We start from the raw sequence: 57671 nt of genomic DNA on the forward strand, positions 1-57671 counted from the left end.
CTACCGTCACCAAAATATTCACGAACCATTTCCTCTTTATAACGGACAATAAGTAAAATATCCTTGATACCATTGTCCCTTAATGATTCAATGTTATATTGAATGATTGGTTTTCCAGCAACCGGCAACATGGTTTTAGGCTTTGTAAGTGTTAATGGCCTCATCCTAGAACCTTCACCGGCACTTAAAATAATTGCTTTCACTTTGACTATCCCCTTAAAACTAAATCTAATAATAATATATCTTTAACTCTTAACATATAAATTAACTTTACTAATTCAAATAACTAATTTTAAATAATATGTTAAATATAGAAAAATAATAATTAGCTATTACTTGTTAATAGTGAAACTTAAAGGAGATTATTAAAATGACTATCTATGTATGTTTACATTGCGAATACAGATTTGACTCAGAAAAAGGTGACCCTGCTTACAACATCCCTGCTGGAGCAACTCCTGCAGACATGCCAGATGACTGGGTTTGCCCAGAATGTGCTGCTCTCGGAGTAGACGCATTTATTGCAGAAGAAGAATAAATCTTCTTCTTTAAACTTTTTTTATAATTTAAACATTAATTATTTTTTAGATATTTTGAAAAAAATTAGATATATTTACCATTTTTGGTTAATATTTAAATATTTTAATAATCAGACTATTAACTAATAACAGATTACTGTCTGTTAATAATTTTTACAAATTGTACAAATATGATTTTAAAAATAAGTGTGGGAATTAAAAAATGAAGAGAACAAAAAAATTAATCATAGCAATTCTTCTTGTAATTCTTTTGGGATTATTGACTGTAATTGCTGGAGCATTGTTCATGACTCCGGATTTAACACAAGAAGATAAAAACATACTTGTTTTAGCTTCAGACAAATATGAACAGCCGCACGGTAGTGTAGATATGGGATTCATGGTCCACTTAGAAAACGGACACCTGAAAAATTATACCCCAGTATACCCTGGTGGTATGTCACATCCTTCACAGGCTGCTCCGGGAGGCATTGGCGGAAACATGATGCTTCACGATTGTCTTTGGGATGGAACAGATCAAGGTATGGATTATGCAAAAGAGATTGTAGAAGCCAATACCGGAATGCATGCGGATGCAGTAGTTATTGTATATGATGAAGCTATGGACAGTGTTATTGATTCCATCAGACCACTTTATGTTGATGGCGAACCAACAAACCTCAGTGCTGCAGATATTGTCCGTTCAAACGACGCATACAACGGTTATGCAGGCAGTGAAAATGTTCAAGGAACAATGTCCAGAGGAGATGCAGTTATGGTATTAACCAAAGCACTAGCCAATGCTACAAAAGATCCTGACAAGAAAAATACCATGATACAAACTGCTTTAAAAGAATATTCAAACGGAAATATTCTTATGAAACCGGACGGTTCATTTACAAAATTGCTTGCTACAAAAGGATTTGAAAGTTTATCACATTAATCTTTAAAGAATCATTTATTCTTTAAAGAACTTTTTTTATTTTAACTTTGAATTTTAAAAAAAATAGTTTAGAAGATTGTGAATCTTCTATAAGTTTTCGTTAATTATTTTTACACAGGTTTTCCTGATGGATTCTGCACGATTTTCATCACGGGACTCTAAAGTTATTCTGATGTAATCTTCAGTTCCGGAAGGTCTTATCAATACCCAGCTGTCATCTTCAAATGTCAGTCTTACACCATCAATTGAATTGACATCAACGATATCATCAAAAGCCCCCTTAAGCAATTCTTCCATGTTTTCCATTACCTTGATTTTGGCTTCCTTGGAGCAAGTAATCTTTTCACGTATATTCGGATATGACGGGATCTGCGCTAAAAGTTCAGATAATTTACCGTCCCTTGATACAATTTCAGCCATCCTCAAACCTGAAAGAATTCCGTCAGGACACATGCAGAAGTCTGGATGCAACCAGGTTCCAGAAGGCTCTCCGCCGAAGCTTGCATTCTTTTCAATTATTACTTCAGCAACATTAACATCACCAACAGGAGTTCTTAGAATTTCACCTTTTACTGATTCGTCCATGCATAATCCTGCATCAACAGTTGTTACAATATCACCGTCGAATTCTTTGGATATTAATGCCAAAAGTGAATCAAATGGGGAAATGTTACCTTTCTCATCAACAGTAATCATTCTGTCGGCATCACCATCATGAGCTATTCCAAGATCTGCGCCAATAGCTACGACAGTTTTCATGAGATTTCCAAGGTTTTCAGCATTAGGTTCAGGATTTCTTCCGGGGAAAAATCCGTCAGGCTGTGAATTTAAAGTGGTTACTTCGCATCCTGCTTTTCTAAATACTAAAGGTGATATTTCGCTTCCAGCACCGGATGCACAGTCAATAACTACTTTTAAACCTTTTTTGATGTCAACCATTCCAACTAAATCATCAACGTATTGGCCTTTGATTTCCTCGTTGACGCTTAATGAACCTACTTTATCCCAGCTTACTGAAACATATGATTTTTCGCCATATATTTTCTCAATTTCAGCTTCCTGAGCTGAAGTGTAAGCCATTCCATTTTTGTTCCATAACTTTATCCCGTTATATTGGGAAGGATTATGTGATGCGGTCAGCATAATTCCTGCGTTGGCATCAAGTTTTTCGGTAGCATAACCAACCAAAGGAGTTGGAACCATTCCAATTTTAATTACATTGACTCCACTTTCAAGCAATCCAGCACATATTGCCTGGTCAAGCATCTTATTTGTTGTTCTTGTATCATAACCAAGTACAACAGTTCCGGCATTGCCCAGATAGTATGCTAAAGATTTACCGACATTTAATGCAAGCTCACAAGTTACCTCAGAGCCTATTAATCCTCTGATTCCTGATGTTCCAAACAGTTTTTTTGCTACCATATTACCACCTATGCTCCGAATTTATGGGCATAATTCATTAAATCCATCATTATGTTCATTACATCTGATCCTCTGATTCTGTTAAGTCCGCCTTTTGCACAGGCAACTTCTGAAAACTCACAAACATCATCGACTCTTACTTCAGGACCCCTTATCAATACAGGCACTGGATCTCCTGAGTGGTTCATGACAGATATTGGAGTTGAATGATCAGCTGTCAGGAAGATATAAACGTCTTCGAGTTTTATTAATTCACTCATTACCACTTCATCGACCTTTTCAATGAATTCCTTTTTCTCGACTGTCTGACCGTCGTGGCCTGCCTCATCGGCTCCATCAATGTTTATCAAGAAAAAGTCATGGTCTGAGTTTTTAACCTGGTCTACGATTGTGTCACGAATATTGTACAGATTGGTGTCAATTCCCCCAGTCACGTCTTCCATTTCAATAACGTCCATTCCGGCAAATCTTCCGATTCCCATAATTAGGCCAGTTTCAGCAATACATGCTGAGTTTACTTCATATTTATCGTTTAGGGATTCCACACTAGGCACTTCACCGGCACCACGAGGAATGACAATGTTAGCTGGAGGTTCGCCGGCTTCGATTCTTTTTACATTAACAGGATGGTCCTTAACCATTTCATATGTTTTTACAACCAGTTTGTTTAGAATATCTGCAGTTTTTGCAGCTTCCGGTGTATCATCTAAAGGTTTGACTTCTTTTGGTTTGTTGCCTTCAACTTTAGGGTCTGCATCACTTACTTTTCCGGAGAGTCCTTCTCCCCTTAAAACCAGAACCGCCCTGTGACCTGTTGATTCTTTGAAAATGATTTTTACATCAGGATAATCTTCTAGAACCATTTTGTTCAGTTCATCAACTATTTCCTTAGTACCTTCCTTAATTCTTCCGGCACGCCTGTCGGTTACGATTAAATCTTCATCGACAGTTGAGAAGTTGCATCTAAATGCAATGTCTCCCGCAAGCACATCCACACCTACACCATTTGCCTCAAACGGTCCTCTTCCTGTGTAGACTTCATAAGGATTGTAACCTAAAATTGATAAATGTGCGGTGTCACTTCCAGGTATGATTCCCGGAGCTATTGAGTCCATGATTCCAGTAATTCCTTCAGCAGCCATTTTGTCCATATTAGGTGTGTTTGCCGCTTCAAGAGGAGTTTTATTTCCAAATTCTTTAATAGGACGGTCCCCCATACCATCCATAATTAAAATAAGACCTTTCATAAATATCACCTTTATAAAATATACTGTTATAAAGTTTATTTTTTAATAGTTAAATAATTTATTTAAAAATGAGTTTAATTAATTAAAAATAAGTTTACAAAAAAAGTTAAATCAGTATAATTCCGACAATAGCTCCGACAATTGTTGCAATTAAATTTACATGCTCGTTTGTAAGCAAGTCATTATTTTCAAAAACAGCTCCCAGAATACTGTCCATAAAGCATCCCACTGTTCCGGAAACTATTGAAACAAGAATCGCAGATACCGGATTTGCCACAATTCCCAAAAGATATGCTGCAATACCGATTATAGCCGCACCAACCATTCCTGAAACTGTTCCCAAAACTGAAACCGCACCGTTGGTACCCGGATCCACTTTTTGAAATGTTGTGATTAGTCTAGGTTCCTGGTCGAGTACTCCAATTTCAGAACCTAATGTATCGGCAGTCGCTGTTGCAATAGCTCCGATGAATCCTCCTACAAACGGCAGGTAATATCCTCCGAATGCAGCCATAAAACAGGCCACAACACCATTTGAAATTACGTTTTTAGAGGTTCTTCTTCCTTCAAATTCCCCTAAAGATAATTTATATTTTTTTGAAAACTTGGTTGCAAGAAGACACATTACCAAAAATAAGACAATAAGCAACAGCCAGTTTGTTCCGGCTGAAAAAATGATTACAACACCCATAAAAATCATGACTGCTGAACCGAATAAATCCAGAGATTTTCTTCTGTATGTTATGAAACCCAAAATAAATAATAGAATTACATAAACCCAATTAATCATTATTGCTTCAACCATAGTATCAACAAACCTATGTTTTTATTAAATTATGTTTAAAATTATATAAAAAGATTTAGTTAAATCCTCGTTTTAAAAAGCATGAGAAAAATGATAATTTTACCTATTTTTTGAATATCCAGAAACTGAATGAAAATTTGTGTGCTTTTAATTAAAATAACGATTAATTATATTAATTTTAATTGATTTAAATATTAAAATATTAATTGAATTTTTAATTAAATTATATGTTGAATTATAAAAAATAAAAAAGAAGTTTGGTAATATATATGTACAAGTAAAAATTATTAAATTTCTAAAAAAATAAGAAAAAATTAAGAAAAAATTATTTTCTAAATCTTCTCAATTGTGTTGATCCAATAGCTAACAATATTAACAGCAATGCCCATATAGGATTACCTGTAGCATAGGTTGAAAGTTCTATTCCTTCACTGGCTGCTGAGGCATGATGTTTATTGTGTCCACCGTCATGACCTTTTGCATAAACTTTTATTGAACCGGCATCATCACTTGAATTGTAGTTCTTATCACCAGAGTAATGCGCTTTGATAGTGTATACACCTTTAGTCAAATCTGAAACTACGAATGCTGATTTTCCATCTTTAACTGATTTAGTATATGCTTTGCCGTCAACAACGATTGTTACTTTACCGGTTGCTTTTGCCGGAACTTTAACAACAATGTTTGCATCTTGGCCTTCTGTAATGTCATCTGCACTTACTGAAACTGAAGAGGATTTTGATTTGCTTACAACAAATGAAGTTGTTGTTGTACTTGGCATGAACTTGTCATCACCCTCATAGTTGATTCTGACATTGTATTTTCCGCTTGGGAGATTTGGAACAATAATGTTAGCTTTACCATTTACAACAGTTCCATAGTATCCTACATTATTGATTGTGACCAATACACGTCCTGTAGCACCTTTTGGAACAGTTACAGTAATAGTTTCATCTTTTCCAACAACAATGTCTTTTGAAGATGCATTGATTTTAGATGCAGTTTTTGACACTTCAAATTGTGCAGTAGTAACGTTGGCTACATAGTTTTCATCACTGCCGTATTTCACAATCAGAGTTTTTCCACCATTGGACAAACCTTCAACACTGTATTTGGCTTTACCATTGATTACTGGAGAGGAATATGATTTACCGTCAATTTCCAGCGTAATATTACCGGATACGCCTTCAGGAACAGATACTGTAATCTCTACAGGTTGACCGACTTTAGCGTCAGACACTTCAACTGTCATCGGAGTTTGATATTTAGGAACTACAACAGTTGAATTGATTACATATTCTTTTCCAGTGCTGTCTGTGTAAACAACTGAAATATTATGTTTTCCAGGAGTTGCATTTTCCAAGTTAATATTTACGGTTCCATTTTCAACGCTTCCTGTTGTATTTTTACCATCAACAACAACAGTTACGTTTCCGGATGCATCTTCAGGAATAACTACTACAACACTACCATTACCACCATTATCCACTTCAACATCGGATTTTGTTTGGTTTACAATGAATTTAGTTGAATTGGTACTTGGCAAGTATTTGGAGTCGCCTTCATATTGTACGCTTACAACATATTCTCCTTTAGTCAGACCGCCAACAACAAGTTTGCCTTCACCGCCGTCAACTGCAACAGAGTAAACTCCACCATTACCTTCAGCAATAGCTAAAGCGTCAGTGTCTAAATTGAAGTCGAATTTAGCGCCGTCAATAATTACTGTTACCCTACCTGTTGCATCGCTTGGAAGAACTAATGTGATCTCTTCAAGTTCGCCTGCATTGATGTCAATAGCAGTTGGAATTACAAAGGATTCTACTTTAGATACGTTTACTGCTACCCTTGCTGAGCCTGAATCATATTTATCATCACCGGTGTAGGTTACATTTACATCATAGTTTCCGCCAGGTATACGAGGTATTTCAGCAATACCGATACCGTTGGTTACGTTTACATAGTAACCGACGCCGTCAATGTCAATCAGGATTTGACCTGTAGCATCTTGAGGCAATTCTACTTTAACAACCACATTTTCACCAACTTGAGTGTCAACTACAGATATTTCCATTTCAGGATGTACTTTATATACTGTAATGCTTGAAGTTGTGTGGTTTGGCAGGTATTTGTTATCGCCAGCATACTCAACAGCAATTGTCTTGGTTCCGTCAGTCAGTTTATCGATTGTGAATGTTGCTTTACCATCAGTAATGTTGTCTGTAGTGTATTTTACACCATCGATTTCTAATGTGACTGTTCCTTTTGCATCTTCAGGAACGTTTACAACAATTATAGCCTTATCTCCAACGCCAATGTCTTTGACATCCACGCTGATTGGAGCTTCAGCTTTAGGAGTTGTTACTTGAGCGGTTGTGGATGTGCCGTCATAGTTTTCATCACCGGAATAGATAACTTCAATATCCTGAGTGCCAGGAGTTGCATTATCTAAGTTGATAACTGCTTTGCCGTTTTCGATATGTGTTGTGTATGTGTCGTTTCCAAGTTTAACTGTCACATCACCAGTCATGTTGTTTGGAACAACAACTGCAACTGTGCCGTTTCCTTGATCGACAACTTTAATGTCATCAGGTGTAACTTTAACTTTGGATACCTCTAAAACAGTATCGTTATTTGCACTTGGCAAGTAGTTGTCATCACCGGAGTAAGCAACATCAACAGTGTAATTTCCAGCTTTAAGATCAGGTGCAACTACAATAGCCTTACCGCCAGTTACATTAGCAGTGTACGGCTTGCCGTCAACAGTGACTGTTACAGTGCCGGTAGCATCTTCAGGAACAGCAATTTCAATGATTGCCTTATCACCATAAGTAATGTTGTCAACTTTAACTGAAACATCTGAAGGAAGTTTAGCTATTTCAACAGATTTGTTTTCACTGGTTGATGAATATTTATCATCACCAGGATATCTTGCTGAAATGTCATGTTTTCCACTGGTTAAATCAGAGACATATAATTGTCCTTTACCTTCAGTAAGATTTACATAATAACCTGTGCCGTCGATATCGATTAATACAACTCCAGTAGCATCTTCAGGAGCAGTAACATCAATTATTACATCATTTCCATCATCAGTTATTTTAATTCCAACATCAGGAGTTACTTTAGATACATTAATAGTAGCTGTAGTATGGTTTGCAACATAGTTATCATCACCAGAGTAATCAACGGCAATTGTTTTAGTTCCATTAGTTAAGTTTTCAATTTCAAATATTGCTTTACCACCGGTAATGTTATCAGTAGTGTATTTTACACCATCAATCTCAATAGTTACACTACCAGCAGCATTTTCAGGGAGTTCTACAACTACAGTGGCGGTTTCACCAACTTTAATAGGATTTACACTTACAGATATTGGAGTTTGTGATTTATCAACGGATATTTTAGCAGTTGTTGAAGCATCAGCATGGTTAGCGTCACCGGAGTATGTGACATTAATGTCATGAGCTCCAGGAGTTATGTTGTCCAATGTAATTACTGCAGTGCCGTTTTCAATTGTAGCATTATAAGTTTCATCTCCAAGTGTAACTGATATTTCACCAGTTAAATCAGACGGAACAATCACAACAACAGTAGAATTGCCCAAATCAACAACTTTAATATCATCAGGTGAGACAGTTGCTTTAACTACTTCGAAACTAGTTGAGTTAGTATTTGAAGCATATTTATCATCACCATTATAAGTTACATCAATTGTGTAATTACCTGCTTTCAAGTTAGGAATAGTTAATGTTCCGTTTCCACCACTTACTGGAACTGAGTAAGATTTACCGTCAACTGTAACTGTAAGGTTTCCTGTCGCATCATCCGGAAGAGTGAATGTTATTACTTCATTTTCACCAACAGATATTGTTTGAGGAGTAATGTTTACAGTTGAGTTGTTCTTAGTTACTTTGAAGCTTGCTGTATCGGATTTGCCGGTGTAGTTTTCATCACCTAAGTAGGTTACGTTTACAGTGTAGTTATCTGCAGGCAAGGTGTCCAATACAAGTATAGCTTTTCCATCTGTTACGTTTGCATAATAATGATTATCGTTAATGTCGATTAGCACTTGGCCGGTAGCATCGCTAGGAACTTCAACAGTGATTGTTTGTTTTCCGCCGACTGTGCTGTTTGAGATTGTTACATCTACATCTGCATCGAGTTTGGTTACTTCAATGTTGAATTGTGTCCAGCTGCCAGTTAAGTTGCCATCACCTTCGTAGAATACGGTTACAGTGTGGTTTCCGCTAGCTAGGTCTTTGATTGTGAAGTTAGCAACACCATTTGACATATCTACTGTGTGATTTTCACCGTCAATGCTTATTATGGCCTTACCGCTTGCATTGGCATTGTCAATTGTAATGTTGATTACTTGAGATTCACGGATATTCATTGAATCATCTCTTTCAACAGAGACAGTTGTATTGTCTTTAACAACATCGAAGTCAGCAGTTACTGTGCGTTTGTTGTAGTTTTCATCACCGTTATAAGTTACATCAACAACGTAATTTCCAGCTTCAAGGTTATAGACATCAACAGTTGATTTGCCGTTGTAGGTTGTTGAACCTCTTGTTGCCCTCAATACATAATGTCCGTTTTCTAAAGTGAGTTCCGCTACTTCCTCTACGCCATTGATTTTGACTGTTACGTTTCCAGGAGCATTTGAAGTAATTATTATATATTCCACATCACCATAAACAATGTCTTTGACCTCAACTTTAATATTAGGATCTGCTTTGGCTACGCTTACATCAACACTAGCTGAAGTTGTGTTAACATTATCGTTTCCGTTGTAGGTTACATTGATTGTGTAGTTGCCTGCACCTAAATCAACTTCAAACTCTACTTTGCCGTTTTCTATGTCTTTGGTTTCTTCGCCATCATCATATTTAATTGTTATTGTACCTTCGCCATCAATGAATACTGTTACAGGCACTTTTTCACCGTAGGTTACGTTTTGAGCAACAATATTCATTCCAACAGCGGATTTTCCAACAGTGAAGTTGGCTGTATCAGTGATTGACAAGAATCTTCCGTCACCATTATAGGTCACTTTAACTGTTTTGTTTCCGACAGTCAATCCAGGAACGATTACACTGAATTTGCCGTCAACAACACCGACAGTCTGTTTGTATTCGCTGCCGATTTCAATTGTCACATTACCGGTTGCATCTGTAATTACTGTTATATTGACTGCTGCAACATCTCCAAGAGTGATGTTTTGAACTTCAACTTTGATTGAAGATTCTATTTTATTTACTGTGAATATATCTTGGCCGGTAGATTCATTGTATTTTTTATCACCAAGGTATTTTACTTGAACTTTGTGTGTACCATTTGTAAGGTTATCTAATTTCAATGTAGCATATTCACCGTTGATTTCAGTATAATAGTCTTTGCCATCGACAGTGATTACTACTTGACCGGTAGCACCGGCAGTTACATTTACATTTATTGTTTCAGTCTGACCAACAGTAATGTCAGACACATTGATTGTTAATTGTGATTGTAGTTTGACTACTTTGAATGTTTTGGTATCTTCAGATCCGGTGTAGTTTTCATTGCCTGCTAAAACAGCGTTGACAATGTATTCACCGGCTTCAAGACCACCTGTAATATTCACTTTATTATTATCAACAGTGTATGATTTGCCGTTGATTGTAACTGTCAAGTCAGTTGAGTTGACAGGAGTTAAACTGATTATGATACCCTCATCGACTTTGTAAACTGCATTGACATCAATTGAAATGCTGGTTGCTGCCTGAATGACTGTGAATGTTGTTGAATTTATAGCAGCAGTGTAGTTTTCATTGCCGGCCAAACTAGTAATGACAGTGTATTTACCGGCAGTGAGTTTTTCGATTATGACCTGTTTATTGTTTACTTCATAATTCTTGCCGTTAATGGTTACATTTAAAGCACCATCAGATCCGGTAGTAGTTAAATTAATAATAATAGTTTCATTGTATGCGTAAAATTCATCAACACCAATGACCACAGTTGAATTGGCTTTGTTTACATTGAATTTAGCGGTTGCAGTTGCATTGAAGTTATATCCATCAGTTGAAGTGAATTTGACTGTAGCAACTTTGCTGCTGCCTGCAGCCAATCCGGTTAAATTAACTTTAGCAACACCATTGGATACTGTGCCGTTGAAGACTTTGCTGCCAACAGTTACATTAACGATACCATTAGCATTATTTCCAACATTAATGATAGCAACAGCTTTATCCGGATAGGTCACATCATCAATAGTGACTGTGATTTCAGGAGTTACTCTTGAAACATTGAATTTGACATCATTTAATGTCAATTCATCATAATTGTCATCACCATAGAATACTACAGTAGCAGTGTAAACGCCAGCTGATAGTTTAGCGGCTTTGATTAATGATTTGACAGTGCCGTTGTATAATACATTTTCGCCAACTTTAATTGAAACATTTCCTTTAAACTCATCAGTTACATTGATGATAAACATGGTGTTTTCAGCAACTGTTACATTCAATGCAGTTACCTCACTATCTAAAGTAGCATTGTCGATAGTAAAGCTAGTGGAGTAATCATCACCAGCATAGATATCATCACCTGCAAATACTGCTACTACATTATGAGGACCGCTGGATAATCCGGAAGCATTGAATCCACCTTTGCCGTTGACTATTGCAACATTGTATGATTTTCCATCAATATCCAATTTAACGGTAGTATTGATTGTGACATTCATCTCAACAGTAATGAGTGCATCATTGCCGTAGGTTAGAGGAGTTCCAACAGTGACATTGATTTCAGTGCCAATTCCGTTAACCTCAAATTGTTTTTGACCGGATACATTGCTGTTATACTTATCATTGCCGGCGAATGTAGCAACAACAGTAATCATGTCCTTATTGACCGGAGTGTATTGGTAGACGGCCACATTCTTATTATCGACATGAACAGTGTAGTTTGCACCGTTGATTGTGAATATCACATCACCAGTAACGGTTACATTCAGGTTAGCAGTAATGTTTACAGGACTTCCAACAACAATTGTTGTAGGAACTGTAGTGTCATTGACTGTAATGCTTAAATTATTTTTAACTACATTAATTGTTTTGGTTGTAGGCAGTCCTGATGCAAGATATCCAGTGTAGTTTTCATCGCCGTCCAATATAATACCAATAACATAAGTGCCTTCAGCTTTAGGACCAAGATTTATGTCATAAATTCTACTACTTTCATAGCTGTATGTTCTGTAATACTCGCCATTGATATATATGACGAAATCGCCTGTGGAATTGTAAGTTTTAACCTTAAAGGTTACATCATCGCCAACTTTATAAGTGTCACCGCACTCTAATATTTCAAGAAGTGAGTTATTTGGATATACTATGAACTTATCACTGGAGGTTGCATTATTATTATAATCATCGCTGGAGAAGAACTTAATTGTAGCGTTCTTGTAACCCGCTGATAAACCTTTCATAACTACATTAGCAACACCACCAGATACAATTCCAGTGAATGTTTTATTGTCAACAGTAATGTTTACAATACCCTTAGCATTATTTCCAACAGTAATGATAGCAATTACATCCCTTGGATAATTTGTATCATCTATTGATGATTCAATGACCGGAGTTACTTTTGAAACAGTGAATTCAATATCATCTAATGTCAATTTGTTATAATTGCTGTCACCATAGAAGGTTACAATAGCGGTTTTTTCACCTGCAGGCAATTTGACAGTAGTGTTGATCAATGATTTGACTGTGCCATTGTACAATACGGCATCTCCAACTTTGATTGAAACGTTTCCTTTAAACTCATCAGTGACATTGATGACAAATTGAGCGTTCTCTTTGACTGTAACATTTAATCCAGTCACATCAGCAGATAATGTAGCATTACCAATTGTGAAGTCTTTAGTGTCATCATCTCCGACATACTTATTATCGCCTGCAAATACCACTTTGACGTTATGAGCGCCACTGGATAATCCGGAAGCATTGAATCCGCCTTTACCTTTGACTAAACCAACATTGTACTCTTTATCATTGTCAATTATCAATTTGACGGTAGCGTTGATATTGGCATCTAACTCTACTATAATAATTGCATCATTGCCGTAAGTTACAGGTTCTTTAACGGTTACTTTGATTTCAGTGGCGATCTTATTAACTGTTAAGGTTTCATCAGTAGAAGTGCTTTGTGTATAATAATCATTACCTGCAAATACTGCAGTAATGGTATATGTGCCATCTGCAAGATTGGTTAAAGTAAAGTTACCCTTACCGTCGACAAGACCCACTGTGTGATTATTACCATTGACTTTAACTGTGACAATTGCATTCATGCGGAGAAGCTTATTGGATTCAGTTAATAACTCAATACTGACAGTAGCATTCTCGCCAACATTAATAGAAGTCTCATCAATACTGATTGACAGGCCAGTGACGACTTTATTAGACAATAATGTTTTTACATCAGAAGTGCTGTCAGCATATTTAGCATTACCTGCAAATTCCGCTTTGATGGAATAAGTAGCATTAGCTAAATTAGTAATTGGATATTCTCCGTAACCATCTATAACAGCAACTCTATATGTCTTATCCTCACTACCAGGAGTGCTGACGGTTAAGGTCACATATCCGGTAATTTCAGGACTCATTGTAACATTAACTAAAACATCACTGCCTGCAGTTATAGGGGAATTGAAACCAACGACCACAGTGGTTGCAACTCTGTTAACAGTGAATGTTTGAGGAGCAGATACTTTACTGTTATATTCCTCATTGCCTGTGAATGTTGCAACAACAGTCAAGGTAGCATTGTTAACAGGAGTGTATTTGCATTCAGCAGCATTAGAATTAACAATGTGTATTGTGTAGTTTGCACCGTTAATGTTGAATACCACATCACCAGTGACGGATTTGTCCAAGTTAGCAGTGAAAGTAACCTCACTGCCAACATAAATATCAGCAGGAACGCTAGTAGGAGATACAGCAATAGTTAAATCATCTTTAACAACTTTAAATACAGTGCAGTTATGAGCCGCTTCATAATTAGCATCTCCAGTCAAGTTGGCAACAATAGTGTAAGTGCCTTCAGTCAAACCGGCAAGAATAGTCACTTTATTGCCTGAAACAGTATAAGGTGCGCCATTAATAGTGACAGTGACCTCACCGGTAGAGTTAATAGGAGTTAGAGTAATTTCAATACCTTCATGAGCGTTATATTCATTATTCACAGTAATTACAATAGCGGAAGTTGCCTTACCAACATTGTAAGTAGCTTCAACACCGGCAGAATTATCAGCATATTTGCTGTCATGGCCATAAGTTACGCTGACAGATTTCTGACCAGCAGAAGTTTCTGCATCTAAAACAATGGTTGCTATACCGCCAACAACTTTAGCAGTCTTACCATTGACTGTAATATTACCGTCAGCATCACTAGGCATGTAAACAGTCACAGTGGAATTGCCTCCAACAATAGTGTCTGAAGCGACTACAGTGAAATCATAAACGGATACTTTATTCACAAAGACCTTGAAATTATTATTTTGACTATCAGCGTATTTGTCATCACCAAGATATTTTACGGCAATAGGATATTCTCCATAAGTTAATCCTGTGACTAAAACAGTTGCTTTGGAATCAACAAGACCAACGCTTTGTGTTTTACCATCAACTGTGACATTGACAACGCCGGTTGCGCCGTTTGTGACAGTAATCTCGATTTTAGCTACTTCACCAACTTCAATAGTAACGTCACTTAAACTGACCTGTGAAGCGACACGTGATACAGCATATTGTTTTAAAGCAGATGAATTTGCATTGAACTTATCATTGCCAACAAATGTTGCAACAACATCTAAAGTAGTGTTGTCTGCAGGAGTGTAAGTGCAAGTAGCGGTTTTACCATTAATTGAGGCAATGTAGTTGACGCCATTAATATTGAATATGACCTCACCGATTGCAGTTTCATTTAATGTTGCAGTGAAAGTGACCGGACTGCCAACATTGATTGTACCTACATCACTTAAAGTGACTGTTAAATTATTTTTAACAACAGTGAATACTTTAAAGTTAGTGGCAGACTCATATTTACCATCACCTGCTAAATTAGCAACAATAGTGTGATTACCTTCAAGTAAATCACTGACATAAACTTTATTACCTCCGACAACATTATAAGATTTGCCATCAATAGTAACGCTAATATCAGCAGTTGAATTGACCTTGGTTAAAGTAATTTCAATAGTTTCTCCAACCTTACAAATATCTTTAACACCAATTAATATATTTGAAGAAGCTTTTACAATATTGAATACTTTAGTATCGCTGGATCCGTAATAGTTATCATTCTCAGCAATAGTGGCAACAACAGTGTATTCATCAGGAACACTGGCTGTGAAAGTAACTTGATTATTATCTACAGTGTAATCATTACCGTTGATTTTAACAGTTGCAGTACCGTTAACCTGAGTTAAAGTAATTGTTACAGTTCCGTCAATTACATATAAGCTGTTCACAGCAATTTCAACACTGGTATGGGCCTTATCAACATTGTAATGAGCAACAACACCAGACTTATCAGCATATTTACTGTCAAGAGCATAACTTACAGCAACAGTTTTTTCACCGGCAGTATCTTCCTTATTTAAAACAATTGTTGCTTTACCACCGTTAACCTTAGCAGTCTTACCATTGATTGTAATATTACCGTTAGCATCACTAGGTAGGTAAACAGTTACAGTAGATTTACCTCCGACAACAGTATCTGAAGCAATGACAGTGAAAGCATAGTTAGATATTTTATTTACATAAATACTGTGAGCAGTATTTTCGCTTGCAGAGTGTTTATCGTCACCACCATATTTTACAGTGATTGAATAAGTGCCGTTTCTCAGGTTAGGGACATAAACAGTTGCTTTGGAATTAATAAGACCAATACTTCTGGTTATTCCATTTACAGTCACATTTACAATTCCTGTAGCACCATCTGTCACAGTGATTAAGATTGTAGCAACATCACCATCCTCGATAGTGACATCACTTAGGCTGACAGTAGTGGTTGCTTTACTAACAACTAACTGTTTAATTGAAGAGGAGCTGCCTGTGTAGTTTTCATTTCCAGCAAATTCCACTTTAACATCATAATTACCATTCATTAATCCGTAAACAATTTGTGATCCATTACCTTTTGTTAAATCAACATTAAATGTTTGGTCACCAACTGTTAAAATGGCAACACCATCAATCTCTTGACCCATTGATACATTGAACAGTACACCTTCACCGGCAGGAGCAGGTGTTGTGAATTTAACGTCAATAGTGGATTCGTTTCTGTCAACAGTGAATACTTTTGTTTTGGAATCGTATTTATACTGAACATCACCAGGATAAACAGCAGTGACTAAATGCAATCCACCAGATAAGTTGTTTAAGCTTAAAGTTACAATACCTTGATTAGGTTTTCTGGAGTATGAAACCCCATCAATTGTAATAGTGACATTCTCGGTAACATCAGGAAGTAATGTCACTGTAATTGTAGTGTATTTACCATAAGTATCATTGTCAACATCTAAACTCATTGAACCTTCGCCCTGACTAACTTTAAATATGTTGGAGTTATTTTCTTTAGGACCATACTTGTCATCACCACGATAAGTAACATTTACTTCATGGTCTCCAACAGATAAACCACCAACTATTACTGTAGCAAAACCATTTGTCATTGTAATTGCACTATTTGGTTGCTCATTTCCATCAACTTTTACAACCAATTTAGTAATATCTGCATCAGCAGGTAAAACAATAAGGATAGTTTCATCATCTCCCAAGTTGATATCACTTACATATACATCTAAATCATAATTTGAAACTTTATTAACTACCAATTGAGCAGTTTTATTTGAACTAAGGTATTTCTTATCACCTGCAAAGGTGACATTTACATCATAAGTACCGTTATTAGCAAATCCGAAGAGGTCATATTTACCGACACCATTTATAACAACAACATTATAAGTTCTATTATAAGTTGCATTACCTACAGTTAAAGCAACAGTTGCATTGATTGAAGGAGCCATGGTAATTGTTACAGTTGAACTTTCACCAAGAGTTATAGGACTGTCTACAACAACACCAATTTCGACAGCGTGTTTACTTACATTAAATGATGCCTCATTAGATTCATTTGCCAAGTATTTATCATCACCATAATAACTTGCTTTAATATTGTATGTAATATTTTCTAAATCTTTTAAATCAAGTGTAGCGACACCATTATTAATATGCGCAATATAATTAGCATTATTAACTGAGATAATTACATCTCCAGTAGCATCAGTGACATTTAATGTTACAGTTACTGTTCTATCGTCACCAACATGAGCGTTACTGCCAACATCAACAGTTAAATTAATAGTATTTTTAACAACATTGAATACTTTGGAATTAGCAGCTGAACCATAATTGGTATCTTCTGCTAAACGAGCAATAATGGTGTAAGTACCTTCATCCAAACCAGCAGGAATTGTTACTTTATTATTATCAACAGTTTGAGTCACATCATTAATAGTAACAGTGACAGCACCTTGAGAACCATGAGGAGTTAAGGTAATTTCAATTTCCTGACCGACTTTATACTCATCATTCACAGTAATGTCAATGCTTGAGGAAGCTTGATTTACTGTGAAACTTTCACTGATACCAACGTTATTATTATAATTATCAGTAGAGGTGAAATTAATGACAGCAACTTTTGTACCTGCATCCAATCCGGTTAAATCAACACTACCAATACCTTTTGATACAGATCCTGTAAATTCTTGAGTACCAATAGTAACTTTAACAGTACCATTAGCTTTATTATCTACAGTAATTTGAGCAACAGCTTTATTAGGATAAGTCACATCTGCAATATTTACATTAATAGTAGGATTGACTCTTGAAACAGTAAAATCAACAGTTAAAGTTTTTTCGTTGTAATTGTCATCTCCATAGAATTTTACTTCAGCATGGTAGTCGCCTGCAGGCAATTTACTTATTTGAACTATAGTTTTAACAACATCATCATATTTTACATCGCTGATTTTGATAGTCATGTTGCCTGTGAAGTCACTGTTTATAGAGTTAATGATGAAAGTAGGATTATCTTCAACAGTTACATCTATTGCAGTCATATCAACTGTTAATTCTGCTGGGGTTACTTTGAATGTAGTTAAATTATCGTTTGTTGAATATACATGATCACCATTATAATGCACAGTTACAGTGTAATCGTTTACAGTTAATCCGGATATATGGAATGTTGCTTTACCTGCATTATCAAGTTCATCCATATATGTATTGCCGTTTATTTCAATTTTAACAGAACCTGTTTGTCCTGCACCAGCTTGAACAAGGATTTCAACAGGGCTTCCATATGGAGTATTTGCAACAGTAACATTTACTAAGGATGGTAATCTGTCAACAGTAAATGATGCTCTTACATCAGCCTTAGTATAATTTTTATCACCATTATATGTGGCTGTAACAACATTTTCTCCATAGTCTAATTTACCCACCAAAGTAGCATCTCCATTTGTAAGGTCTACAGTATATTCGTCACTGCCTATGGTGAATGTTACATCACCTGTTGTTTTTCCAGTGACATGTGCAATTATATCTTTGCCGTTTTGTGTTAATGTGATTGTAGGAGTTGCTTTAGGAATTTCAGGGAAGAATTTTTTGGTTTTGTTGGAGTAGTTTGCATCACCGGCATAGCTTACGGTTGCATTGTGTTTACCTGCTGAAAGGTTGTTCAGGGTCAAAGTAGCCTTGCCCGCATTGATAGATGCGTTATACTTGACACCATCAATGTTAAAGGTTAAGTTGCCTTTAATGCCAAGAGGTATGTTGCTTATGCTGAAAGTAGTGTCTTCACCATATGGTTTATAGTTACCGATTATGGTCATGTCCCAATTGCTATATTGGCTTACTTTGAATTTTGTATTATTATTATCGCCAGGAGCATAATTGGAGTCACCGTTATAAGTTACATTTACAACATATTCTCCACCACCCAATCCTTTTATAACAAGCTCGGTAGAACCATCTTTAACATCAATAGTTCCCTTATTGGTTCCGTTAACATAAATTGTCACATTTCCTGTAGCATCGGTTGGAACTTTTACTCTGATTACAGCATTGTCTCCGTATGTGATGTTATCAACTTTTACATCAAATACATAGCTGGTTTGTTTATTTACAGTGAATGTAATCTTGGTTGAGTTTTTAGCGAAGAAATCATCACCCATATATTCCACAGGTATGTCTGTGTAGGTGCCGCTGACCAAATTAGGAATATTGAATTGTACTTGTCCATTTTCAATCTCTTCAATGTATTTTTTGCCGTTGATTGTTATTTTCACAAATCCAGAAACATCTTTGCCAACATCAATTGAAGGTGTTAGGACCACTTTAACTACTTCATCATCTCCAACAGTGATTGTAGTGTTTGCAGTTGTCTGCATGGTAGTATTGAGCTTTTTCACATTGAATGTTGTGAAGTTAAGATTATATTCATAGTAAGTACCATTGTTAAACATTACTGACATTGTATATGTACCAGTCTGATTTATTATGTCCTTGTAAGCATCATAGGAAATGCGGGTTACATTAGTACCGTTAGCAGCTAGTTTAATTTTAGTAGCCACTTCCTTACCGTTTATTCTTAGAATAAGGAATCCATTTTCAGTGTTGTAAGCAGTGGAATTTACGTTACATATTAGAGTTTCACCATAGTAGATGTCTGCAACTTCAATCATGAGCTCAATTGGGTGAGATTCCAGAATCAATGTCATTTGAGCTTCACTTCCAAAGTGATAATCATCACCGGCATATGTTGCAGTTACTGTGTAGGTTCCGATATGCATGTGATTTTTAACAAGTTCTGAAATAATCTTATCCCACTGATCAGGACATCCTGCAATAGTAGTTACATTTAATACGACTCCTTCCTTGGATTCAAATCTGAATGTTATCTCCTGACCATTGACTGTGAAATTACTTAAGTATTTAGTTTGCATTGTAGCAGTAAATGTAATGTCTTCATGTTCAACAGAACTGTTGGTCAGAGTCATGTTGGTAGGCATTTTGACATATATTGTTCCAGGTCTCATGGTACAGTTTGGCAATCCGTTGTCTTTTCCATAGATTACAAATTTATTTTGGAAGTAGAGATTGGTGTCATACCTGTTATAACTCATATTATATAGTACGCTTTCACCTTGGAGATTGTTATATGTACCTAATGAGGATACTGAAATGATTGTATTCAGATTGTCATCTGTAATGTTTGCCCAGAATGAGAATGAACTATTCCATTCTTTTTCAAGGGATTGGTTACTGAAGATATCCATATAAGTTTGAGTCTTGATTGTTCCGTTATTGAATATCACATAATCAAAGTTATTCTTTTCAAGATATAATGTACCGTCGTTCCATACTGCATAAAGTACCGGATTGAGTGTGGAATCATAGTCTTTTTCAAGGAAAGTCATGTTTTTATTTGGATTTGGACCGGTGATATTGTTTTTAGTCAGGTATGCGGTTGCGTTTTTATATACCCAAATTGCGTCATAACCTTTAAATGTGCTGTTGAATACGGTTGAGTTTCCATCGTGGAAGTAGATTGATCCACCCCAATCGTCTTGAGCACTGCAGTCTGCAAACTTGCTGCTGTCGACAGTTACATTACCGTTAACATAGATTGCACCACCGTTACCTGTTGGAGCGGAAGCTGTATCGAATATTGAATTTTTAACTGCAATGTTGGTTGTGTCATTCAGGAATATTGCACCACCATGACCGTCTGCTCTGGTTTTGGTGAAGTTGCTTGAGTCAATAGTTACATTATCTGAATTAATCCATGAGATTGCACCACCGTTACCAAATGCAAATTCATTGTAGGATGATATGTTGCTTACAACTGAATCGTTAGTGTTTATTGCGGAAATTGCTCCACCGTTTGCACTTGATCTGATGTTGTCGAATTTTGAATTTGAAATGTTTACAAGAGTTGAATTTATTAAGTATAATCCTCCACCTTCACCGTAGAGTTGATTTGATGCATCAACATGACCTGAACCGGTAGTGTATCCAACAATAATATTGTCGATTGTAAGATTATTTACATTTTCAACTGAAACTGCTCCACCGTGTCTTGAAGCAAAGGAATATGTGAAGTTTGAATCAATAATTGTAGCATTATCAGCATGCAGTGAAATTGAACCACCGCTTCCTAATGCACCGGATGACTCGAATGTTGTATTGACGACATAGAAGTTGACTGAATTTTCATCAACGTATACACTACCACCATTCAATGCAAATGAACTTATAAATATAGTATCTGAAATGGTACCATTAGTACCAATCCAGTCGATAGCTCCACCACGACCTGTTGTCAAGTTAACTACCTGATTGTTTTTAAATGTTGAATTGCGCACAGTACAGTTGTCACTATCATAAGCTACATAGATAGCACCACCGCTTTGCCATGCAACATTGTCAGAGAAGGTGTAGTTGTTGATGTTGATGTTATCCACACCTAACCATGCAAGAGCCGCACCGGATATTGTAGCTGTGTTTGCAATGAATGTGTTGTTTACACCAAATCCTGATGTAGCATCGGCTTCCCTACATAAAGCTGCACCATATTTAGCTGTGTTGTACTCAAACAGAGTATTGAAAAGACCCATGTTTGAAGAGTTACAGTCTATAGCACCACCGTTTTCAGTTGCAGTGTTGCTTGTAAATATTACATCGGATATTAAACTTTGACTTGAGACACCGTTCAAGTAGATTGCACCACCATAAAGCGCATTGTTTCTTGTGAAGTTAGTGTATTTTACCTCACCTGCATATGCAAGCCAGTCAATAGCACCACCATGGTCTCCTGCAGTGTTATCTTCAAATACGGAGTAGTATACTTTATTAGTGGTTCCTTCACCACCTACATACACTGCACCACCATGCTGACCGGCAGTGTTAAAGTAGAAACGGGTGTCATTTAAAGTAACACCGGATCCTGTAATTTCAATAGCACCACCCATATTGACCGCATTGTTTCTTGTGAAAGTTACATTGGTAATGTTTGTATTACCAGAGGAATTACCTGCAAATATTGCACCACCATAGTAAGCATTGTTGTTTGTGAAATTGGAGTTGACAATAGTAGCATTGTCTCCAACAATATCAATAGCACCACCGTGACCACCGGTACCATTGGTAATGTTGTTTCCTCTAAATACGGAATGATTGATTATACAATTGTCACTATCATCTGAGATGTAAATAGCACCACCGCTATGGTCTGCAGTGTTTTCATAGAAGTAGTAATAATTGATGTTAATGTTATCAACACCCATCCAAGCAAGAGCCGCACCTGCAATTCCTGCATGGTTTGCGATGAAAGTGTTGTTGGTACCATGACCGCTGGTTGCACCGGATTCTCTGCATAAAGCAGCACCATACTCACCAGCATAGTTGGATTCGAATGTGAGGTTGTAGATACCGATATTTGATGCGTTACATTCTATAGCACCACCGTTTTTGGTAGCATTATTGAATTTGAATGTTGAATTAACAATAATGGTATTATTGGAGACACCATTCAAGTAGATAGCACCACCATAAGTAGCTCTGTTATTTGTGAAGTTGGATTCGAAAATTTCACCTTCGTATGCTCTCCAGTAAATGGCTCCACCACGATCTGTCGCATTATTTCCTTCAAAAATGGAAGTGTGTATCTTATTGGCTGTACCGACACCACCTACATACACTGCACTACCATTAATAGCGAGGTTATTATAGAATTCAGAATCATCAACATGTACTGCAGAAGCACGTAAGTAAATAGCACCACCATTTTCTTTAGCAATATTATCTTTAAATATAGTTCCATTTATAATAGTATTACCACTTGCAGCACCTGCATAAAATGCTCCACCTAATTTAGCAGTGTTGTTAGTGAAGTTAGAGTTTATGATTGTAGCATTAGAACCTATGCAGGTAACAGCTCCTCCAAGACCTAATAAATCACTAGGATAATAACCATCAGCATAGTAATATACGGTAGAATCTCCTTCCATAACTATTTGACCAATTAAATCAGGACTAGGAGCTACTGAAACTCCATAATACATTGGAGTTCCATCCCATGCAGTCCAACTAAATTCATCATTCCAATCATCAGTCACATTAGTTACATAGTTATTTTCGAAGTTACAATCAATAATTGAACAGTTATGACTATCTGCACCTACATAAATAGCTCCACCACCAATATCTGCGGAGTTATTAATGAAAGTGTAATTTCTTATGGTAATATTCACTGAATCCATCCATCCAAGAGCTGCACCTGCAACATATGCATGGTTGTTTATGAAAGTAACATTTTCACCGAAACCACCTTTAGCATTGACTTCCCTACATAATGCAGCACCGAATTGAGCAGTATTGGAATCGAATATAGTATGAGTTAAATTCATTCTAGTTGCATTAGAGTCAATTGCTCCACCATAGTATTTAGCAGAGTTATTTGTGAAGATACAGTGTGAAATTGAACTGTTATCTGATTTTCCACCTAAATATATTCCGCCACCATAATCAGCACAATTACTGGTAAAGTTGGAATAAGTAATATTACCTGAAGATGCAACCCAATTAATTGCACCACCCATACCGTCTTTAGCTTTGTTTCCTACGAAAACGGATGCATTTATATTATTTGTAGTACCCTGACCGCCAACATATACTGCACCACCAGTAGTAGCATTGTTATAATAGAACTTAGATTCTGAAATATAAACAGCAGAAGCTTCTATACCAATAGCTCCTCCTTCAGCAACAGCAATGTTTTCACGGAATGTGGAGTTTGTTACGTTAATCTTTTTAGAACCGAAACCGACGTATACTGCACCACCGTGATATGCACTGTTTCTAGTGAAAGTGGAATTTAGAACTAGACCCTCTTCGGAATACCATTCAATAGCACCACCATGACCGCCAGTATCATTTACTACTTTATTATTGTCAAAGATACAGTTGACTATTTCACAGTTAGCACTGCCTTCACCAACAAATATTGCTCCACCACTATTGCCTGCAACATTGTCATAGAAGTAATATGTATCAATATGTATTTTATTAGCATTAATCCATGCAAGAGCTGATCCGTTAGTCAAAGCAACGTTTGAGCGGAATGTGTTGTTGAATCCGTGTCCGCCGGTTGCATTGATTTCCCTACATAAAGCAGCACCGGTATCAGCGTAGTTAGTTGTAAATGTAGTATCGTAGAGTCCCATGTTAGAAGCATTACAATCTATAGCACCACCATTATAAATAGCACTATTTTTCTCAAATGTAGTATTAATAATTATACAATCTGGAGCAGTGGAATTGTAATATATTCCTCCACCATAACTTGCAGTGTTGTTTTCAAATAGACAATTATCTAAAGTACCGTTTCCTCCAGCCCAGAATATGGCTCCTCCTTTATCAATATCATCACCATACTTACCGCTGGCATTACCATTTACAAAGTTTACATTAACAAAGGTAATGTTGGAAGCAGTTATGTTAAATATTCTGGAGAATCCTCTTGCATCAAGAGTCCAACCATTACCATAAATTATTAATGGTTTATCAATGAAATCTGCAGTAAGATTCATACATGACCAATCATATCTTTTATTGAAATCATCACGAGTAAATCTGTAGGATTTAGTTAAGTTGATTACATAGACATCTGTCTTATCTTTTTGTTGAGTAATGTTACCCATAATTGCATATTGAAGAATTTGGAAATCACCAATTGTATCACCATATGCAGTTAGATTTTGAAGTGAAGTCTCCTTATACATATAGTTACCATCATAAAATCCGACGGTTATATTATACGTTTCACCAATCTTTAGACCCTCATCAATGTCGACATAGACAAAGTCATAGACTTCGTTATAATGGCTTACAATATTACTTGGGTCTACAACAATCTGTTTAAAGAAAGTTTCGTTGGTAATATTTACAATCAATTTAAGTGAGTCAGTATCAACATCACCCGGTTTTGATAGGATAACTGTAATTACTGGAGCCTGACGGTCTGAAACATTTCTAATTAATAACTCATAGTCAGTATTATCCAGGAATAATGAAGTTACAATGAAGTGAGTTGAGGACTCGGTTGCACAAAGGTCAGTTCTTTTTGAAACAGGATCGATATGTCCAAGAGTATCAAAATTATTGTAATCCCTGTACTTATGTTCATTAATTATGTATAAAACAGCACCACCGTTATAGATAGCTGTGTTTTTAATAAATGTATTGTTATTAATTATGAGGTTTGCGGATTTCCAACCTCCGTTATATACTGCCCCACCATTGGCAGCATGTGAATTTTTAAATGTTGTGTCAATAATATTTATGTTTGATATATCCTTGTGATGGACATAAACAGATCCACCGTTACCGGTCGCATTGTTTCCATCGAAAATACAGGATTGTATTTGCTGATTTGAATTGTTTATATAAATTGCACCACCATCAATCGCATAATTACTTGTGAAATTACAGCTGGTGATGGATCTTTCTTTTTTAAATCCTGAATAGATTGCACCACCATAATCAGCATGGTTTTTATCGAAGGATGAAGATGATATGGAAATCTCATAGTCATAATTATCCGGTTCAAAAATGGCTCCTCCTCTTTGAGCGCTGTTATTTGTGAAGTTATTATTTTTAATGGTTGCCTCATCTTGGCCAACATAAATTGCACCGCCTTCAACAGCAGTATTTCCGGTGAAATTATTATTTTGAACTGTTACACTTTTTGAAGGAATGTAAATAGCTCCACCATGATTTGCAGAGTTATTAATGAATACCATTTTCTCTATTGTAGCCCCTCCATAAGACCAGTATAAAGCACCACCTTTGTCTCCAGCAAGGTTATTTATGAAAGTTAAATTAATGTATGAGACAATATTGCTAGCGGCATATAAACCACCACCATCTTGACTTGCATAACTGTCTGAAATTGTACAATTGTTGAGTATAATGTTTTTCTGAGCCCATATACTTCCACCAATACCACCCACATTACCTTCATCTTTGAATGAAGCATTGTTACCAGTGAAGTTACAGTCATTAAAGTAAATATGATTTCCAGCAGGAGATATAAGAGTAACGGCTCCACCCTGATTTGCAGTATTGTTTATAAATGTAACATTTTTAATTAAAATATAATCACATTCTTTAACTTGAAGAGCTCCACCACCATTGTTGTTTGTATATTTTCCTGCTTTAGCAGTGTTATTTATAAATGTAGTGTTAACAAGAATAATATTGTACTCTGCAAGATGTTTTCCATCCCTAACTGACAAGTATACTGCACCGGCCTCTTTAGCAGACCAACAATTTTCAAAGACACAATTACTGATAGTATAATTATCTTTAGCCCTTAAGAAAAGAGCTCCTCCTTGAATCCAACGAGCAGTTGTACCAACAAGATTGGTACTTGTAATATAGTTTCCATCAAAAGTACAGTGGTCAATTATACCATGTGAACTTTTATCCCATAAAACAGCTCCCCCATCTGCTTTATCAGTAGCCTGAACGGTATTGTTAATGAATTTAGAATCCCTAATATCACTGTAAGCTCCATTTTCTGAGTAGTAGATAGCTCCACCACCTCTAGTACCTGAACTTCCTCCAGCTTTTGCAGTATTGTTTATGAATATACATCCAAGAATATCGTTATCATTAGCACCGGAACCATCATTATTAGTACCTGACCAGAAAATAGCTCCACCGTTATGTTGTGCTAAATTATTTGTGAAGTTTGAATAGGATATATCGGAATATGATCCTTTAGAGTAGATTGCACCACCTTCAGCAGAAACTGCTGAATCAAATACTGATTCGGTAATATTAGCATAGTTACCTGCAATGTAAATTGCACCACCTTGATTATCCTTAGTATAAGTGGTTACACCTTTTCTTGCAAATGTTTTATTAAATGTAGAATTGATTATAGATGCGTATGCACCTTCAATATATATGGAACCTCCCTTATTAGTAGCATTGTTCATGGCAAATTTAGAATCTTTAACTGTAGCATGTACTGCCTTAATATATACTGCACCACCATTTGAAGATGAAGAAGAGGTTTGCATTATAGTCGAATTAATTATTTTAGAGTAATCACCGTTAAGATAAATTGCACCACCTTCATTAATGGCCTGTGAACGGGAGATTGAAGAACCATTAATTACTGTGTTTACACCATCCACATAAATAGCTCCTCCCTGACCATTAGGAGCCATAGTGGTATTAGATTTAATTCCAGAGATAGTGGTATTCACACCACCGACATAAATTGCACCACCGTTTCCTGTAAGGGCGATGTCAATAGTGAAGTTACTGTCCTTAATATTTGCTAAATTACCTTCAACATAAATTGCACCACCATTGTTTGTAGCATTATTCATGCCAAATGCTGATTTTTCAATGGTTGCATCAGTACCGTTTACATAAATTGCTCCACCGCTTGTATCAGCAGAACTCATTTTAAGTGATGAACCGTTAATTACTGCGTTAGGACCATCAATATAGATAATTCCACCAATACGTGCATGGGACTGTGTGAAATTACAGTCATTAATATGGGTATTGTTACCATGTACGTAAATAGCTCCACCTGCCTGTGAAACATTGGTTTTTGTGAATACTGATTTTTCAATGGTTGCATCAGCACCGTTTACATAAATTGCTCCACCATCTACATAACGAACTGCACTAGTGCTGTCCTTACCACCTATACATTGTGCGAAGTAAGACTCTGAAATGTTTGCATTAGCACCTAAAATGTAGATTGCACCACCTGATGATGTTGTGGAGTTGGTCATTGTAATATTGGATTTTAAAATAGTAGCATTTTCACCAGCGATATATATTGCTCCTCCTGCAACAGCAAAACTGCGTTTTGTGGAAATATAATTAATTGTCACATTATGACCTTGGACGTAAATAATTCCTCCTTCTTTACCATTGGCCATGTCGAAAGTACAATTTATTATATTTGAATTATTACCGAATACATAAATTGAACCTCCACCGGTGGTATATGCTTTGCCTTGTTCGACTACAGTGTGGGAAACATTATTTCTTTCAAAGTGAGACTCTGAAATAGTAACATTGTTACCGGTAGCAAATATTGCTCCTCCTGCAATTAAAGCGCCTGATTGAATGAAAGTGGATTTGGTGATTGTAACATTATTACCGTTAAGGGAGATTGTACCACCGTTTGAGTGTGAGCCGTTAAGGCTTATTCCCTTATTATCGAAACAGGTAATGTTATATACATAACCATGGTCTCCTTTCCATATGATTGCACCACCGTCGTCTCCGGCAAGGTTGTGTTCGAAAGTGGAATTATATATTTCACAGTTTAATCCTTCTACATATAATGCTCCACCGTCTTCGGTTGCATTACAGTTTGTAAAAGTACAGTTATTGAGTGTAGTACGGTCACCTACAATTTCAATTGCTCCTGCATTATTTGGAGCGGAACATCTGTCAAACAAGGTGTTGGTAATGTTTACATCATCACCTGCTAAGAATATTGCACCACCATCAGTTTTACTGATGTTTGCTCCTTCAGTTACATTTGCAAATGACCTTCCTAAAATGAATTTAGAATCTTGAATTGTAATGTTTGAACCGACAAGACAGATTGTACCTCCTCTAGTTGATGAATTGAATCTGCCTAATCCGGTATTGTTAGTGAATGTTGTGTTATAAATGGAACAGTAATCTGCACCGTGGTCGAAGTTAATAGCACCACCGTCATCATAAACTGTGTTGTTTTCAAAGTCACAGTTCCTGATAGTGTTGTTGGTGGAACCTTGATCAAAGTTAATAGCACCACCATTACGGCGACCGAGGTTGTTGTAGAATTTGGAGTCTAAAATTTTACAGTTGGTTGCATTTACGTCAAATGCAATAGCACCACCATGACCTGTAAGGTCATAATCGACTTTGGTATCATCGTTTGATTCATTTCTTTCCTGAGTGTAATTTGCCCAGGTGTTGTTTGCAGTTCCTTTTGCATAGTTGTTAATGAATTTACATAATTCAAATGTTGCATTATCATTATCTTGTAAGAACACTGCTCCACCACGACCGACTGAAGTACAGTTGGTGAATGTTGCATTGTAAATGTATAAATGATCACCGGTAATCATGATTGCACCGGCATCTCCACCGGTTGTATTTGTATCCCAATGGCTTGAATCCCAACCAGCATATTTTACTTTTCCGTCTTTACTGGTTAGTAATGAACCACCATAGTTAGTGGCATTTATAATAGTAATGTTTTTCATTTCACCGTAATCACCGTCATAGTAAATAGCACCAGCTGAACGTGCTGCACGAGTATTGTTGAAAATACAGTTGTAGATTTTACCGTAGTTAGCTCCTGCCAACCAGTCTACTCCCCCACCGTTTGTTCCTGAAGTACAGTTTGTGAAGTTACATAAGTTATAGGTTATATTGTCAGAACCGGTCATGTATGCTCCACCACCACGACGGGCAGAGTTGGAATCAACAAATGAACAGTTGTATACTAAACCTATATTTCCATTCCAAAGAATAGTACCTCCGTCTCCACCGAAGTATTGGTCAATACCCCAGTCAACAGGGGAGATGATAGATTCTGAAAGTGTGATATTTATCTCATCTAATTTTTTGAAATCTGTTCCGAGATATACATAAGATTCAAAGTGATTTATATCAGATGATAAAGATTGATTAATTACATATAATTTACCAGTTTGAGGTGTATCAATCAATTCATTTATGTTAATTTTTCCAGCATTTGTAACATTTATGATTATAACATCACCCATTGTTATGGCATAAGTGTATTCCCATGCTGTACCGGTTGCTCTGTTGTTGGTAAATCTTGAGTTTTTAATTGTACCATTTTGACCGTGCCAGAAGATTGCACCACCATTACGGTGAGCAGTGTTATTAATAAAAGTACCATTATCTATTGAACCGTCTTCAGCACCATCATGCCAGTCAATAGCACCACCATTGGTACCTGCAACGTTGTTTTCAAAGTAAACATTCCAGAAGGTAGTATTTTTATTACCATGACTACAACAGTCTAGGTATACCGCACCACCACGGCCACCCTCAATGTAATCATCATTCTTAATAGCTTCATTTTCAATGAATCTGCAGTTATCAACATCACCGTTAATACCTGCCCAGTAGATTGCACCACCATCACCAATATTACCATAACTACCAGGACGGACACCTTTAGCAGTGTTATTTGTGAAGTTAGAATATGTTATATTACCATCATGACCTCTCCAGTATATTGCACCACCATTAGAGTTTGCAATATTGTGGTTGAATGTGGAATTAATTACCTTACCGTTATGTGCTCCTTCGTGCCAGTCGATAGCACCACCATTAGTACCTGCAATATTCCTTGTAAAGTTACAGTTACTGAATGTGGTATTGGTACAGTTATCAGTTGCACTACCTTGGAGATATATAGCACCTCCACGACCACCGGAATTAGTAGCCTCATTGTACTTGGCCTCATTACTGATGAATCTACAATCATCTACAGTACCATTAGGACCAGTCCACATTACAGCACCACCATAACCGCCATAAGTCATATCACCATAAGTATCTAAAGCCTCTTTAATACCTAAAGCTGTGTTATTGGTAAAGTTGGAATGTTTGATTTCACCACCAATACCAGACCAAAATACAGCACCACCAGACCTATTAGCAATATTATCCTCAAATACGGAATTTAGTATATGACCATTTCTAGCACCATGATACCAATCAATAGCACCACCATTAACACCAGCAACATTACTTATAAAAGTACATGTATCAAATCTAGTATTATTACAAAGACCTTCACTACTACCTTGAAGGTATACTGCACCACCTTTATTAGATGCATCATTAGTAGTGAAAGTACAGTTATATACAGTACCATCTGAACCTACCCACATGATAGCTCCACCATTACCTCCATAGGTCATAGTACCATAAGAGTCTTTATCCTCAAATATACCTAAAGCTGTATTGTTGGTAAAGTTGGAATGTTTAATATTACCTATAGTACCGAACCAGTATATTGCTCCACCACTACGGTTAGCAGTATTATTGGTGAATGTGGAGTTAAGTACATAACCATAATGAGCACCTTTAACCCAATAGAGTGCACCACCATTAGAACCAGCAGTATTGTCAATAAATGTACAAAGTTCATACTTGGTATTATTATTAGTAGGGTCAGTAGTAGTATTAGATAAGAAAGAGGCACCACCATAGAGTCTAGCAGTATTGCCGATGAAAGTAGTGTTATATACATAACTGTCATGAGCTCTAACTACTATTCCACCACCATTACCAGGATAGTAAGGTGTAGTACCAGCCACATTAAATAATCCCCTAGCTTCATTATACTTAAAGGTAGAGTTATACATTTTGAAATTAGTACTTTGCATACCTACTGCTCCAGCAGAACCGTTAGCAGTATTATGCTCAAAAGTACAGTTTATAATAGTACAATTAGTGAAACCATCCTTACTTGCAATAGCTCCACCATTCAAACCAGCATAGTTATCAACAAATGTAGAATGACTGATTTTTACATTATTAGCATCAACTATAAATACTGCAGCACCTGCACCAATACCATCATTACCATTGTTTACAGCACGATTACCGCTGAAGTAGGAATTGGTGATTGTACTGCCACTGCCTTTGATGAATACTCCGGCACCATTACCGTATGTTGCAGTGTTGTCTGTGAAATTACAGTTATCAATATGAACTTCACCATTTGCAAATATAGACCCTCCGTGACCTGTTTGATCACCATTTGGCAAAATAGTTGAATTAGCATTAACAAATGTAATTCCTTTCAGTGTTACATTAGCGCCCGGTGCAATAAAGAATATTCTGGACATGTAATTTCCATCAATGATTACATTACCGTTACCATTAATGGTTTTAGTACCAGTTATTTTAACACCAGTTTTAAGTCCGCTATCTGTAGCATCATTATATGTATAGTTCTTAATCAGAGTAATATCTGATCCTCCGTCTACAATGCCCTGTAAGTCAGTAAATGAACCTTCATTCGCATTTCCTACCAGGTCATTTGATTCGGAGTTAGGAAGTGCGTATGAAGAGACATCATTATCAACTGACAAAACAGTACTGTCAGTGCTATTTGATCCGCTGTCAGCAGCAGTTACTGCCTGCAGTGAGAAAATAACACATATCAATAATATTATTGTCAATATCTCTTTTCTATTCATAATACACCCCCTCCAGTTTATAACACATGTTAATTAATTTAACATGACATGGAGAGTCTATCGTGATATCTATTTAAGTATTTACTCATATATAAGGTTTACTTTTAACAAATTTGTTAAAATAATTAAAATCATTTCATAAATAGATAAAATAAATAAACAATTGTTTAATCAAATGAATTTGTACCTAATCACTTTTTAAACACATTTCTTTATACTAAAAATTATTAATTTAGGAATACCTAAAAATAAACAAAAGAAACAATATCCGAATAATATTAAAAACGATTTAACCACCCAATCATACTTTAGAACATATTTTCTAAAAATTAGAATAAAATAAACATTGTTTAATTATAATGTTAAAATTGAATACAAAATGTATAAAATAATGAAAAATTATATCTAAAAAAATAAGAATTAAACAAAATATTAAATGTTGTAATCGATGCAAACAAGTTAATTTTTAAGTAATAACATTATAATCATTTACTACAAAGCAACATTAACTATCAGCAACTATACATTTACAAAAAAATGTTTCAATATATAAAAACAAAATTTAATTTGAAAAACATCACAGGATTAATTTACAGCCAAAATAAAATATTTATGAATTTTTTTTATAAAAATAACGAAAAATTAGCAAATATATCTATAAAAATTTTCATATTTTTATTATCCGATGTGAAATTACTTCGATAACGATTATAAAATTGTTGCATCGAAAAATCTCTTTGGGACTGGGAATTAAACTTGAAATTTCAGGCAAAAAAACAATGCCTCCAATAATTTTTTCATATCAAATATATTAAAATATACAATAGATTCCATATCCAATCAAAAATAAAAAAATATACATGAAAAAACACTCGATTCTGATAACTACCCCTATATTAGATAGTTATAAATAACCCTAAAAAAATAAAAAAATGGAAGATTATTTTTTTAATCTCCTAATTTGGGAAACTCCAACTGACAATATAATAATCAACAGGATCAGTATCGGATTTCCTGTTGCATATTCAGACAAAACAATTCCCTCACCAGAGTGATTGTCACCACCATTAGAACCGTTGCCATCCACATCAATTGTAGTAACAGTTTCATTGCCGGAGTAATTTTTATCTCCAGAATAAATCACTTTAACTGTATGTTTACCTTTAGATAATCCCGGAATATGGAATACTGCTTTACCATTGACTACAGGAGCAGTGTATTTTTTACCTTCAACAATTATTGTTACAGTTCCTGTAGCATCCTTTGGAAGATTTACAACAACACTTGCGTCATCACCTACTTCAATATTATCGCCTTTAGCTGAAATAGGAGTGCTTGTCCTGACATCAATTGTAGTGACTGTTTCATTGGTAGGATAGTTTTCATCTCCGGAATATATGACATCAACCATATATTTTCCTTTAGACAATCCAGGAATATTGAATACTGCCATACCTTTATCTACTTTAGTTGAATATTTTTTACCTTCAACAACTATGTCTACAGTTCCTGTAGCATCCTTTGGAAGATTTACAACAACATTAGCATCATCACCTACAACAATATCATCACCTTTAGCTGAAATAGGAGTATTCTTATTAAGAACACTGAACTCTACAGCAGTATTGCTTGGCAGGTATTTGTCATCACCTTCATAGTACACATTTGCATCATATTTTCCGGCCGGAAGATTAGGAATAATAATTTTGGCTTTGCCGTTTACAACAGTTCCATAGTAGCCTACCTCACCAATAGTGACAAGCACACGTCCTGTTGCATCACTTGGAACGGTTGCAGTGACTATTTCATCACTTCCAGTGTGAATGTTGACTGCAGAAGCAGTTATATCTGATGGAACTTTCAATACTTCAAATTGGCCGGTAGTTGAGTTCCATTCATAATCATCACCATCCTCATATTTGACTGCAACGGTTTTGTTTCCGGCTGCAAGTCCTGTGACATTGAATATGGCTTTTCCGTTAACCACTTCTGTTGAGAATTTCCTACCATTGATTTCAATTGTCACTATTCCTTCAGCATTTTCCGGAACGCTTACAACCACAACAGCAGTTTCACCCACATAAATATCTTCAACTGAAACGCTTATTGGAGTTTCATATTTTGGAATATTGACAGATGATTCAACAGTTTTACTTGCATATGAATCATCACCTGAGTATTTTATTTCCATATCATGTATGCCCGGAGTCACATTTTCCAGATAGATTACGGCTTTACCGTCAGATATGTCTGCAACATATGTCTGGTTTTCAACGATGACTGTTACATTTCCTGTTGCATTTTCCGGAACTTCAACAACAACAGTTCTGTTTTTATAGTCAATTACCTCAATATCAGCGGCTACTTTTGATACTAAAAATGTGGTAGTGTTGGAACTTGAGAGGTATTTGTCATTACCTTCATAAAGCACACTTACAGTATATTCTCCTTTAGGAAGTCCTGAAATGGTTAGTTTACCTCTACCGTTATCTACCGCTACAGTGTATATGTCGTTTGCATCAACGTGAGCGGATAATGTACCATCCTCCAAGTTGAAGTGATATTCCTTACCGTCAACAATTACAATCAGAGTACCAGTTGCATCGCTTGGAAGTATGAATGTGATTACTTCATTGTCTCCAACGCGAATGTCGTGAGCGGATGGAATAACGTAAGACGGGATTTTTGACACGTTAAATGATCCGTTGTTTGAGCTTGGCAGGTATTTGTCATCACCGACATATGTAAGATTTACATCATAAACGCCATTAGGCATGCGAGGAATTTCAGCAACACCAATACCATGAGTTACGTTTACATAATATCCTACACCGTCAATGTCAATAAGTACCTGGCCTGTAGCATCTTCAGGAACAATTACTGTGATAATTACATTTTCACCCACTTCAATGTCGGTTATTGTAGCATTTACATATGAATCTGCTTTAGATACTGTTAGTCTGGATGTAGTGTGGTTTGAAAGATAGTTATCATCACCATCATACTCAACGGCAATTGTTTTAGTTCCTGCAATAAGGTCTTTGATTTCAAAGGTTGCTACACCGTCATTGATTTTTGATGAGTATTTTTCACCATCAATTTCAAGAGTTATGTTTCCGGATGCTTTATCTGGAACATTTACTTTGATTATTGCTGTATCTCCAACTTTAATGTCCTCAACAGTTACAGATATTGGAGTTCCGGCTTTAGGAACATTTACGGTTGAATTGACTGTTGTAGGATTGTGGCTTTCATCACCTTCATAGATTACAGTGATGTTGGTTTCACCTGCGGTGATGTTATCTAAAGTAATTACAGCAGTACCGTTGATTACTTCACCTGTGAAGTTCTTATCACCGACTTTAATTGTTACATTACCGGAAGCGTTGTCCGGAACAACAACTACAACAGTACCGTTGCCTTGATCAACAACAATAACTTCAGGTGTTGTTTTGGCCTTTTCAACAGTGAAATCTGAAATTGTGTAGTTGGAGACATAATTTGAATCTCCTTCATACTCAACAATGACTGATTTAGGACCAGCAGTCAAGTTTTCAACTGTTACAACAGCAGTGCCGTTAATAACCTCCGCAGTGTATTTCTGACCATCAATTGTTACAGTCACATTACCACTAGCATCCTTAGGCACATCAACAGTAATTGTAACATTCTCACCCTCCTTAGCCTCACCAACAGTAACATTAATTAATGATTCATACTTAGGACCAACAATAACAGTCTCAACAGTAGAATTAGTATGAGTACCATCACCAGAATAGATTACTTCAACAGTATTGTTACCCGGAGTTAAATTATCTACATTAACAATTGCTGTGCCGTTAATAACCTCAGCAGTAACGTTCTTATCACCGACTTTAATTGTCACATTACCGGTAGCATTACCACCAACAACCACAACAACAGTACCATTACCTTGATCTATAACCTTCATGTCAGGAACAACCTTAGCTTCCTTAACAGTCAAGTTACCAATTGTGTAATTAGCAGTGAAGTTACCATCACCAGAATACTCAACAACAAATGTCTTATTGCCCGCAGCCAAGTTATCTACAATGACAACTGCCACACCATCATTAATCTCACCAGGGTACTCCTTACCATCAACATAAACAGTAACATTGCCTGTTGCATTAGCAGGAACCTCAACAGTAATGACAAGAGGCTCACCTTCAGTAACCTCACTTACAGTAACATTAATAGGAGAATCATACTTAGGACCAACAATTACAGACTCAACAGTAGAATTAGCATGAGTACCATCACCAGAATAGATTACTTCAACAGTATTGTTACCCGGAGTTAAATTACCAACATTAACAACAGCAGTACCATTAATAACATCAGCAGTAAAGTCCTTATCACCGACTTTAATTGTCACATTACCAGTAGCATTACCACCAACAACCACAACAACAGTACCGTTGCCCTGATCAACAACAACAATATCAGAAATTACTTTTGCCTTATCAACAGTAAAGTCAGAAACTGTGTAATTGGAGCTGTAATTTGAATCTCCTTCATACTCAACAATAACTGATTTAGGACCAGCAGTTAAATTCTCAACAGTAACAGTAGCAGTACCATTAATGACTTCTGCAGTGTATCTTTGACCATCAACAGTAACAGTCACATTACCACTAGCATCCTTAGGCATATCAACAGTAATTGTAACATTCTCACCCTCCTTAGCCTCACCAACAGTGACATTAATTGGAGAGTCATACTTAGGACCATTTATTACGGTTTCAATAGTAGAATTAGTATGAGTACCATCACCAGAATAAATAACCTCAACAGTATTATTACCCGGAGTAATATTATCAAGAGTAATTACAGCAGTACCATTGATTACATCAGCGGTAAAGTTCTTATCACCGACTTTAATTGTCATATTACCAGTAGCATTGCCACCAACGACAACTACAACAGTACCGTTGCCCTGATCAACAACAACAATATCAGAAATTACTTTTGCCTTATCAACAGTGAAATCAGAAGATGTGTAATTAGCAGTGTAGTTACCATCACCAGAATACTCAACAAGAACAGATTTAGGACCAGCAGTTAAATTCTCTACTTCAACAATCGCAGTACCATTAATAACCTCAACAGAGTACTTCTGACCGTCAACAGTAACAGTCACATTACCGGTAGCATTACCCGGAACAGTCACAGTAACAGTAGCATTCTCACCCTCTTTAACCTCACCAACAGTAACATTAATAGGAGAATCATACTTAGGACCATTAATTACAGTCTCAACAGTAGTATTAGTATGAGTACCATCACCAGAATAAATAACCTCAACAGTATTGTTGCCAGGAGTTAAATTACCAACATTAACAATTGCTGTGCCGTTAATAACCTCACCAGTAAAGTTCTTATCACCGACTTTAATTGTCACATTACCGGTAGCATTACCACCAACAACCACAACAACAGTACCGTTACCCTGATCAACAACAATAACCTCAGAAATTTCTTTTACCTTATCAACAGTAAAGTTGGAAACTGTGTAATTGGAGCTGTAATTTGAATCTCCTTCATATTCAACAATGACTGATTTAGGACCAGCAGTTAAATTCTCAACAGTAACAGTAGCAGTACCGTTAATGACTTCTGCAGTGTATCTTTGACCGTCAACAGTAACAGTTACATTACCAGTAGCATTACCCGGAACAGTAACAGTCACAGTAGCATTTTCACCCTCTTTAACCTCACCAACAGTAACATTAATAGGAGAATCATACTTAGGACCATTAATTACAGTCTCAACAGTAGCATTAGTATGAGTACCATCACCAGAATAGATTACTTCAACAGTATTATTGCCAGGAGTCAAATTACCAACATTAACAATAGCTGTGCCGTTAATAACCTCACCAGTAAAGTTCTTATCACCGACTGTAATTGTCACATTACCGGTAGCATTACCACCAACAACCACAACAACAGTACCATTACCCTGATCAACAACAACGATATCCGGAACAACTTTAGCTTGCTCTACAGTGAAGTTTGAAACAGTGTAATTAGCTGTGCGGTTAGCATCACCGGAATATTCAACGACAATTGTCTTATTGCCTGCAGTTAAATTCTCAACTGTTACAACAGCAGTGCCGTTAATGACTTCTGCAGCGTATTTCTGACCGTCAACAGTAACAGTCACATTACCGGTAGCATTACCTGGAACAGTAACAGTCACAGTAGCGTTTCCACCTTCTTTAGCTTCAGTTATATTTACAGTGAGTGGAGATTCGAGTTTTGGAACAACCATAGTTGAGTTTACAGTTGCATTGGTGTGTGTATCGTCACCTTCATAGACAACAGTAATGTTTTGAACTCCAGGAGTTACATTTTCCACAGTAATTCTAGCGGTTCCGTTTATCACTTCTCCTGTAAAGTTTTGACCATCTACATAAATAGTTACATTACCGGTAGCATTTCCAGGAACCACAACCACAACAGTGCCATTGCCTTGATCAATGACTTTAATATCCTCTGAAGTTATATTAACTTTGGATATTTCGAATTCGGTTGTGTTTTTGCTTGCTCCATATTTATCATTTCCATCAAATATTACATCAACTGTGTAATTTCCGATGCCTAAATCAGGAACAATCAGTATTCCGTTTCCACCAGCAACATAAACTGTGTAATTCTTATCATCAACAGTTACAGTTACATTTCCGTATAAGTCTTTAGGAGTAGTTATGTTGATTATAGCTTTATCTCCGATAGTAATGTTTTCTACTTTTACAGAAATGTCTGCTTTAGTACCGTTTACGTTAAAGCTTGTTGAATTGTTAGCTGAATCCCAGAAGTCATCGCCATAGTATTCAACAGCCACATTATAAGTTTTATTAATTAAATCATCAATTTCAAGTGCTATTTCTTTACCTTTTACAATATCCACATGGTATTTTGTACCGTCAACATCGATTACTACAAATCCTGTAGCATTATCCGGAAGATGTACAAGGATTTTTTCTGTTTTGCCGACAGTTGTGTTGGTTACTTCAATTGTAAGTTCAGGTTTAATCTTATCTACAGCAAATGTTTTTGAAGTCCAGTTGCCGACGAGGTTATTGTCTCCTTCATATATTACAACAACACTGTGGTTTCCGGCAGATACTTTGTCCAATGTGAGGTTTGCAGTTCCGTTTACAATCGGTCTTGTGTAGTTTACGCCATCAACATTGATTGTTACATTGCCGGTTGCATTTACATCACTGATTGTTACATTGATTATTTGCTTATCTGCAACAGTAATATTATCTACAGCAACATTAACAGTAGTATTTAACATTCCAACTACGAAGAATGTACTTACAGTTGCTTTATTGTAGTTTTCATTTCCATTATATGTTACTTCAACAGGATATGTTCCTGCATTTAAGTTATATACATCCAGTGTAGCTTTAACATCATAAGTTTTAATTGCAGCAATTATTGCTCTTAAGATGTCTTTTCCGCCTTCACCATCTTTAAGGACAATAGTTCTTTCTGTGTTGTTGACTCTGATTGTTACATTTCCCGGAGCATTTACACGAACAATAATATGTTCAATGCCACCATAGGTAATGTTTTGAACCTCAACGGTAATGACCGGATCTTTTTTAGCCACAGTAAAGTTAGCTTTTGCTGTATTTACAGTGTAGTTTTCATTTCCACTATAATCCACAACAACTGTGTAATTTCCTGCAGCCAGATATCCTGGCAATTCAAATTCTAATTTACCGTTATTAATTTGTTTATTGAGGTAAACTACTTCATTTACAACAGTTATATTGACTTTACCTGTACCGTTGACATAGATAGTAAATATTTCAACTTCACCATAGGTAATGTTTTGAGGAATTACAATTACAGGAATTGTTGCCTTATCCACTTTGAATGTGTTGTTGGCAGTTGTATTCATGTATTTGTAGTTGCCTTCGAAGTAAACGGTTACGTTGTATTCACCTGCGGCCAAGTTTTCAACAGTAAGGTTACCTTTACCTTCATAAATTACAGCAGTGTAGTTTTTCTTGTTAATTTCAACTATGACTTTGGCTGTAATGTTATCGGCAGTTTCAATGGTAATCAGTTCTTTAGCGCCGTATGTAATGTTGGTGCCGTTTACTGTAAATTGAGTAAGCAATCTGGATATTGTGAAATCAGTGTGGTTAGTGCTTTCGAAGTACTGATTATCACCGAGATATGTTACATTTACCCAGTAATCGCCGTTAGCCAAGTTTTTAATTACAATAGAACCGTTACCGTTTGTAGTATTTACAGTGTATTCGGTTCCGTTAACGTTTATAATTACATATCCGGTTGCATTGGCCGGAATTGTTACATTGATTATTGTATCCATTCCAACAACAGAAGCACTGTAGGTTACGTTTACTTGAGATATGCGTTTATCTACTGTGAAGTTTGCAGTTGTTGAGTTGAATACGTATTTGTTATCGCCATCGTATGTTGCTACAACAGTTTTATTTCCATAAGTCAAGTCAGCTATTTCAAATATTGCTTTTCCTTGATCATTTACTGATTTGTTATATTTAATTCCATTAATTTCGATTGTTACATTATTTCTGATACCGGCAGGAACAGTCACTTCAACAATTGCCTTATCTCCAACATATATTGGGTTAACGCTAATATCGATTGGAGTGTCAACTTTAAGGACATGATAATTGGTTGTTACAGTCTTGTTAGCATATTTGCCGTCAGTAAATGTTGCGTTGACTACGTATTTTCCTGCAATGTATTTTGTTACATTTAATTTTGCAACACCCTGTGAGATAGTAGCATTGTCAGCAAATACTCCATTTATGTAGATTGATACATTACCGACCGCATCAATTGGAACATTAACAACAATTGTTGTGTTTGCTCCAACTTCAGTGTCATTTGCAGTAACTGTCATGTTGTAGCATGAGAATTTATGAACGATTACTTTATTATCCTGAGTGGTTGAAGCATTTGTGAAGTTCTTATCACCAGTGTAGTTTGCAAATACAGAGTAACTGCCTTCATTAAATTGGTCAATTACAATTCTTGCAACACCATTTTCAATCGGACCAGAGTAATTTTGGCCGTTTACGGTTATGTTAATGTTACCAGTAGTTCCAGAAGTAATATGGACAACAACAGTAGCGTTTTTGGCTGAGTTAACCTCAACAGTTTCAATTGTAATTGCCGGAGTGATTTGTCTTACTTCAAATGATTTGTTAACCTTATTGGTGTTGTTGATGTTGTATTTGCCGTCACCGGAGTAGTTAGCATAAACAGTGTAGTTATCAGCAGCCAAATTATCTACAATCCAGTTGACTTTACCATCTACAATAGGTAAAGTGATGCTTCTGGTGTTGTTGATTCTGATTGTGATAAATCCTGTTGCATCAACTTTAACTGTTACAGTAATATTAGCCTTTTGAGTATAATCGATACTTTCAACACTAATTGCCATTGTTGTGTTGAGTTTGGTCATTTCAAAGGTCTTATCGTTGTTGGTTGTGGTGAAGTACTGTCTGTCACCAAGATATGTCGCATGGACATAATATGTTCCGTTTCCAAGACCAGCAATTTGAAGTGATCCAGCGCCTTGAGTTAAGTTAATTGTGTAATTTGTACCATTTACGTTTACAGTTACATATCCGGTAGCATTGGTTGGCAGTGAAACACTTATTGTAGCATTGGAACCAACAGAGTTACCAGTAGCAGTTACATCCAAGTTAGCTGTGCGTTTAGTTACATCAAACTTATCAATGGTTGAATTGGCCAAGTATTTATTATTGCCTGCGTAACTTGCAACAACTGTTCTAGTTCCGTTGGACCAGATTTGCACTTCAAATACAGCTTTGCCGGAAGTTGTAACTGGTGAATCATATTTTACACCGTCAATTTCAATGACAATATCATCTAAAACTTCACTTGGAGCAGTGACTGTAATGGTTGCCTTATCACCGACTTTAATCGGACCAACACTGATATCCAATGGAACATCATACTTGTTGATTGCAAATACGCCAGTAGCAGTCTTATTGACATATTTACCATCACCGAAGTAAGCAGTAACATTGTATCTGCCAGCACCAAGATTGGTCTGATTATTAAATACCGCTTTGCCCTGACTGATTGTTGCAGTGTAGTTGTGACCTTCAATTTCCAAAATAACTTTACCGCTGGCATCAGCAGGAACGTTTACGATAATATTGGTTAAATCACCGACCTTAATGTCATAAGTAGTAATATTAATATTATAATCTGAAGTCTTATTGGTGGTGAATGTGCGTGTTTTACTGTCAGATGTGAAGTTCTTATCACCAGCATAGGATGCTGTGACAGTGTAAGTTCCATCAGCAAGCCTGTCAGTAATTACAGTGATTATTCCATCACCAATCTGTTTAATATAATCCTTATCGACATTTACATTAATGGTTTGGGTTGCTCTTGAGTCAATGCTTACGATAACAGTAGCGGATTCACCGGCAGTGGAATCAACATGAACAATCTTAATTTCAGGTGAAATCCGTTTGACTTCAAATGATTTGTTTACCTTATTGGTGTTGTTGATGTTGTATTTGCCGTCACCGGAGTAGTTAGCATAAACAGTGTAGTTATCAGCAGCCAAATTATCTACAATCCAGTTGACTTTGCCGTTACCAATAGGCAAGGTGATATTTCTGGTTTCATTAATTCTGATTGTAATAAATCCTGTAGCACCATTGGTAATTGTTACAGTAATGTTTGCTTTTTGACCGTAGTCAATATCTGTTACGGAAATGCCCATTGTAGTGTCGAGTTTGGTCATTTCAAAGGTCTTATCGTTATTGGTTGCGGTGAAGTACTGTCTGTCACCAAGATATGTCGCATGGACATAATATGTACCGTTTCCAAGACCAGCAATTTGAACGGATCCTGCACCGCCATTGAGTTTTATAGTGTAGTTTGTACCGTTTACATTAACTGTCACATATCCTGTAGCATTGGTTGGCAGTGAAACACTTATTGTAGCGTTAGAGCCAACTGAATTGCCTGTAGCAGTTACATCCAGTACAGGTGTGCGTTTTGTTACAGTGAAGTTGGCGGTTGTTGAGTTAAATAGGTATTTGTTGTCTCCACCATATGTTGCAACAACTGTTCTTGTGCCGTTGGACCAGACTTGCACTTCAAATCTGGCTTTTCCGTTTGCATCAACTGATTTGTTGTATGCTTTTCCTTCAAGTTCAATAGTTACATTGTTTATTACGCCCTTAGGAACAGTTACTTCAATAATAGCTTTATCTCCAACATAAATTGGTTTTACATCGATTGAAATAGGAGTTTCATGTTCAGATACCCAGAAGTTGGTGTATGCAGTCTTATCAGCATATTTTGAATTGCTTAATGTAGCATTCACTCCATATCTTCCGGAAATGGTTTTATTTAAGGTGAATGTTGCCACACCGTCACGTATTGTTGAGTTGGTTAGAGGACCGGTGCCGTTTACCCAAACAGTTATGGTTCCTGTAGCGTCTTTTGGAACATGTACAGTGATTGTAGTGTTCACTCCGACTAAAACATCGATTGCAGTAACATTGATTGGATAGCATGTCACTTTAGTAACGATTATGCGGTTTTCAAAGATTTGTGATTTGTATGTGTAGTTATTGTCGCCTTTATAGGTTACGTTTACGTCATATTGGTCTACAGGCAGTTTATCGACAGTGAATGTGGCAATACCGTCAATGATATCTGCAGTGTAGTTTTTATTATAGACCGTGATGTTCAATTTGCCTGACATTGTGTCGTTTACTTTGACTTTAACGATTGGATTTGTATTTGCATCGACAGTTACCACGTCAACGCTGAATACAGGAGCAGCCTGATTAATTACAAAGTTTTTGGACTCAGTGTCGTTAATGTTATATCTTGCACTGCCAGTGTAGTTAGCATAAACAGTGTATGAACCAGCAGCGAGACCTTCTTTAATCCAGTTTACTTTACCTTCCACAACAGGTAAAGTGATATTTGTGATATTATTAGTTCCATCATTAATAGTTAATGTTATAAATCCATCTACACCATTTTCTACAGTTACTGTAATGTTTGTGTAGTTGTCATAAGTAATAGGCTGTACGACATTAATATCTACAGTTGTATTTACTTTAGATACAGTAAATTTGGTTGTATTTATTGCAGAATGCCATTTGGTATCACCGGAATACTTAGCCCATACTGTGTATGTTCCATTTCCAAGCAATGGAAGAGTTAAAGTTCTTGATTCGGATAAATTGACATAATATTGTGTGCCATTTACTTTAATATATACTATACCTGTAGCATCCGCAGGCAGATTGATTTATATTTCTCCATTTTGTAATACTGTAACGTTTGTAGCTGTTAAATTAAATTTAGGATCATATCTGAAGTCCTCACCAGTCACTTCAAATGTGGTTGAGTTGTGTGCATGGATAAAGTTATTATCACCATTATAAACAGCAACAACATCGTGAGTGCCGTTTACAAGCATGATTTCTCCAGACAATCTGATGAATCCATCGACAAGATCAAATTCACCTAATTTAACACCGTCAAGATATACGCTTACGTTTCCGGTTACATTTTCCCTTGGATAAACAGTGATGTTGATAGGAGCCCTATTACCGGTAATTGTATCGTTTACTTCAACGATTATTCTTGGAGTTGCCCAACCAACAGTAAATGTTGCGTTTACCTCACATCCAGTGTAGTTTTGGTTTCCGGAGAATATGAATTGAGCAATATAATCTCCTCTTGCAAGGCCTGATACATTCCAGGTTACGTTATGCTTATTGGTGATGTTGATAGTGAGGTTTTGGGTGATTATAACATTAGGATCGATTAAGCTTCTGATAATTATTGAAACATTGCCTGTTTGGTTGATTTTGGCAATGATATGTTCGACATCAGTATAAGTTATGTTCTCAACGACAGGCTCTAAAACAGATATTGCTTTGGCAACAGTAAAGTTGTTTTCGCCATAAGCGCTATCATAATTATCGTCTCCGGCGTAAGTTGCATTTACTGTGTAATTGCCTGCCGCCAGTTTAAGGTTTTCAAGTATTACTTTACCGTTTGCGTCAATTGTTTTGTTGAATGTTTTGCCGTTGAATGTGATTGTAAGGTTGCCTGTTGCTCCTTTGGTTACAGTGAACACTATGGTCTCGTTATCGCCATAGGTGATGTTTGTAACATCAATTTCTACAGCAGATCTGAATTTATTTGCATAAAGTGTGGTATTGTTAAGAGATTCGAAGTGGTTTCTGTCACCGTAATATTCGGCAGTAACATTATAAGGACCTGCTGAAATAGCATACAGTGTCAATTCAGCTTTTGAATTTGTTAAGGTTACATTATACTGTTTGTTTTCAAACCATACTGAGACTTTACCGACGGTGTCTGCAGGACCGACATCAATGTATATTTTGACAGTGTTTAGAGTATTCAGGTACTCGCCGGTAATGTTGATTGTTGAGTTGACCTTGAATATTTCGAAGTCATCGGTTGCATTTGAAGCGAAACAGTCATTGGAGTCGAGATAGTATGCTTCTGCAGTGTAGTTGCCGGCATCAAGCAATGGAATAAGTATTTCAGCATGACCAGTCTCATTGACTTCCAGTCTGTATTCCTTACCGTTAATGATAGCTGTTACATTGGCGGTTGTGTTTTTGATGGTTTCAATGATTGCTTTGCCCATATCACCATAGTAGTAGTCATCCACATTTACAGTAATCCATGATGGGATTTTCAATACTCTAAATGAAGTGGAATTGTATTCAGGGATATATTTCTTATTGCCTGAATATGCAACATAGACATTGTATTTGTTTACGTGTAAATCCTTAATTGGAATGGTTACGCTTCCGGTAACTCCATCCGGATTTTCAATTAATGATACATTAGCTGCATACAGCTCACCGTTTAGATAAACTGTCACATTACCCGGACATAACTTATCTGTTTCACCGGCTTCTTCCGGTCTTACGGTAATGTTTAGGTATTCAGTTTCCTGGAAGTAAATGTCTTTAACTTCAAGGATTACGGTAGGCAATTTTGTGTTGTTTGCAAATGCGATGTATGTGTAGTAGTTATCAGTAGGATGGTATACTTTAACGTTAACTTCGCCTGCATTTGCAATACTGGTTACATAATAAACTGAACCGTTATAGTTGGTTTTACCGGTTGCATTCATCTGAAGGACATTATCTCCGTCATAAGCATATGCGTAAATATCCTGTTCGACTTCAAGGTTGGTTTGATAGATTCTGCCGTCATCAGCTATTTCACTTGGGTTGTTGTGGGTAAATACAGGATATACTGTAGTTGTCTCACCAGTATTTTTCCTACCTCCAACACCAAGATAGGTTACGTTTCTAAATGAAATGGTTTGAGTGGCTGAAACATATGCTGCATTATAAATAGCATTAAGTACGTTGTCTCCGCCTCTGAAGTAAGTAAATATTGTAACAGTATCATCAGCATTTCTTTCAATTATTGTAGTTGCCCTGTTGTAGATTTCATATGATTTAGCTTGGTTTTCTAAAAGGATTGCATCAACAATGTTTGCAATAGCTGCTGTGTAAATGGCTGAACCGTTGACCGCTCTGTTGTACATCATTATTGTATTGGTCATTGTTTCGCCTGCAGCATTCCAGTATATACCACCACCGTATTTAGCGGTGTTGTTGTAGAATTTGTTGTTTGTAAATGTTGATGAAGAGGATTTCCAGTATACTGCACCGCCATTTGTAGCATGGTTTTTGATGAATGTTGAATTATCCAATTTACCTTTAGTTCCAGCCCAATAGACAGCACCACCATCAACTGCACTGTTATCAGTGAAAAGTGAAGACAATACTTGTCCATCAGTTCCAGCCCAGTATATTGCTCCTCCACCAATGCCTAAAGCAGAGTTGTTTGTGAAATTAGTATTGTTTACAATACCGTTTGCACCATTCCAATAGATAGCACCACCGGATTTATTTGCAACGGAATTGCTGATTGAAGAGTTGGTAATATTACAGTTTCCACCTTCAATGTAGATTGCACCACCGTCATTTCTGGAATTGGCGTTTATGACTGTGACATTTATAAATTCACCATATGGTGCTAACCAATAGATTGCACCACCCTTACCGTAGGTATTATAGTTCTTGTTCCAGGTACTGGTAGCGGTTGCATTGATTATGGTGACATTTATCAGTTTACCGTAATTTCCACTTCCTCCAGTACTGCCCCATTTGATTGCACCACCATCAGTATTTGAAGTGGTGTTTATAATTGTTACATTGATAATTTGGATATTTTTTGTGACCTCCGTGCCTAAATCTTCAGCAACATAAATTGCTCCACCACCATTACGGCCACCATCATTTGAACCTGTGGAAGAGGTATTGATGAATCTACAATTTATTACTGTAGTGTTTACAGGTGCTCTTTCCCTTATAACCATTGATCCGCCGTATCCGGAAGTGGAGTTGGTGAAATTACAGTTTATGATAACAGCATTTGAGACACTGGTAGCGATGTCCGCACCACATCTGGCCTTATTATTTATAAAATTGGAATTGGATATATTAAAACCGTTTCCTCCACCACTAGTATCGGTTCCTGCATAAATACCCCCGTTCTTTTGAGCAATATTGCCAATGAATGTACAAAGAGTAATGTGAGCTGTGTTAGCGGATGCCCAACTGATTGCAGAACCTTTATAACCAGTGTTGGAGTCAAATGTACAATTCTTAATCAAACCACTTGCCTGACTGTCCTTACCGTTAACCCAACGGATTGCACCACCAAATCCACCGTCATTAGCCTTGAAAGTACAGTTTTCAATGGTATCGTCCTTTGCACCACCTTTCCAGTAGATAGCTCCACCACCAGTATTTTGAACTTCAGTATTTCTTGCTGTATTGTCAGTAAAGTTACTATTATATACTTTAGAACCAATACCGTCACTGAAGATACCTCCACCGCAGTCACCAGCTCTGCCATGTATAAATGTGGAACCGTTTACAGTTGCATTGTTACCACTAATATAAAGGCCAGCACCATTTTTAGATTGAGATCCATTGAAGTTTGAGTCCATAACGTTTGCAAATTGACCCTTAATATAAATAGCACCACCATCCTGATTTGCCCTACATTCCTCAAATTCTGATTTTGCTATAGTGGTTTTTTGACCATCAACATAAATAGCTCCACCTCTTGCAGAAGTGGTATCTGCAGAAATATAAGATTTTGTAAAGTTTGAACCTGTAATATTAGTATTTGCTCCTTTAATAAAGATAGAACCACCTTGTTGTTTTGCACTGCATTCATCAAACTCGGAACCGATAATCTTAGTATTAATACCATCTACATAAATAGCTCCACCTTTGGAAGTTGAACTATTAACACTGTCTTTTGTGAAACTAGAATCCTGAATAGCAGTATTTGCACCATGAATATAAATAGCTCCTCCATTTTCAACAGCACCACATTCATCAAACTCGGAACCAATGATAGTAGCATTTATACCGTCCACATAAATAGCTCCACCTTGGGATTTTGAACTAACCACACTGGTTTTTGTGAAATTGGAATCACATATAGTAGTATTAGTACCATGAATGTAAATGGCACCACCATATAAGTTAGATTTTGAGTTTTCAAATTTGGAATCTGTTACATTAACGTTTTCACCGGTAATGTAAATGGCTCCACCTTTTGCATTGTTACTGTTAGCTCCATTATCTGTAAAGTTAGATCTGTCAACAGAAGCCAAATCACCTTTAATAAATATAGCTCCACCACCATCATTAGTAGTAGATCCGAATGCATTTGTTTTTTCAAAGCTTGAATCTTCAATATCCGCATTAATTCCGTCAATATAAATAGCACCACCAGATAATGTTGCATTGGTATTTTCAACAGTTGAATTGGAAATAGTGGCATTTACACCATGAATATAAAATGCCCCACCGTATTTTGTTGCTAGAGAATTGCCACAGGTTGCATTATCCACTTTAGTGTTATTTCCTTGAACATAAATAATTCCACCCTGAATTGCAGTACAGTTATCAAATGTACAGTCGGCCACAGTGGTATTTTCACCTAAAACATATAATGCACCACCATAAGGCAAATCATCACCATCCGGAGATAAAGTTACATCCACACTACAGTTCTTAAAGTCTGAGTCTGTGATGTTTACATTGTTTCCAGTAATGAACATTGCTCCACCATTATATGAAGTGAAACTGTCTGTGAAAGTTGATTTATCAACAGAAGTATCATTACTTGTAATACAGATTGTACCTCCTTTGGAGTGGCTTGTACCATAACTGATACCCTTGTTGTTGGCACATGTAATGTTATAGATAGTACCGAAGTTTCCTTGCCAGTAGATTGCACCACCATCATCACCAGCCACATTATCTGTAAATGTGGAATTATATAAAGTACACCCAGTACCATTTACATATAATGCCCCACCGTCATTATTAGCGCGGAGATTAGTGAAATTGGTGTTAGTGATTGTTGCATTATCACCGGTTACATATATTGCTCCACCTTTTTTAGTGGTATTGATATTTTCGAATGTGGTGTTATCAACAGTTGCCAAATCACCTTCAATGTATACTGCACCACCATCGGTTATGGAATTGTGCTCATAGAATCTTGAATCCTTAATTGTTGCATTATAACCTTCGATGTAAACAGCAGAACCACGTGCATTACTATCGCTGACATGATTAGTTCTGAATGTTGAATTTATAAGCTGACCGTTGACAGCACCTTGATACCAGTCAATTGCTCCACCGTCGCTTCCTGCAGTGTTGTTTTCAAAGAGGGAGTTTTTAACAGTACCTTCCTGATTTTTCTCAAATTGAATAGCTCCACCACGTTTGAAAGCAGTGTTGTTAATGAATGTACCGTTATCCACAGTACCGTATGAACCCATCCAACAGATAGCACCTGCATTACCTCCTTCAGAGGAGAAGAATCCGGCGCCTGTACGGTTATCATAGGTCTGTTCCATAGTCGCATTGTTGAATCTGAATTGAGTGTCTTTAATGTTTAGGTAATCTCCGCTGATGTAAATAGCACCTGCAGATCTCTTAGCGGTGTTGTTGTCAAAGTATGTTCCATTTACAGTAGCGTTTGATGAACCTTTAGCCCAGTAAACAGCTCCACCATTTAATTTAGCCAGATTCAGTGTAAAGTTACAGTCAATAAATGTAATATTGGTACAGTTTTCAGTTGCATTACCAATCAAGTAGACCGCACCACCATTATATTCAGCAATGTTATTGTAGAAAGTGGTGTTTTCAATTATACCGTGTGAACCTGTCCATTTAATTGCACCACCGTCACCGCCAGTAATATTATAACGTTTTTCCTGTACATTAGTATCTGGATTAGTTTTTACTTCCAATTCAATTCCGTCACCTAAACCTAAAACTTTGTTGTTTTCAAATCTGGTTCCGTTGATTGTACCGTAGTGTCCTTCCCAATAGATTGCACCACCGTTTTCATAAGCGGCGTTGTTGGTGAAATTGGAGTTGATGATTTTACCGTTTACAGCGCCTTTGTAGAAGTCGATTGCTCCACCTTCGGTACCTGCAGTGTTGTTAATGAATCTTGAATTTTCAATTGTGGTATTTTTATTCTGTTCAAATTGGATAGCTCCACCACGTTGGGTAGCGGTGTTGTTGAGGAATGTTACATTATCCAAATCACCATATGAACCCACCCAACAGATTGCTCCACCGTTACCGCCGATGGATGTGTAGTTGGATACGTTTGTACGGTTGTCATATTTGGTTTCGCCTGTAACCTTATTGTAGTTGAATTCTGTATCTTCAATGTCCAAATCATTACCGCTTACATATATTGCACCTGCAGATCTGCCTGCAGTGTTGTTGTTGAAGTATGAACTTAATATAGTTGCGTTGTGTGCGCCTTTAGCCCAATCGACAGCACCACCGTTCATTCCTGCAGCGTTTAATGTGAAGTTGGAATCCTTAATTGTTACGTTTTCACAGTTTTCAGTTCCAAGGCTTGTAAAGAAGATTGCTCCTCCACGGTAAGGTGCGTAGTTTTTATAGAAAGTGGAATTTTCGATTGTGGATTGTGAACCTTTCCAGATAATAGCTCCACCGTCACCGCCTAAAATGTCATAGTGGACCTCATCAATTCCTGTTTTGTCGTTGTGATAGTTAACTACTCTGGATGAATTCAAATATCCTGTTACATTATTATATTTGAATATTGAACCGTTGATTAAACCCTGATTTCCTTCCCAGTATACTGCACCACCATTCTGGTAAGCAGAGTTATTTGTGAAGTTGGAATCAATAATGGAACCGTTGATACCGTTCCAGTAAATAGCTCCACCATTTACATGAGCAGTGTTGTTGATGAATTCAGTTTTACTTACAGTACCGTTTTCTGCTCCTGCATGCCAGTCGATAGCTCCACCGTTGGTTCCTGCTGTGTTGTTGATGAAGTGTGAGTTTGTAAAGTGAGTATTATTGTTACCGTGTTCACAGCTGTGTATGTAGACAGCTCCACCCCGTGCACTTGCATTGTTAAATTTAAACCAGCAGTCATCCACATATCCGTTCAGTCCACCCCATATGACAGCTCCGCCGTCACCTTGGTTTTGATAGTCATCAGCCACATTACCTAATGCATAGTTATAAGTGAAGTTGGAGTGTGTAATATTACCGTCGTGACCTAACCAGAATACTGCACCACCATTTGCTCCTGCCCGGTTGTTTATAAAGTATGAATTATTTACCAGACCTTCATGAGCATTTTCGTGCCAGTCAAGCGCACCACCATTGATTGTAGCGTTGTTTCCTTCAAAGTAACATAAATCATATGTAGTGTTGGTACAGTTTTCTTCGGATGTTCCCTGCATGTACACAGCACCACCGTGTCTTGCTGCAGTGTTGTTGATAAATCTGGAGTTATATACAATACCATTGGAACCGGACCATATCATTGCACCACCGGAACCTCCAGTGGTATTTTCACCATATGCATTGATGGCCCAGGTTATACCTAATGCCCTATTGTTGGTGAAGTTGGAGTTTAGGACATCTCCATAGTCACCATTCCAGTATACAGCACCACCTGACCGGTTAGCCACATTATTTCTAAATGTTGCATTGTCAATTACACCATGTGTTGCTCCTTTAAACCAGTCAACAGCACCACCATTTGTACCGGCAGTGTTGTTTTCGAACAATACTGATTTGAATTGAGTATTGTTACAGTAATAATCAGTTGCGCCCTGCAAGAATACTGCTCCACCACGTTTTGCTGCAGTGTTATTAATAAATTTAGATAGAGTTACATTACCATCATAACCAGTCCAGAATACAGCACCACCATCACCGCCAGTAGTGTTTTCACCAAACGGATTAATATATGATGCATTACCTAAAGCCTTGTTGTATTTGAATGTAATATTGTACAAAGTACCGTCATGACCATACCAGTATATAGCTCCACCTGATCTTTTAGCTGTGTTGTTGATGAAATTAGCATGTTTTACAGTACCGTTTGTAGCACCCTTATACCAGTCAACAGCACCACCGTTAATTCCTGCAGTGTTATTTGTAAAGTTAGCATAGCTAATAGTAACATTGTCATTTAATTCCAGGAACATTGCTCCACCTAAGCGTTCAGCATAGTTGAATTCGAAATTAACTTTGGTTACATTTCCTATAGAACCAGTCCATACAACAGCACCACCGTTACCTCCAACAGTGGAGTATGTAATGGCTGCTGCTTTCCTGTCATCGACTGTTACATTACCTACAGCAGAGTTGTTTGTGAAGTTACAGTTGTAGATTGTACCGTTGGTACCGAACCAGTATACAGCACCTGCAGACCTCCAGGCAGTGTTGTTGATGAAGACAGAATTGAGCAGTCTGCCGTTGGAAGAACCTTCCTGCCAGTCAATAGCTCCACCGTTGGTTCCAGCTATATTGAACTTGAATACAGTATCGTCGAAGGTAACGTTAGTACTACCTTTCAGGAATGCGACACCACCACGATATTTAGCAAAGTTATTAGTGAAGTTAGAATGTTTTAAATGACCATGACTGCCAATCCATAGAATAACACCTGCATCTCCACCACCAATGGCATCTATAACATCACCAGTAGCCTTATTATTGGTGAAGTTGGAATATTCTATAAATCCATAGTTACCTTCCCAGTCAATTGCACCACCAGATCTCAAAGCAGTGTTGTTGGTGAAGTTACATTGAGTTACATAACCATAACTTGAACCAGTTTCCCATGCAAGTGAACCACCATTATTATTAGCAGTGTTGTTGATAAACCTACAAAGTTCAAATGTGGTATTGGTATTGCTAGGATTATTCTTGGTAAGTTTCATGTATGCCGCACCACCATCCTTAGCAGCAGTGTTGTTGTAGAAAGTACAGTTATATGCAATGTTATGATTACCTCTAAATGTCATAGCTCCACCATGACCAGGGTGTTCAGAACCGAATGTGCCTAACGCATAGTTATGTTCCATGGTAGAGTTATATACTTTACCATAACTACTTTGCCAACCAAGTGCACCAGCTGAACCTAAAGCATGATTATATCTGAATGTACAATTTATGGCAGTACCATGAGGTGAGTTACCATTCCAGCACAAACCACCAGCATTCCTACCCGCATCATTATACTCAAATAGGGAATCTCTAACAGTAACATAAGTACTACTACTTTGGTCATTACCTTTAACTACACAACCACCAGCATTAACATCAGCATGATTGTACTTAAAGATACAGTTACTTGCATTAGTATATATACCGGATATAGATAGCCCACCACCGAAACCAGTATCTGCAGAAACAGAACCTTTAGCATTATTATACTCAAATGTACACCAGGTAATATTACCTCTGTTACCATTCCAATATACACCACCACCATCACCAGAACTCGCAGTATTTCTGATGAATCTGGAGTGAGTTAATGTACCGTTATCCGCATTAAAGTTCCAATATACAGCACCACCACCATAACCTGCAACATTACTTGTGAAGTTAGAATATGCAATAGTAGTTTTTGAACTATTGTATAAAAATATTGCACCACCATCATATGAAGCATCATTGCCTGTGAAGTTACTGTACCATATTTGAGTACCAGTACTATTTTCTAGATATATAGCACCACCATGTCTGTTGTTGACTTTATTGTTATTAAAGGTTGAATTATAAACTCTCCAATTTGAACCTTTAATAAATACAGCACCAGCATCTGTAGTACCGGTATTACTCTCAAATGTAACATTAAACATATAACCATTATTACCTACGATGTATAAAGCACCACCATTGTCATTTGCAATATTATCTTTAAATGTAGAATTAACCAATCCAGATGACAATCCCTGACCGACACTATGTGATAACATATATACCGCACCACCATCAATGAATGCGTGGTTTTTGACGAATGCCAAGTAAGTAGACTGTTTAGGAGCTTTGGTATAATACATTGCCCCACCGTTGGTTGCCCTACAATTTGCAATATAGAGATGGTCTAAAACTGTGTTTTCACCGTTAAGCACAATTGCACCACCATTTAAAGCAGCGGCCGCATCAGTAATGTTTAGATTACGTAAAGTCAAGTGTGAAGAATCGGAATAAATACATCCCGCATCACCAGTACTTGCCTTAGAGTCAGTGAAATTACAGTTTTCGATTATAGAAGTCTTATCACTATTACCTACATAAATACTTCCACCATCTAGCGCTATATTACCTTCAAAGATAGAATCAGTGACTGTCAAGCCGTCATTGGCCTGGATAGCTCCACCCAGTTTACCCGTATTGTCAAAGAATCTGCAGTCAGATATCTCCAGCATGTCATCGGACGTAATGGATGAAGTTTTGTGTCCTACACCATTAATGAAATTAATGTTTTGTAGAATCACATGACTTTTAAATGAGAACAGCTTGGAATCTCCCAAACCATTTATAGTGATATTCTTACCGGTTTCACCCACGATTGTGAGGGTTGAATCCTTCTGTACCACTATACCTGAACTTGCAAGAGCAATATCAGTTAAAAGTGACTCATTAAAAGTATAATTCTTATCCAGCGTGATTGTGCCAGACTCACTGTTTATCTTGGCTTGAAGGTCTGAAAATGATCCTGCGTCATCATTTTCACCCCTTAATATTTGACTATTCTCGGAGTGTGAATATGATGAAAGGTCATTGTCAATAGCATTAGATGATGCTACTAATTTTACATCATGTGTGTCATCAACGCTTACATCAGCAGAAGCTACTGCCTGAAGTGAGCAGATAAAACACAATATTAAACATATTAACAATATCTCTTTTCTATTCATAATACACCCCCTCCATTTTTTGTAAAAATTATTTTCCATAGGAAAATAATGGAGAGTTTACAGTGATATTTATTTTAGATTTTTATAATATATATGCTTTTTGAATAGTGAATTGTAAAAAAAATTAAAATAATTTAAGAAATAAAATTACTATCTGAACAAAATAATAATCCATCATTTGTATTGCTACATATATAAAAAATACAGTTTTCAAATGTGAAATTTATCCAAAATTGGAATTTCAAATTGAAAAAAATTAAAGAAAAACAGCGAAAATTAATAGTTGACACAACAACAAATACACATAATATACATCACCCAACATAAGGAAAAAATGTTGAAATGTTTTTAAAAAAATTTAAAAATTTCAATGCAAAATGTACATAAAAAATATCAAATTACTAAATAAAAATGTGCAAAATCCCTATAAATACCAATAAAATATTTATTTAAATTATAAATTAACTATACAATTTAATATTTTGATTAAATGGTTCGACAATTGCTATGAAATATACACAACATTATAGTCAAGCTAACAATATTAACGCTTACATATATAATATCATAATAAAAAAAATCCATTATGATGTATTTATTTATGAAAACAAATAGTTATATCAAATATTGAAAATATTACAGAATATACCCCAGAATAATACATTAAAAAAAATAGAAAAATTAAAAGATTTATTTCCTAAATCTTCTAATTCTTATAGATCCAATAGACAATAGTGCAAGCAATACTATCAGTAATGGATTTCCTGTTGGATAGTTTGAAAGCTCAACACCCGCACGTACTGAATGGTTTGTATCGTTTCTATCCGGAGAGTCATTTACAACAACAAAAGTAACTGTGCTGTTTGCAGGGTAATTGTCATCACCTGAGTAATAGACATCTACCAAATAGATTCCAACACTCAATCCAGGAATTACAAACACTGACCTGCCGTCAACCACTTCAGTTGCATATGTCTTTCCGTCAATCCGGATTGTTACAATACCAGTTGCATCACTTGGAAGATCAATTACAACAACAGCATCTTCACCAACTTCAATTTCATCACCTGTTGCTGAAATCGGAGTTGAAGATTTAACCACCTTGAATGAAGTTGTAGTATTGCTTGGAAGGTATTTGTCATCACCTTCATATATTACTGTAGCTTTGTATTTTCCAGCTTCCAGATTTGGAATGATGACTTTAGCTTTACCGTTAATGATATCTGCATAGTATCCGATTCCATTAATATCAACAAGTGCACGACCGGTAGCATCACCAGGAACAGTTACTGTAATTACTTCATCTTTACCGACTTTGATGTCTTTGGAAGTTGCTTTAGTGGTTGACGGATTTTTAGCCACTTCAAATTGACCTGTTGTGAAGTTTTCAACATAGCTGTCGTCACCTTCGTAGCGTACTGCAACTGTTTTGTTACCAAAAGCAAGACCGTCAACTTCAAATGTTGCTTTTCCATCTTTCACATCTGCTGTGTATTCCACACCATTGATTTCAATAGTTACTTTACCTGTAGCATCCTCAGGAAGCATTACTACAACTGTTTCTGTTTCACCCACATAAATATCATGTGTTGAAACGCTTATCGGAGTGCAATACCTAGGAATTTCAACTGTGGAATTTGTTGTTTCAGGCAAGTAATTATCATCACCGGAGTATATTACTTCAATTTCATGTTTTCCAGGAGTTGCATTATCCAATGTGATTACAGCAGTTCCATTTACCACATCAGCAACGTAAGTTTCATTTCCAAGTTTGATTGTAACATTACCTGTTGCGTTTTCAGGCAATTTAACAATTACTGTTCCGTTGCCCTGATCAATAACTTCCATTTCAGTATTTGATTTTAACACTTTGAAGGTTGTTGCGTTTACAGCAGGAAGATATTTTGC

10 protein-coding genes (2 of these 10 cut by a window edge) are annotated in these 57671 nt (G+C 36.6%); 2 read left to right on the forward strand and 8 right to left on the reverse strand.

The window, feature by feature from the left end; translation table 11 throughout:
• On the reverse strand, positions 1-203 hold the 5' end (the start) of the coding sequence (gene glmU / locus IJL02_RS08590) for a bifunctional sugar-1-phosphate nucleotidylyltransferase/acetyltransferase (protein ID WP_292814974.1). 1081 nt of this gene lie to the left of the window's left edge; 203 of the gene's 1284 nt are visible here — the first part of the coding sequence; it begins with the start codon at positions 201-203; its stop codon lies off the left edge, out of view.
• 167 nt (positions 204-370) lie between these two features.
• Here glmU and IJL02_RS08595 point away from each other — a divergent pair, with 167 nt between their 5' ends.
• Together IJL02_RS08595 and IJL02_RS08600 are read left to right on the forward strand one after the other, a co-directional pair.
• The gene (locus IJL02_RS08595) at positions 371-538 is read left to right on the forward strand and encodes a rubredoxin (RefSeq protein WP_292814977.1); all 168 of its coding nucleotides are present in this window, start codon (positions 371-373) and stop codon (positions 536-538) included.
• A gap of 203 nt (positions 539-741) precedes the next feature.
• Positions 742-1461 carry a DUF4012 domain-containing protein gene (locus IJL02_RS08600; protein WP_292814980.1) on the forward strand — a complete coding sequence of 240 codons (720 nt, stop codon included), beginning with the start codon at positions 742-744 and terminating at the stop codon, positions 1459-1461.
• 87 nt (positions 1462-1548) lie between these two features.
• Here IJL02_RS08600 and glmM read toward each other — a convergent pair whose 3' ends face one another.
• From glmM to IJL02_RS08635, 7 genes are all read right to left on the reverse strand, one after another.
• Complete coding sequence (gene glmM, locus IJL02_RS08605) at positions 1549-2886, reverse strand: phosphoglucosamine mutase (protein ID WP_292814983.1); 1338 nt, start codon at positions 2884-2886, stop codon at positions 1549-1551.
• Positions 2887-2894: 8 nt separating this feature from the next.
• Positions 2895-4133, reverse strand: coding sequence for a 2,3-bisphosphoglycerate-independent phosphoglycerate mutase (locus tag IJL02_RS08610; protein WP_292814986.1), 1239 nt, complete (start codon positions 4131-4133; stop codon positions 2895-2897).
• A 106-nt stretch (positions 4134-4239) separates the two neighbouring features.
• Positions 4240-4938, reverse strand: a complete 699-nt coding sequence (locus tag IJL02_RS08615; RefSeq protein WP_292814989.1) for a TIGR00297 family protein — start codon at positions 4936-4938, stop codon at positions 4240-4242.
• A gap of 325 nt (positions 4939-5263) precedes the next feature.
• Positions 5264-32341 (reverse strand): Ig-like domain repeat protein, encoded by a 27078-nt coding sequence (locus IJL02_RS08620; RefSeq protein ID WP_292814992.1) that lies wholly within the window; start codon positions 32339-32341, stop codon positions 5264-5266.
• Positions 32342-33281: 940 nt separating this feature from the next.
• Positions 33282-44597, reverse strand: coding sequence for an Ig-like domain-containing protein (locus IJL02_RS08625; RefSeq protein WP_292814996.1), 11316 nt, complete (start codon positions 44595-44597; stop codon positions 33282-33284).
• Positions 44598-44696: 99 nt separating this feature from the next.
• Positions 44697-55763, reverse strand: a complete 11067-nt coding sequence (locus IJL02_RS08630; protein ID WP_292814999.1) for a right-handed parallel beta-helix repeat-containing protein — start codon at positions 55761-55763, stop codon at positions 44697-44699.
• A gap of 690 nt (positions 55764-56453) precedes the next feature.
• The coding region annotated (locus IJL02_RS08635) for an Ig-like domain-containing protein (protein WP_292815001.1) crosses the window boundary (this coding region is incomplete at its 5' end): on the reverse strand, positions 56454-57671 show 1218 of its 4936 nt. 3718 nt of the annotated region lie beyond the right edge of the window.

The organism is Methanobrevibacter sp., assembly GCF_017427765.1.
GTDB lineage: Archaea > Methanobacteriota > Methanobacteria > Methanobacteriales > Methanobacteriaceae > Methanocatella.

What these genes read in the sequence shown, in the direction of transcription:
- IJL02_RS08600 (WP_292814980.1), top strand. Translation starts at nt 742, where the DNA reads ATGAAGAGAACAAAAAAATTAATCATAGCAATTCTTCTTGTAATTCTT.
- IJL02_RS08610 (WP_292814986.1), bottom strand. Translation starts at nt 4,133, where the DNA reads ATGAAAGGTCTTATTTTAATTATGGATGGTATGGGGGACCGTCCTATT.
- IJL02_RS08615 (WP_292814989.1), bottom strand. Translation starts at nt 4,938, where the DNA reads ATGGTTGAAGCAATAATGATTAATTGGGTTTATGTAATTCTATTATTT.
- IJL02_RS08630 (WP_292814999.1), bottom strand. Translation starts at nt 55,763, where the DNA reads ATGAATAGAAAAGAGATATTGTTAATATGTTTAATATTGTGTTTTATC.
- IJL02_RS08620 (WP_292814992.1), bottom strand. Translation starts at nt 32,341, where the DNA reads ATGAATAGAAAAGAGATATTGACAATAATATTATTGATATGTGTTATT.
- glmM (WP_292814983.1), bottom strand. Translation starts at nt 2,886, where the DNA reads ATGGTAGCAAAAAAACTGTTTGGAACATCAGGAATCAGAGGATTAATA.
- IJL02_RS08595 (WP_292814977.1), top strand. Translation starts at nt 371, where the DNA reads ATGACTATCTATGTATGTTTACATTGCGAATACAGATTTGACTCAGAA.